This window comes from Pseudomonas nunensis (assembly GCF_024296925.1).
GTDB classification, from domain to species: Bacteria; Pseudomonadota; Gammaproteobacteria; order Pseudomonadales; family Pseudomonadaceae; genus Aquipseudomonas; species Aquipseudomonas nunensis.
The window spans coordinates 2,501-59,700 of sequence record NZ_CP101125.1; the positions used below are offsets into that span (position 1 = coordinate 2,501).

The window sequence follows — 57,200 nt, forward strand, 5'->3', positions numbered from 1 at the left end:
TAAAATTTGTGAGTTCTCTTAATTGAGAAATTCGAATTTTCGGCGAATGTCGTCTTCACAGTATAACCAGATTGCTTGGGGTTATATGGTCAAGTGAAGAAGCGCATACGGTGGATGCCTTGGCAGTCAGAGGCGATGAAAGACGTGGTAGCCTGCGAAAAGCTTCGGGGAGTCGGCAAACAGACTTTGATCCGGAGATGTCTGAATGGGGGAACCCACCTAACATAAGTTAGGTATCTTAAGCTGAATACATAGGCTTAAGAAGCGAACCAGGGGAACTGAAACATCTAAGTACCCTGAGGAAAAGAAATCAACCGAGATTCCCTTAGTAGTGGCGAGCGAACGGGGACTAGCCCTTAAGTGGCTTTGAGATTAGCGGAACGCTCTGGAAAGTGCGGCCATAGTGGGTGATAGCCCTGTACGCGAAAATCTCTTAGTCATGAAATCGAGTAGGACGGAGCACGAGAAACTTTGTCTGAATATGGGGGGACCATCCTCCAAGGCTAAATACTACTGACTGACCGATAGTGAACTAGTACCGTGAGGGAAAGGCGAAAAGAACCCCGGAGAGGGGAGTGAAATAGATCCTGAAACCGTATGCGTACAAGCAGTGGGAGCCCACTTTGTTGGGTGACTGCGTACCTTTTGTATAATGGGTCAGCGACTTATTTTCAGTGGCGAGCTTAACCGAATAGGGGAGGCGTAGCGAAAGCGAGTCTTAATAGGGCGTCTAGTCGCTGGGAATAGACCCGAAACCGGGCGATCTATCCATGGGCAGGTTGAAGGTTGGGTAACACTAACTGGAGGACCGAACCGACTACCGTTGAAAAGTTAGCGGATGACCTGTGGATCGGAGTGAAAGGCTAATCAAGCTCGGAGATAGCTGGTTCTCCTCGAAAGCTATTTAGGTAGCGCCTCATGTATCACTGTAGGGGGTAGAGCACTGTTTCGGCTAGGGGGTCATCCCGACTTACCAAACCGATGCAAACTCCGAATACCTACAAGTGCCGAGCATGGGAGACACACGGCGGGTGCTAACGTCCGTCGTGAAAAGGGAAACAACCCAGACCGTCAGCTAAGGTCCCAAAGTTATGGTTAAGTGGGAAACGATGTGGGAAGGCTTAGACAGCTAGGAGGTTGGCTTAGAAGCAGCCACCCTTTAAAGAAAGCGTAATAGCTCACTAGTCGAGTCGGCCTGCGCGGAAGATGTAACGGGGCTCAAACCATACACCGAAGCTACGGGTATCACTTAGGTGATGCGGTAGAGGAGCGTTCTGTAAGCCTGTGAAGGTGAGTTGAGAAGCTTGCTGGAGGTATCAGAAGTGCGAATGCTGACATGAGTAACGACAATGGGTGTGAAAAACACCCACGCCGAAAGACCAAGGTTTCCTGCGCAACGTTAATCGACGCAGGGTTAGTCGGTCCCTAAGGCGAGGCTGAAAAGCGTAGTCGATGGAAAACAGGTTAATATTCCTGTACTTCTGGTTATTGCGATGGAGGGACGGAGAAGGCTAGGCCAGCTTGGCGTTGGTTGTCCAAGTTTAAGGTGGTAGGCTGGAATCTTAGGTAAATCCGGGATTCTAAGGCCGAGAGCTGATGACGAGTGTTCTTTTAGAACACGAAGTGGTTGATGCCATGCTTCCAAGAAAAGCTTCTAAGCTTCAGGTAACCAGGAACCGTACCCCAAACCGACACAGGTGGTTGGGTAGAGAATACCAAGGCGCTTGAGAGAACTCGGGTGAAGGAACTAGGCAAAATGGCACCGTAACTTCGGGAGAAGGTGCGCCGGTGAGGGTGAAGCATTTACTGCGTAAGCCCATGCCGGTCGAAGATACCAGGCCGCTGCGACTGTTTATTAAAAACACAGCACTCTGCAAACACGAAAGTGGACGTATAGGGTGTGACGCCTGCCCGGTGCCGGAAGGTTAATTGATGGGGTTAGCTAACGCGAAGCTCTTGATCGAAGCCCCGGTAAACGGCGGCCGTAACTATAACGGTCCTAAGGTAGCGAAATTCCTTGTCGGGTAAGTTCCGACCTGCACGAATGGCGTAACGATGGCGGCGCTGTCTCCACCCGAGACTCAGTGAAATTGAAATCGCTGTGAAGATGCAGTGTATCCGCGGCTAGACGGAAAGACCCCGTGAACCTTTACTATAGCTTTGCACTGGACTTTGAATTTGCTTGTGTAGGATAGGTGGGAGGCTTTGAAGCGTGGACGCCAGTTCGCGTGGAGCCAACCTTGAAATACCACCCTGGCAACTTTGAGGTTCTAACTCAGGTCCGTTATCCGGATCGAGGACAGTGTATGGTGGGTAGTTTGACTGGGGCGGTCTCCTCCTAAAGAGTAACGGAGGAGTACGAAGGTGCGCTCAGACCGGTCGGAAATCGGTCGTAGAGTATAAAGGCAAAAGCGCGCTTGACTGCGAGACAGACACGTCGAGCAGGTACGAAAGTAGGTCTTAGTGATCCGGTGGTTCTGTATGGAAGGGCCATCGCTCAACGGATAAAAGGTACTCCGGGGATAACAGGCTGATACCGCCCAAGAGTTCATATCGACGGCGGTGTTTGGCACCTCGATGTCGGCTCATCACATCCTGGGGCTGAAGCCGGTCCCAAGGGTATGGCTGTTCGCCATTTAAAGTGGTACGCGAAGCTGGGTTTAGAACGTCGTGAGACAGTTCGGTCCCTATCTGCCGTGGACGTTTGAGATTTGAGAGGGGCTGCTCCTAGTACGAGAGGACCGGAGTGGACGAACCTCTGGTGTTCCGGTTGTCACGCCAGTGGCATTGCCGGGTAGCTATGTTCGGAATAGATAACCGCTGAAAGCATCTAAGCGGGAAACTAGCCTCAAGATGAGATCTCACTGGGACCTTGAGTCCCCTGAAGGGCCGTCGAAGACTACGACGTTGATAGGTTGGGTGTGTAAGCGCTGTGAGGCGTTGAGCTAACCAATACTAATTGCCCGTGAGGCTTGACCATATAACACCCAAGCAATTTGCTTGCTTCGAGCTGAAAGGCAAAAGAGCACCAGATTGCGGTGTGTGAAGACGAAACGAACCGAAAGTTCGAAGCTGCTCACAAAACACCGAGATCTATCACATACCCATTCGCTGGAGCGTAAACCCGCAAGGGCAAACGAGCCGGCTCCCGAATTTCTTGACGACCATAGAGCATTGGAACCACCTGATCCCATCCCGAACTCAGCAGTGAAACGATGCATCGCCGATGGTAGTGTGGGGTTTCCCCATGTGAGAGTAGGTCATCGTCAAGATTAAATTCCGAAACCCCTATCTGCGTATGCAGGTAGGGGTTTTGTTTTTGTCCGCAGGAAAGTACGCCCAGATAGCAGCACAAATTTGCACAGTTATTTTCGACTCAGAACACTAGAATAGGCCCATCTTTTTCGGAGCAAGAGCCTTTTATGCCAGATTCGGTTGACGCCCCCGGGCTGTCAGATTTACCGCTGGACGACTTGGTGGCGTGTCATGAGTGCGACCTGCTGATGCGCAAGCCCGAACTCGCCCATGGCGAGAAAGCCCTATGCCCGCGCTGCGGCTACGAACTCTATGCCCACCGGCACAATGTGGTTCAGCGCAGTCTCGCCTTGGTCATCGCCGCACTGTTGTTGTATATCCCGGCGAACTTTTTACCCATCATGCAGCTCAATCTACTCGGGCAATCGTCGCAAGACACTGTCTGGACCGGCGTTGTCGGCTTGTTCAATACCGGCATGCAAGGCGTCTCGGTCGTTGTATTTCTGTGCAGCATGGGGATTCCGCTGCTCAAGTTGCTCTGCCAGTTGCTCGTGCTCCTGAGCATTCGCTTCGATATCGGGCGCAGCTACGGTTTGTTGCTCTACCGCATTTACCACCACCTTCGGGACTGGGGGATGCTCGAGGTTTACCTCATGGGCGTGCTGGTAGCGATCGTCAAGCTGGCAGATATGGCAGCCATCACCGTCGGTCTTGGCCTGGCGTGCTTTATCAGTTTGTTGTTGGTTCAGGTGTGGTTGGAGGTTGTGATGTCGCCTCACCAGATCTGGCAGGCTTTGTCAGGAGAAGATGCCCATGCGGGCGATTGATGCAGGCATTCTGATTTGTATCGAATGCCACGAGTTGAACAAGCAGGAAGCTGATACCGACGAACAGGTCTGCACCCGTTGCGGTGCGCTGGTCCACGCCCGTCGTCCAAACAGCTTAATGCGTACCTGGGCGTTGCTGATCACCGCCGCGATTCTCTACATCCCGGCCAATGTGCTGCCGATCATGACCGTCAGCTCTCTGGGCAAGGGCGATCCCAGCACCATCATGTCCGGCGTGATCCAGCTGGTTCAGCACGGCATGATTCCCATCGCCGCCGTGGTTTTTATCGCCAGCATTCTGGTACCCACGTTCAAGTTGGTGGGCATCGCGTTGCTGCTGTTTTCGGTGCAACGGCGCCAGCCATTGTCGGCACGCCAACGGATTGTGATGTACCGCTTTATCGAGTTCATCGGCCGTTGGTCGATGCTGGATATCTTTGTGATCGCCATTCTGGTGGCGGTTGTTAATTTCGGACGGCTTGCCAGCGTCGAAGCCAATCTTGGCGCCATCGCCTTCGCCAGTGTGGTGATTTTGACGATGCTTGCCGCAGTTACTTTCGATCCCCGACTGATTTGGGATAACACGGAGTCGGACGACGACCATGACTGATTTGCCTACAGCAAAAACCCGACCGGCCTCGAACTGGTCAGCTATCTGGGTCCTGCCACTGATCGCCCTGATCATCGGCGGCTGGCTCGGCTGGCGTGCCTATAACGAAACCGGCATCGAGATTCAGGTGCGCTTCGAAAGCGGCGAGGGCATCCAGGCCAACAAGACCGAAGTGGTCTACAAAGGCATGTCGGTCGGTAAGGTGAAGACTCTCAAGCTCGATGACGAAGGCAGCTCGAAAGGCGTGATCGCCACCATCGAGATGAACAAGGACGTGGAGCAATACCTCAAGACCAGCACCCGTTTCTGGCTGGTCAAACCAAGCGTGAGCCTGGCCGGTATTACCGGTCTGGAAACCCTGGTGTCGGGCAACTATGTCGCCGTCAGCCCCGGTGAAGGCGAGCCAACACGCAAGTTCAAGGCCCTGGCCGAAGAGCCGCCGCTGTCGGACTCCAAGCCCGGTCTGCACCTGACCATCAAGGCTGATCGTCTCGGCTCGTTGAACCGTGGCAGCCCGGTGTTCTACAAGCAGATCAAGGTCGGCCAGGTCAAAAGCTATCTGCTCTCCGAAGACCAAAGCACTGTCGAGCTCAAAGTCTTTATCGAGCCCACCTATGCCAGCCTGGTGCGCAAACACACGCGCTTCTGGAACTCCAGCGGCATCAGCATCGACGCCAATCTGTCCGGGGTGAAAATCCGCAGCGAATCCCTGGCCAGCATCGTCGCTGGCGGCATCGCGTTCGCCACCCCGGAAAACCGCAAGGACAGCCCGCCCACCGATCCAAGCCTGCCGTTTCGTCTCTATGAAGACTTCGACGCAGCCGCTGCCGGTATTCGGGTCAAGGTCAAACTCAGTGACTTCGAAGGCCTGCAGGCTGGCCGCACGCCCGTGATGTACAAAGGCATTCAGGTCGGCAACCTGAAGGCGCTGAAGATCGATCCGGACCTGTCTGCCGCCACTGCCGAATTGACGCTGGACCCGCTGGCTGAGGATTACCTGGTCACCGGCACTCAGTTCTGGGTAGTAAAACCGTCGATTTCCCTGGCGGGCATCACCGGTCTGGAAGCCTTGGTCAAAGGTAACTACATCGCGATTCGTCCCGGTGACAAAGGCAGTGCGCCGCAGCGCGAGTTCGTGGCGCGCGCCAAGGCGCCGCCGCTGGACTTGCGCTCACCGGGGCTGCACATGGTGTTGTTCACAGACAACTTGGGCTCCCTGGAAGTCGGTAGCCCGATCCTCTACAAACAGGTCAAGGTCGGTTCGGTCCAGAGCTATCAGTTTTCCAAGACCAAGAAACAGCTGATCATTGGTGTTCACATCGAGAAGGAATACGAGGGGCTGGTCAACGCCTCGTCGCGATTCTGGAACGCCAGCGGCATCACCCTCAGCGGTGGTTTGACCGGCGGTATCCAGGTCAAGAGTGAATCGCTGCAAAGCCTGATGGCCGGCGGGATCGCCTTCGAAACACCGGAAGCCAAGGCACCGTTGCAGAAGAAGATCCCGCGTTTCCGTCTGTTCCCGAGCCATGACGAGGCGAACCAGAAAGGCGCGGTGGTCACCATCAAGGTTGATCGCGCTGACGGCTTGCGCACCGGCACGCCAATCCGCTTCAAAGGGCTGGATGTCGGCAAGATTGAGGACGTCGACCTCACGGATGACTTGCAGTCGGTGGTGCTGACCGCGCGGATTACCGAAGTGCCGGAACGCATTGCCCGGGTGGGCAGTCAGTTCTGGGTTGTCAAACCAGAGCTCGGTCTGATCAAGACCTCGAACCTCGAAACCCTGGTCACTGGTCAGTACATCGAAGTGCAACCGGCCACGAAAAACCTCGGCCCGCAGAAAAACTTCGTGGCCCTGGCCAATCCGCCGGAATCCGCCAAGGTTGAGGCCGGGTTGAGTCTGGTGTTGAGCGCCGCTCGCCGTGGTTCGCTGAAAACCGGTGTGCCGGTGACCTATCGTGAAATCACCGTCGGCAAGGTGACCGGTTACGAGTTGGGTCAAACCGCAGACCGTGTGTTGGTGCACATCCTGATCGAGCCGAAGTACGCGCCATTGGTGCGCAGTGGCACGCGCTTCTGGAATACCAGCGGTTTTGGCCTGGACTTCGGTTTGTTCAAAGGTGCGACAGTGCGGACCGAGTCGCTGGAGACTCTGATCCAGGGCGGTATCGCTTTTGCTACGCCGGACGGTGAACGCATGGGCACGCCGGCCCGGCCAGAGCAGACGTTCCCGTTGTTCGATAAGTTTGAAGATGAATGGCTGACTTGGGCGCCGAAGATTTCACTCGGCAAGTAGTCTGTAATTGATTGGGCGTCTGTGCTGACGCCTTCGCGAGCAAGCCCGCTCCCACAGTAGATTTGTGCATAAAGCAGAACCCATGTGGGAGCGGGCTTGCTCGCGAAGAGTCCCTAAAGAACACTAAACACCTTCAATAAAAAAGGCCGCCATCCAATGGATCGCGGCCTTTTTCATATCTAACGGTTCAATCTAAACCGCATCCAGCTCCGGTTCATCCGCTTCAGCATTCAGCGACGCTTTCACCTCATCATGCCGGCGGATGTACTTCCAGTCCGCCTCATCGATGTAGATCCCGTTCGGCCCGCTGCCACCTTCCAGATCGATCGCCACACTGGCGCAGACCTGCGGCTTCACACTCGCCAGAATTGGCACGAAGCCCAATTGCAGGCTGGTTTCCAGCAATGCAGCCTGGTTCTTCTCATCGATGTCCGCCGCCTCGTCGAGGTAGTACGGCAGGCGCACGCGACCGGCCTGGTCGCGGTCCATCAAGTGCAGCAACAAGTACATGTTGGTCAGCGCCTTGATGGTCATGGTGGTGCCGTTGGACGCGGCGCCGTCGATGTCGGTGTGGATCACCGGTTGGCCGTTGACCTTGGTGATTTCGAACGCCAGCTCGAACAAGTCCTTGAGGCCGAGCTGGTTGTGGTTCGCCGCCACCAGCCGCGCCAGGTATTCCTTGGCTTCTTCGTTCTTGTTGTCCTGATCGGCGCTTTGGCTCAGGTCGAATACGGAAAGGGTTTCGCCTTCTTCGTACTGACCGGCGCTGTGGATGATCTGGTCGATGTGCTTGAGCGCTTCCTTGTTCGGCGCGAGGACGATGCGAAAGCTCTGCAGGTTGGACACCTGACGCTTGTTGATCTCGCGGTTGAACAGCGCCAGTTGATGCTCGAGGCTGTCGTAGTCGCTGCGGATATTGCGCAGGGTCCGGGCGATGTCCGTCACGGCAGCACGACGTGCCTTGCCGAGCGTCAGCGCTTCGTCGGTGCGGTGCGCATACGCGTTGATCAGCAATTGCAGGCGACGCTCCATATCGTCTTCGCTGTCGAACTTGGCCACGCCTTTCAGACGAACCTGCGCATACAGCGCCTCGATCTGACCATCGCTGCGCTGCAAACCCTGCCAGCTGTCCTGATAGTCGTTGAGCAGCGGCAACAGGTTGTCCATCGAATCGTCGATCGGGTCCATGAACGGCGTGCCGAACGGCAAGTCTGCCGGCAACAACTGACGGCGGCGCAAAGCGTCGTCGAGGGTGCGTTGCTTGGCTTCCATGTCGCCGATCTGCCGGCCGACCAGTTGCAGCTTGGCCGACAGTTGCTGGACGCGTTCGGTGAAGGCGTCGCTGGAACGCTTCAACTCTTCCTGCGCCGCTTCCATCTGCGCCAATTGCTCAAGCTTGTCGTCTTCCTCGGCGCTCAAGGTTTGTGCGCGACGGAAATCTTCCAGGGCTTTCTGCGCATCCAGCACTTGCTGGTACAGCGCTTCAGTCTGGGTCTTGCTCGCTGCGCGGTCAGCGACCACGGCAGCCTGGGTTTTCAATTGCTTGAGCTCTTTCTCCAGACGCTCTTTCTGATCGCGCAATGCGGCGCGGTCAGCCAAGGCTTGCAGGGCCGGCGGCTCGATGTGCGAGATATCGATGGCCAGGCCCGGCACTTCGAAACGCTCGCCTTTGAAGCCATCAAGAATCAGTTCCAGGGATTTGACCCACTGGCCGTCCTCGTCCAGCGTAATCCCGTGCTCGCCCAGTGGCAGGCTAAACAGCGCACTGTTGAACAGACGCATCAGGCGCTCGACGTCCTGTTGCGAGAACTCTTCACGCAGACGGGCGTAGCTGTTGTTGTCGGCGTGATCGAGTTGCTGCTTCACCGACTTCAAGCGTTTTTCCAGGTCCCGCAGACGCTCGTCGAGGTCTTCGGCGCTGAACTGCCGCGACTGGGCCAGCGCACCGGCCAGTTCATCGTGGGCATCCTTGGCCGCCAGCAATTGCTGCTCAAGGACTTTGACGTCCGTGACCAACGCGAAGCGATGCTTGAGCACTGACAACTCGCCGAGCCAGCGCTGGATGCCGGTGATTTCCCGCTCCAGGCGCATCAGTTCCTGAGTACCGCCGCGCTGATCGTTTTGCAGGGTGTCCTGCTCGCTGCGGTAGTGTTCGGCCTGAATCGTCAGCTCTTCCTTGCGCGCACTGGCGTAGTCCGACCAGGTGCCGAGCAACGAATCGAGCAGCGGCGAGATGCGATGCAACTTGCCGCGCAGGATATTGCGCTGGGTGACGCCGGAGGCCAACGCCTCGACCAATGGGCCGGCGGTGACCAGTGAGTTGTAGTCCTGTTCCATGCGGCGTACATCGCGGAACGCTTCTTCGCACGCCGCGATGTAATCGACACTGCCGGAACGCAGGCTGTGTTCGAAGGCATCGAGAAACAGTTGCTTGAGCTTGGCCGCAGTGATTTCGCGCATGTGCAACAAGTTGATGAACAGCGCGCGGAAGGTCTTCAGGCTCTGTTCGCTGGTGGAACGCAACGGGATCAGCGTCAGGTCCAGCGGAATCGAGGTGTGACCGCCGACCAGCAAACGCCGCAGTTCATCCGGCTTGAGTTCGTAGGCTTTCAGGCCTTCGCGCTCAAGGTTGGTGAACAATTCTTTCTGGCGCAGGCAGGTGTCGTTCTTCTGGTAATGGGCCAGGTCGAGTTTGCCGGCGTAGGCAAAGAACTGGTGACCGAAACCACCGCCCGGGCCGCGACCGACCACGCCAATCACGTGCGGGCCGTGGGGCAGCGAGACTTCGACCAAGATGTAACTGGTGTCCGAGGCGAAGTAGAAACGCCGGGATTGTTCCAGGCTGTACTTGCCGAAACTCATGTCCGACATGCGCGCCAGGATCGGGAACTGCAGGGCGTTGATCGACGCGGATTTACCGAGGTTGTTCGCGCCGTAGACCGACAGCGGCTCTTCCAGCGGAAACAGCCCGAGGCTGTAACCTGCGGTGTTCAAAAGGGCGAAGCGGCGAATGCCGTAGCGTTCCTTGCTCATGCGTCGGTCTCCTGTTCTTCGGCAATGGCGCGGGCCATGGCGTCTTCTTCGCTTTCTTCTTCGAAGTCGCTCAAGTCGAGCGGGTCATCGGTTTCCAGGAGTTTTTCGTCGCTGTCGTCATCGATCAGCACTGGAACCGGCAATGGCAAGACGCTGTGCAGGCTGGCCGCCAGATCACGGTCCTGCTGGACCGACAGGCAGACATCGAGGAAACGGTGCATCGGCGGCAGGAAACGGTAGATGCCGTTTTCTTCGCCGGCAAAACCGAGTTGGGTCATGCGGCGCATGATTTTTTCTTCGAGTTCTTCGACGGTCTGTACTTCGGCCTGGATAAACAGGTCGCGGTACTTCTCCAGCAGCGATGGCAATTCATCGCGGCCAAGGCTGCCACCGTCGAGCACGGCGACTGGGTCGCGGCCTTGGTCGGCCAGGTGCTCGACGAGGATGAAAGTGAACAGCGCCAGACGTTGCGCAGTCTTGTTCACCGCCGCCGCAGCGAGGTCCGGCACGAAGTAGTAGAAACCACGGGTGTCGCAGACCAGTTCAAAGCCCAGCGCCTTGAACAGCGTGCGGTACTGGTCCTGGAAGTTCGACAGTTGCGCGTACAGCTCCGGATCGCGGCGGCTGACGTGATAGCCCTTGAACAGCTCGCGAAAGATCGGCGCCAGCTGGGACAGTTCGTTTAGATCAAGATGCATTTGGGATGCTCGCAGAATCCTCGGCGGCGGTGTCGCGGGCCGAGAGCAGGGCGAAGGAGCGCAGGCTGACCTGATGCTCATGAGTGTGGTAATCGCGGCGTTCCAGACGCTCGCGGGTGAAGCGTTTTTCCCGCGACAGGCGCGAGAACCAGTACAGCAACTCGTCGGTGGCGCCGTTCGGCTCCTGCTCCAGCAACCAGGTCATCAAGTCCGGCATCGGCAGGGCGTCTTCGCAGCGTTCGAGCATTTCCCGAACCGTGCGTGGCGCGCGCGGAGCTTCGCCTTTCTGGGTCTTATGGGCCTTGGGGAAACGCGCCGGTTTCGGCTCGAAACGCGCCAGGGCGTAGACGTAGGCTTCGACCTGACTGGCACTGCCAAGAAAGGTGCTTTGCGGGCGAGTGAACATCGGCATCGCGGCTTGCGGCACCGCATCGATGCCTTTGCGACGAATAGCCGACAAGGCCAGCGCCGCGCCACGGGTCACGGCGTTGTGGCGACGGGCTTCTTCGCGCAGCGGCAGCAGCAATTCCCGGGCGTGACGCAAGGTCAGTTGGGCGCTGGTCTGCATTTCGAGGATGCGCGCGTGGGTGCGCAGCAGCATGTCGTCATCGACCAGATGGCCGAGGCGCTGCTGTTCGGTGAGCATCTTCAGCAGCACGTTTTCGACCTTGCGCACGCCTTGTTCGAAGGCGCCGTCGGCGTTGACCAACTGGATCATCGGTTCGACGTATTCGTCCCAGGTCGCCAACACTTCAGCATACCGCTGACGCAGCGGGATTTGCCGGTCGCTGGTCTTGGCGCGCTCGGCGACGGCTACGAGGGCCTGTTCGTCGTTGGCGAGTTTCTTCAGAACGTCGCGCACGCGCATGTCGAGCAAGCGCAATTGGCGCGCCAGGTCGTGGCCGTCGCGGATGTCGAAGGCGTCCTGGATATAACCGGCCAGGCGCTCGAGGTGGCGCAAATAGGCTTCGATTTCCAGGCACAGGCCCAGACGGTGCTCACGGCGCAGGTAGGCGAGGAAGTCGTGGATCTGCGCATTGAGCTCGAAACGGTTCGGGCTTTTCGCCACGGGCACCAGAATGTCGAGGCGGATCCACACGTCCAGCAGGCTGGTGATGTCCTGCGGTGTACTGTCCAGTTGCTGGGCGGCCAACTGTGAACGCAGTTCGTTGAGGCTCAGGGTGCCTTGGTCGAAGTGCTCGCACAGTGGCTCCAGAAGTGCCCAGTGTTCAGCGAGGGCGCGCAAGACGCGCTTGGGTTCGATCATCGGGATGGCCGGCTGGTTGTCGAATAAAAGCAGCGATTGTACTGCATCACGCCGGTTGCGATTCACTCTCGGGACGGACAGTCGGCTTTCTATGGATCAACAGCGGGCGATCTTGAGCGAAGGGCGGTAGAATCACCGCACTTTAGTTATCCACAAGTGGCCGACCTTTGCTTATCGAGTCCCGTCGTCGCGCTTATTTGACCGCCATGCAGGTGGTCAACTGGCTGCCGCGCACCGAATTGCCCTTTGCTGCGCCCTCGCGGCCAGAGCTGCTGGAAGCGCCCGAGCCGTTGGTCGTCGCGCCAGTGCTGCCGGCTGCCGTGGCTGAAACGCCCGTGGAGCCGCTGGCCAAACCAGCCGAGCGGGTGAAAATCGAAGTGCCGCGCCCATCGCTGGCCAGCACGCGCTCGGGGGCCAAGGTCGAAGAAGAGGCGGCGCCGGTCGTGGCCAAGGCGCCAGTCGTGCCGCCGCCGCGCTTCGCCCTGCAATTGCTGCGGGCCGGGCGTTGCCTGCTGCTGGTGGAGTTACCCACAGGCGAACCCTTCCAGACTCGCGACCCCGCGTACATGTTGCTCAAGGACATGTTGCGCGCCGCCGGTCTGCCGGACAGCCCGCAAATCGTCGGCGAACCGGTGCGCTGGCCGCTGTTGACCCGTGGCACGATGGACCAGGGGCCGGAAGCGGCTCGGGACTTCGTGCAAGGTTTCCTCTCGGCCCGGCTCGAAGACGCACCGTGCGTCTGCCTGTGGCTGATCGGCCTGCCGGCGGTGCGGTTTGCCGGCGAGGCCAACGCGGAATCGTTCAACCGTGAACTCCAGGTCGAAGGCCTGGGCTCGGTCTGGGCCCTGCCGGGCCTGGAACTCTTAATGGAAGAGCCACAGCGTAAGGCTGATGTCTGGCAAGCCATGCGTCGGCTGATGGCGCGTTGGAAAGAATCAAATGAGTGACGCTGTATCGTTCCGCCCAATGACCGAGGCGGACCTGGACGCTGTACTGAAGATCGAATACGCGGCTTATAGCCACCCGTGGACGCGGGGGATTTTTCTCGATGGCCTGGGCAAGTACCAGATCTGGCTGATGTTCGAAGGCTCGCAGCAGGTCGGCCACGGCGTGGTGCAGATCATTCTTGATGAAGCGCATCTGCTGAACATCACGGTCAAACCGGAAAATCAGGGCCGCGGCCTGGGTTTGACGCTGCTGGAACATTTGATGTCCCGGGCGTATGACGCCAAGGCGCGGGAGTGTTTCCTGGAAGTGCGCGACAGCAACCGTGGGGCGTTTCGGTTGTATGAGCGGTATGGGTTTAACGAGATTGGCCGGCGTCGGGATTACTACCCGGCGGTGGGTGGGCGGGAAGATGCCGTAGTCATGGCCTGCACTTTGGTTGACTGAAAGACTTTAAAAGCTTCGCGGGCAAGCCTCGCTCCTACAGGTTTTGTGGCGATCACAAATATTGTGTTCGACAAAAATCTTGTAGGAGCGAGGCTTGCCCGCGAAGGCGTCCGCTCAGGCGCTACAGATCAACGATTCCCGTCAATCGGATCGCGCTTCGCCAACTCCGCTTCATCCAACCCATTCCCGCCGCCAATGTCGTCTTCATCGACAATGCTCAGGTCCCAATCCGCCTGATTGCCTTCACCGGCTTCGTGGGCGTCCCGCGCGCCATCTTCATGGATCAGCGTTTCCGGGCTCATGTCATCGTCGGTAGACTCATGGTCGTCGGTGGAGGCCCCGGTCATGCCGGCTTCGCGCACACGTTCGCGGGGCATCAGGCGTTCGCGCTCGTTTTCCGGCAGCTCGTCACCGATTTTGGCGCTCGGTTCTTCCTCGTCAAAATCCAGCTCATGCATCGAGCCCATGCGGTCTTCGTTGTCGTCGATGGGCTCAGGTTGCACCGCATCGTACGGACGTCGTGATTCAGTCATGGCAATTCCTCATACTGTGGGCCTTACTAGGGTGGACCCACAGGGCGTGCGAGAATTCCACCGGCATGGAATGCCGATCATGGACGTTTGGGCTATCTGCATCATGCGCGTGACCTCGACGGACGGTCGTCTGTCAAACCTGCGCATCATTCTTGAGGCTTCATTGCATGAACGAATTACAAGATCTGATTGATAACAACGAGCGCTGGGCTGACGCGATCACCAAAGAAGATCCTGATTTCTTCGCCAAACTGGCCCGTCAGCAAACTCCGGAATACCTGTGGATCGGTTGCTCCGATGCGCGGGTGCCGGCGAACGAGATCGTTGGCATGCTGCCCGGTGACCTGTTTGTTCACCGTAACGTGGCCAACGTGGTGCTGCACACCGACCTCAATTGCCTGTCGGTGATTCAGTACGCGGTGGACGTGCTCAAGGTCAAACACATCCTGGTCACTGGCCATTACGGGTGTGGCGGCGTGCGTGCGTCGATGCAGGACCGCCAGTTGGGCCTGATCGATGGCTGGCTGCGCTCGATTCGTGATCTCTATTATGAGAAACGCGAAGAACTGGCCAAGTTGCCCACCGAAGAAGAACAGGTAGACCGCCTCTGCGAGCTCAACGTGGTCCAGCAAGTGGCCAACGTCGGGCACACCAGCATTGTGCAAAACGCCTGGCATCGCGGGCAGAGCCTGTCGATCCACGGTTGCATCTATGGCATCAAGGACGGCCGCTGGAAAAGCCTGAACGCGACCATCAGCGGTTTCGAGCAACTGCCGCCGCAATACCGTTTGCGTCCTGTCGGGGCGTTGTAACGCGCAAAAAACAAAACGCCTTTGCGTGTGGGCCATGGCTCACGCGCAAAGGCGTTTGTTGTTTCAGATGTGCGGTGCCGGGATAGCCGCCGCAGGTGCCGGAGCTTGCAACTGATTGAGCTCGGACTTGATCGGTGGGGTGGCGCACTTGGCTTCGGCCTGGGCTTCGGTCAGGTTGCGGATCGAGGTGTAGAACAGATCGCAGGTTTTCGCTTTCTGGGTTACCTGCCAGGTCTGGGTGCAGCTTTTCAGTAGCGCGGCCGGGTCGCTACCCGGTTTGCTGCCCATCCCGGCCTGCCAGCACGCGGCGCTCAAATCCTGGCCCATGACCTTCAGGCCCGCTGCGTCAGCTAATGCCTGAGCGTCAGGACCGGTGTAGGTTTCCGGGTCCGCGGCATACCAGATATAGCTTGGATGGTTGGAACCCAACACCGGCACCTTCACCCCGGCAGTCGGGCTGATTGTCGCCAGGCCCAGCACACCTACGGTTGCCCCGTATTGCTGCTTGATCCAGTTACGCACCGGCGCGCCAAACGCGACCATCGGCAACGTTGCGCCTTTGGCGTTCTGGCTGACTTCCTTGACCATGGTGGTCTGGTAGTCCTTGAAGTAGTCGTAGACGCCTTCCAGATCCTTGCCGGCGCTGGCCGGTGCGGCAATCGGCGCGATGTCGATGATGGTCTGGTAGCCCGGCGTCTGGGCGGTCGGAATGCCGTTGTCGACCAGCAGTGTGGCCCAGCGATCGGTGGTGGCGGAGCGCAGGTAATCCTGAGCCTGGGTCAGCGAATAATCCGGCGGGAAGTGCAGCAACTCGACGCTTTTGCGATTTTCCAGCGCCATGCCCAACGGCAGGAACAGATACCAGCTATAAGCCCATTTGCCATCGATGTTGAGCTTTTTGGCGCCGTTGTAGGCCAAGTCCCCGGCATCGAGCAACGCTGCCAGGGGTTTTTCATAACCCTTGGGCACGCCGCTGATTTCCGCATAAAGCTGATGGTTATCGGTTTTGACCCGGACTTTCGCGGCGCTGTAACCGTCGCGCTGCACGCTCTGGGTCAGGTAATGCTCGACGGTTTGCTCCAGCGTCCAGTTGCGGAAGCAGATCACGTTGCAGTTGTTGGGGTAAGCGAAGAGGCGGGTGACGCGTTCAGTGCTGCCCAGCTTGAGATCGACATCGGCGTGGGCGGCGGCACTCAGGGTGAGCGCGGCGAGGGTAAGTCCTGCGAGTTTGAACATGCTCAGATCCTTTTCAGCGTGGGCCCACGTAGGCGGGGGCGGGTACATACTGAAACCAGATGTGTCGAGCGGTCCAGTACCCGCGCAAAAAATCGCAGCCAATGACATTCCCCCGTAGGAGTTGCCGAAGGCTGCGATCTTTTGAGCCTCAATCAATCACGCCGGAAAGTGCAGCGCGTTGGTCAAATCCCCCATCGGCTTCTGGCCCCGGGCAATCATCGCGTCATCGCGCATTTTGATCCCGTCGAGGGTTTCCAGCTGAAAGGTGCGGGTGATCAGGCGCAGGATCGAGGCGGTGTCATACACCGTGTGATCCACCGTGCCCTTGCGCGAAAACGGTGAAATCACCAGCGCCGGGATACGCGTCCCCGGGCCCCAGCGATCGCCTTTTGGCGGCGCAACGTGGTCCCACCAACCGCCGTTCTCGTCGACGGTGATCACCACCACCATGTTTTTCCACTGCGGACTTTGCTGCAGCACCTTCAACGCCCGCACGATATGCCGGTCGCCCGAGGCGATGTCGGCGTAACCGGCGTGCATGTTCAAGTTGCCTTGGGGTTTGTAGAACGTCACCGCTGGCAGCTTGCCGGCCTCTGCATCGGCGAGGAATTTGTTGGTGCTCGACTCATCGCCCAACCCGCCATCGCGCAGGCGTTTGGCACGCTCGGCCGGGTTTTCAGGGCCCTGGCGCTTGAAGTAGTTGAACGGCTGGTGGTGGTACTGGAAGTTAGGGATTTTCGGAATCGCCCCCGAATCCTTGTACTCATCGATCGTGGCTTGCCACGCGCCGCCGTACCAGGCCCAGTCGACGTTCTTTTTCGAAAGCTTATCGCCGATGTGCTCGTGAGTTTGCGGGACCAGAACGCTAGGCAGAGGCTTGGCGTAATCCGGGCGCTCCGGGTCGCGAATCCAGGTCGGCCAATACGGCGGCGCCATGGTGTTCACCGCGTAGCCGTCTGGTGTCAGCAGGCTCGGGCCAAACTGCGGTGGGCCGGTCATGGCGCTGGCGGGCGAGGCGTCCAGTGGCTTGAGACGATTGTCGGTCGGATCATCGCTTTGCAGCGTGGCGATATTGGGCTCGGCGATCGAGTTGGCCGCATCCGGGTAGAACGGCACTTGGGCGCTGATCAGATATTGATGGTTCAGGTACGAACCGCCGAAAGCACCCTGGAAGAAGTTGTCGCAGAGCACAAACTCCTTGGCGACATCCCACAGACGCAATGAATAGCGGGTCTGGGTGTAATGGCCCATGGTCAAGGCACCGGAATCGGCCCAAGCGACAAAGCGGTCATTCTTGCCGCCGTTGATCTGCATCTGGTTCTGATAGAACACATGCCACAGATCGCGGGTCACCAGGCTCAGCGGCAAGTCTTCACCTTGCGGGCCTTTGAGGGCGAACGGCGCATTGGGCAGGTGTTCCTGGAATTGCGTACCGGCAGGATAGATCACACCGTCGAGGGTTTGCGGGCCAACTTGGTTCAAGCCACCCCACACCGGCGGCAGGGTCGACAGCAGATTGCCGTCGCGGTCCCGTTGCTGATAGTCGTCCGGCTTGAGCGCCGACAGCGGTTTCTCAATCCCCGGGAAATCCGCAAACAGGTTATTGAAGCTGCGGTTTTCGCCGTAGATCACCACGACGTTCTTCACGTTTTCGTGCAGGGCTTTATCCAGCTCGGTAGGCGTCAGCGGGCGCTCAACCGGTTTGCCGGTGTCATCACCTTTAGTGCCGCAAGCACTCAGCGTTGCCCCGACACCCAATACGGCAACGCCACCGAGGAAGCGGCGGCGACTGGTATCTACAGGTTGATCGGCGTCGGGGGAGGGGAGGTCGGTTCCGTCTTTTTCGTCGGCCATTTCGATTCCTTTTCACGAAATTGTTGCAATGTGTTTCGGCGGGACGCTAGCAGCGCGATGTGACGGGGAGGTTACACGAGAGTTTCGATTGGCTGGAACTGTGTAGGAAACCGTGGGGATTGGTACTCATCTTGTAACGGTGTGCGACTTTTAGCCTTCACGAGCACTGTTAGGCTAGCGCGATACCGATTTGGTCAAGGTGAGTCATGAAGCCCTCAATTGCTTTGGATCTCCAACGTGTGGCTGTCCTCGAGGTTGTTCGCAGGTCCCACGCTTCCAATCCCCGCGTCTTTGGCTCGGTAATGTTCGGAACGGATAAAGAGGGGAGTGACCTTGATCTGTTAGTTGACGCATTGCCTGGTGCAACACTTTTTGGCTTGGGCGGACTTCAGGAAGAGCTGGAGGAGTTACTGGGCGTAAGTGTTGACCTGCGGACGCCGCAAGACCTCCCATTGAAGCTCCGTCGGAGAGTCCTTAAACAGGCTCGCCCGATATGACCGAAAACCTACTCGGCGCATATCAGGCTAAGCAGCCAACCCGACTGCACTCGTTTCTCCCAAACAAGTGCAGTCCACTCGTTTAAGGCATCACCGGCGCCGTATAAACCAGCGTCGTCCCCAACGCCCACAGCAGGAACAACACCAGCGGCGTGTGCACCAGCAACTGCACAAACGAGAACCCGATCAAGTCTCGCGCCTTCAACCCCAGTACGCCCAGCAGTGGCAGCATGTAGAACGGGTTGATCAGGTTCGGCAGGGCTTCGGCGGCGTTGTAGATCTGCACGGCCCAGCCCAGGTGGTAGTTCAGGTCGGTGGCCACTTGCATCACGTACGGCGCTTCGATGATCCATTTGCCGCCGCCGGACGGGATGAAGAAACCGAGAATCGCCGAGTACACGCCCATCAACAGCGCGTAGGTGTCATGGGACGCGATTTGTACGAAAAAGGTCGAGATGTGGTGGGCCAGGGTCTGGGCGTCGGTGCCTTTGACCGTGGTCATCAACGCCGCGATCGAGCCGTACAACGGGAACTGGATCAGCACGCCGGTGGTGGTCGGCACCGCCCGGGCCACGGCATCGAGGAAGCTGCGTGGGCGCCAGTGCAGCAGGGCGCCGAGCATCAGGAACAGGAAGTTGTAGGTGTTCAACCCGGAGATCGCGCTGATCGCCGGTTTGGTCGAGAACTCATGAAACAGCCAGCCGCCCGCCAACAGCACCAGCAAAATCGTCAGCAACGGACTGTGTTCCAGCCATTCGCCGGGACGGGTGCGCGGTTGCAGTGGCGGCAGGTTGAAACTCGGGTCGATGCCGCAGGCCTTGGCGTCACGCGCAGAATTCGGGCCGGGGGCGGTTGCGTAGGCAATGATCAGCGAGACCACGATCAGCGCCAGCAACAGCACGCCGGACTGCCAGAGAAAGATCGTCTGAGTGAACGGGATGACCCCGGTAATCGACAGAATCGATGGCGGCAGGCTGGCCGGGTTGGCCTGCAATTGCGCGGCGGACGACGACAGGCCCAACGCCCACACGGCGCCAAGACCCAGATAGGCGGCGGCACCAGCGGCGCGGTAATCCATTTTCAGATCGGTGCGGCGCGCGAGGGCACGTACCAGCAAACCACCGAACACCAGCGAAAGCCCCCAGTTCAGCAGCGACGCGACCATGGAAATCAACGCGACCCAGGCCACGGCGGAGCGGCCGTTTTTCGGGATCCGCGCCAGGCGATCGATCAGCTTTACCGCTGGCGGCGAACTGGCCACCACATAGCCGCCAATCACCACGAACGCCATTTGCATGGTGAACGGAATCAGACTCCAGAACCCGTCACCGAACGCCATGGCCGCGTCGGTGGGTTTGGCGCCCATGGCCATGGTCGCCACGGCAACGATGATCACCGCCAGGGCGGCGAACACCCAGGAATCGGGGAACCAGCGTTCGGCAAAGCTTGAGCAGCGCAGGGCAAAGCGGGCATAGCGGCTATCGTCGATATCAGCGGCCACGGGACTACCTCGGATTTTTATGATTATTGTGATGTTCCGGGCCGCAAAGGCCCGTCTGGTCAGGTGTCAACAGTAAATCAATCGAAGTTTTTTTGCGGGGCAGTTTTACTGTTTTGTGTAGATTGCATCGCATCCCTCAAGGGAGGATGCTGCGCCCTGCTTACCTCCTCAGGAATGACCGCGATTGAACAAGGACAGTGCTTTCGCCTACCAGGCTGTGTATCGCTATCTGGTCGAGCTGATTGACTCGGCCAGGACTGACGGCGAGTTAAAGCTACCGTCATTGCGCCAGTTGGCGTTGCGCCTGAATGTCTCGGTGTCCACCACCAAATATGCCTATGCCTTGCTCGAGGATGAGGGACGCGTCTTTTCCCGGCCCAAGCTCGGCTATTTTTGCGCAGTGACGCCGATGCAACCCCCGGCACTGGCCGACAATCTGCTCGACAACATATACGCCTACGCGCGCCAGCCCGGCATGCTGGCGCTGTGCAGCGATGCGCCGTCGATGTTGCTGTCTTTGGAAAACCCGTTGCTGATGACCGAGCGCGAACTGTCGCGGCAATACCCGCGCTCGGCGGTGCCGTTGTATCAACCGTTCGGGGAGATCGAATTGCGCACGGTGCTGGCCGAGCGCTACACCCGTTCGACCGAGCATTATTGGCGTCCGGAACAGGTGTACATCGGTGCCGACCTGCGCAGTGTGTTGGACCTGTTGCTGGCCGCGCTGAACCTGCACGGCAGCGTGGCATTGGTCGAATCGCCGTGTTCCTGGGCGATTTTGCGGCAGTTGCACGCGGCGAAGATTCGGGTGATCGAGGTGCCTGTGCAAGCCGATGGACGCTTTGATCTGCAGCGGGTCCACGACCTGTTGCAGCGTGAAACCGTGGCGTTGGCGGTGTTCTCTTCGGCGGTGAGCATTCCCCACGGCAGCCTGATGCCGGCGGCCGATAAACAGCAGATATGTAATTGGCTGAGGGCGCAGGATGTCTGGTTGTTTGAAAACGACAGCTATGGCGAGTTTGGTTTTAACGCTGAGCAGTCACGCTACCGTGATTTCGCCGACCCTGAGAAGTTGGTGGTGTTTTCTACCTTCGATAAGGTCATTGGTTCGGAAGCGCCCTTCGGCTACGTGCTGATCCGAGGACTGGAAGCCGCGATGCAACGTCAGTGTCTCGACCGTGCCTTTCGCTTGTCGCCAATCCGGCAAAAGGCGCTCGCCCGCTTGTTCGGTTCACGACGAATCGATCAGCACACTCAGCAGTTGCGCGGTCTGCTACAGGAGCGCATGACGCACATGACCCGCCTGCTTCAAGAGCACGCAGGCGATCAACTGAAAGTGCTGGCGTCGGCCGGGGGCGCGACGCTGTGGGCGCAATCCATTTACCCTGTAGACATGCGCCGAGTGTACGAGCGGCTGTTACCCAAAGGTATCGTGATTGCCCCCGGCGAAATGTTCAGCCAGCAGGGTTTGTGGCGTGATTGCCTGCGCCTGAGCTACACCGTCGACTGGAGCAAGGACATCGGCCTGGCCGTGAAGACGCTGGCCGAGGCCATTGATCAGGAACGTCAGCTGACGCCATAACAGTGCTGCATCTGCGGAAATTGACCGTTGCGCACTTCATCGGCAAAACACTCGAACGCCTGGCTGATCAGTGCGCCGACATCAGCATAGGGTTTGACGAAGCGCGGCACGTATTCGCCGCCCAGGCCCAGGATATCTTCGGTTACCAGCACTTGCCCGTCGCAGGCCGGTGAGGCGCCTATACCAATGGTCGGCATCGCCGAGAAATCGCTGATGCGCCGGGCCAGCGGTTCGGCCACACCTTCCAGTAACAGGCTGAACGCGCCGGCTGTCAGGTGCGCACGGGCATCTTCCTCGATGGCCTCTGCGGTCGTGTCATTCAGGCCCTGAGCCTTGAAACCGCCCATGACGTTGACGTACTGCGGCATCAGGCCGATGTGCGCCATCACCGGAATACCGCGCTGTACCAGAAACTCCACGGTGCCAGCCAAGGCCTTGCCGCCCTCAAGCTTGAGCGCATCGCAGCCAGTGCGGGCCAGCACTTCGGCGCAATTGCGATAGGCCTGCTGCGGGGACTCCTGATAGCTGCCGAACGGCATGTCGGCAATCACGCAGGCCAGCCTTGTGCTGGAGACCACCGCACGGGTGTGCGCGATGATTTCTTCCAGACTCATGTCCAGTGTTGAAGTGCGACCGTAGCCAACCATGGCGGTGGAATCGCCGATCAGCACGAAGTCGACGAACGGGTCCATTAACTCGGCCATCGAGCGGGTGTAGGCGGTCAGGGAGACGATTTTCTGTTGGCCTTTCATCGCCACCAACTGGGGGACGGTCAGGCGTTTACTGCGGGTATGGCTGCTCATGGCGGCTTTCCTGTGGGTTGGAAAGTGCCCGATTATTGGTGTCGTGACGCTGAATTCAATGCACAGAGAGCAGCAAAAAACCAACCCAGAGGCCTGATCGGGTTGTCCGTCACCGATTTTGCGTAGACCATGGGCGCCTTGGTTTTTGCCTACGCCAGAGTTCTTTTCATGACTGCCAATACCGACACGCGCCCGGCGCCGTTCACCCGTTCGGACTACAAGACCCTGGGCCTTGCGGCGCTCGGCGGGGCGCTGGAAATCTACGATTTCATCATTTTCGTATTTTTCGCCCTGACCCTCAGCCAGCTGTTCTTTCCGCCGGAAATGCCCGAGTGGCTGCGCTTGCTGCAGAGCTTCGGGATCTTCGTCACCGGTTACCTGGCGCGGCCGCTGGGCGGAATTCTGATGGCGCACTTCGCCGACAAACTCGGGCGCAAAAAGGTTTTCAGCCTGAGCATTTTGATGATGGCGCTGCCGTGCCTGCTGATCGGTATCATGCCGACCTACGCGCAAATCGGTTATTTCGCACCGTTGCTGCTGTTGGCCCTGCGCATTCTCCAGGGTGCGGCGGTGGGCGGTGAAGTGCCGAGCGCCTGGGTGTTCGTCGCCGAGCACGCACCGGCCGGGCATCGCGGTTACGCCCTCGGATTCCTCCAGGCCGGCCTGACCTTTGGCTATTTGATCGGCGCGTTGACCGCGACCTTTCTGGCCCAGGCCTTCACCCCGGCAGAAATTCTCGATTACGCCTGGCGCTATCCGTTCCTGCTGGGCGGCGTGTTTGGTGTGATCGGTGTCTGGTTGCGCCGCTGGCTCAGCGAAACCCCGGTGTTCATGGCGATGCAGGCACGCCGCGATGCGACGGTCGAACTGCCGCTGCGCACCGTGCTACGCGAGCATCGCCTGGCCATGTTTCCGGCGATGATCCTCACCTGCGTGCTGACCTCGGCGGTGGTGGTGTTCGTGGTTATCACCCCGACCATGATGCAGAAAACCTTCGGCATGACCGCCAGCCACACCTTCGCCCTGAGCGCCTTGGGCATCGTGTTCCTGAACATCGGTTGCGTGCTCGCCGGTTTGCTCGTTGACCGCATCGGCGCCTGGCGCACGGTCATGCTTTACAGCCTGTTGCTGCCACTGGGCATTGGCGTGCTCTATACCTGCCTGATCATCGGCGGTAGCTGGATCGGCCTGGCCTACGCGGTGGCCGGCCTCAGTTGCGGGGTGGTCGGCGCGGTGCCGTCGGTGATGGTCAACCTGTTCCCGGCGCGGATTCGCGTCTCGGGGATTTCCTTCACCTACAACATTGCCTACGCCGCGTGGGCGAGTATCACACCGCTGTTGCTGATCGGACTGATGCCTTGGAGCCCGTGGATCTGCGTAATTTTCTGCGCGGTGATGGGCGCAGTGGGCGTGAGCAGCGCGGCGTATTTCGGCGCGCGCATGCCGCATGTCGGGAGCCGTTCCGTGGCGCCCTGCCTATAGCTATCCGGGGGACGGGGCGGCCATTACGTCAACCAATGCCACCACAACAACGTCCCCACCAACCCCACTACCGACACGATGGTTTGCAGGATCGACCAGACCCAGATGGTCTGTTTGAGCTGCAAACCAAAGTACTCGCGCACCATCCAGAATCCGGCGTCGTTCACGTGGCAAAAAAACACTGAACCGGCGCCAATCGCCAACGCCACCAAAGAGCTTTGCGTCGCCGCCAGCCCCGCCATCATCGGCGCCAGAATGCCCGCCGTGGTTGTGGTCGCCACCGTGGCCGAACCGGTAGCCTGGCGCAGTGCCACGGCAATCAGCCATGCCAGCAGCAAGTACGGCATGTGCGCACCTTCGGCGACTTTGCTGATGGTCTGGCTGACGCCGGCATCGAGCAACGTCTGCTTCAAGCCACCGCCGGCACCGATGGTCAGCAGCAACACCGCAATCGGCGCCAGGCTTTTGCGCAACGTGCCGCCTACCTGTTCACGCGGCATGCCGTTGGCCCAGCCGAGGCAAATCACTGCCGCCATCACCGCAATACCCAGCGCCACCAGCGGTTCACCGAGGAACTTCAGAGTCAGGGCGGCGGTGCTTTCCGGGCTCATGGCTACTTTCGCCAACGTACTGCCGAGCATCAGCAACACCGGCAACAGAATAATCAGCAACGACACGCCGAAGCTCGGCTGGCGCGGGGCCTTGGGCGCGGCGCTGAACAGGGCGCCGAGCTCTGCGGGCTCCTCGACGTGCATGCGTTTCGACAGCCAGTTGCCATAGATCGGGCCGGCCAGGATCACCGCCGGAATCGCGATACTGAACCCCAGCAACATGGTCAGCCCGAGGTCGGCGTGCAACGCGCTGACCGCAATCAGCGGCCCGGGATGCGGCGGCATCAAGGCGTGCAACGTGGTCATCCCGGCCAGCGCCGGAATCGCGATCTTGAGCAACGGCTGACCCGAACGGCGCGCCATGACGAAGATGATCGGCACCATCATCACCAGGCCCACTTCGAAAAACAGCGGCAAGCCAATCACCATCGCCACCAACGCCATGACCCACGGCAATGACTTGCCTTTACCCAACCCAAGCAACGTCGAGGCAATGCGGTCCGCGGCACCGGATTCGGCCATCAACGCACCGAGCATCGAACCCAAGGCAATGATAATCCCCGCCTCACCGAGAATCGCGCCGGCACCTTTGCTGAACGCTTTAGCGACATCTTCAGGCGGCAAACCGGCGCCGACACCGGCAATGAACGTACCGATCAGGATCGACAGAAAGGGCGGGAGTTTGGTGGCGCTGATCAACACGATAATCGTGGCAATCGCCAGCAGGACGCAAAGAATCAAACGGGTGTCATGAACCATCCAGGCAGCAGTCGATAACTCCAAAACGGGACTCCTTATCGGGCAGATACCTTGCAACATGTTGTTGCAATTTAGCCGAAGGATACCTGAAGTGGCCGGGGTAGAGCGGTGGGTTTTGTAACGGGGCTACGGAGGGGACGACAGAATCAGAGTCATATTGCCGTTATTTTTGTAGGACAACCCGAAAACACTCTTCAGAAAATATCCCCAAGGCCGATGGTTAGGCTGCATGCCGCTTACTATCCCTGCCCATCGGTGCTTTCCCATGTTCAATAAACGCTTGAAGCAGGAGCTGTCCGCTCTTCGCGAAGAACTCTCCAGCCTCCTGCAAGTGAAGGACAGCCTGGAAAGCGAGATGCTGGTCCTGACTCTCGATGCTGATGGGCGGGTGCAATCGGTCAATCAGAATTTTCTTGGCGAGATGCTCTACAAGAGCAATGACCTGGTCGGCCGGCATCTTGAAGACATCGTGCCGGCTCACGTGAAATCCGGCGAATTTCATCAGCGATTCAAAAACGCGCTGACCCGTGGCGAACATTTCGCCGGCACCGTGCGTTTGTTGCGCGGCAACGGCGCCGAGGCCTGGTTGCGTTCGATCCTGCAACCGGTGCGTTCGGCGGACGGTCGCATCAAACATTTCTCGATTTATTCCAGCGACCTGACCCGCACCATCGAAGCGTCTCGCGAGCACGAGAACCTGATCGGTGCGCTGGTGCGTTCGACGGCGGTGATCGAGTTTGACCTCAACGGCAATGTGCTGAGCGCCAACGAGCGTTTCCTCAACGGCATGGGTTACAGCCTGGCGCAGATCCAGGGCAAACATCACCGTACCTTTTGTGAGCCAGAGGAATACAACAGCGCCGAGTACCAGAACTTCTGGCGCCGTCTGAACAATGGTGAGTTTGTGGCTGACCGCTTCAAACGCGTCGACAGCCACGGTCGTACGGTCTGGCTGGAGGCGTCCTACAACCCGGTGGTCGATGCCAACAACAAACTCTACAAAGTGGTGAAGTTCGCCACGGTGATTACCGATCAGGTCAATCAGGAGCAAGCGGTCGCCGAGGCAGCCAACATCGCCTACAGCACGTCGATCCAGACCGATAACAGCGCACAACGCGGCACGGCGGTGGTGACTCAGGCGGTAAACGTGATGCGCGACCTCGCTAAGCATATGCAAACCGCCGGTGAAGGTATTGAAGCCCTGAACGAGCAGTCGCTGGTGATCGGCACCATCGTCAAGACCATCAGCGGCATTGCCGAACAGACCAACCTGTTGGCGCTCAACGCGGCGATTGAAGCGGCGCGTGCCGGCGAACAGGGTCGGGGTTTTGCGGTAGTGGCAGACGAAGTACGGCAACTGGCGTCGCGCACCAGCCAGGCGACGGATGAAATTGTCGGCGTGGTACGCCAGAACCAGGACATGGCGCGTAACGCCGTAAGCCTGATGACCGACGGCAAGCTCCAGGCAGAACAAGGCTTGGCGCTGGCGGCGGAGGCGGGCACGGTGATTGTCGAGATTCAGGATGGCGCGCAGAAAGTGGTGAATGCGGTGGGCCAGTTTGCCAATCAATTGGCGACTTGATCCTTGCCCTTGGGTTGCCGCTACAATCGGCGTTTTCCCTGGAGCAGACATCCATGACCGTTTCCCATCGCCGTCCGGTTCCGTTGTCCAAGGCGTATCGCCTGCTCAATCACGGGCCGACCGTGCTGGTCAGCGCGGCCCACGACGGTCAGCGCAATATCATGGCCGCTGCCTGGGCCATGCCGCTGGATTTCGAGCCGCCGAAAATCGCCGTGGTGCTGGATAAGTCCACCTGGACCCGGCAACTGCTGGAAGCCTCGGGCACGTTCGTGGTGAACGTGCCCTGCGTCGCCCAGGCCGATATCGTGCAAACCGTCGGCTCGACCTCTGGCCTGGCGCTGACTCAGGACCAAGGTCAGGATAAATTCCAGGCCTATGGCTTACAGACTTTCAGCGGCGAATTGATTGATGCGCCGATGCTCGAAGGTTGCGTTGCGTGGCTGGAATGCCGGTTGTTGCCGGAGCCGCATAATCATCAGCAATACGACCTGTTCCTCGCCGAGGTGATTGCCGCCCAAGCCGATGAGCGCGTGTTCAGCGACGGCCGCTGGCACTTCGAAGGGCATGACGCGCTGCGCACCTTGCACCATGTCGCCGGTGGCCACTTCCTGAAGATCGGCGATCCGGTGGATGGCAAGGCGCTGGGCGAGTCTGACTAAAGAGCGCTGATCGGCGACGGTTCAAACTCTGCGCGCAATAACGAAAGTTGCAGCAAATCGCGATGCTCGCCCAGCCAGAAACCCGCCTGGCGAAGCCGTCCTTCCTGGACGAAACCCAGGCGTTCGAGCAACTTCAAACACGCTTGGTTCTCGGGATGCACAGTGGCCTCGATCCGATTGAGCTGCATCTGTTCAAACCCCCAGACCAGCGTCGCTTGCAGCGCTTCAGACATAAAGCCTTTGCCCCAGGCTGACTGTCCCAACGCGAAACCCAGTGAGCAGCTTTTCCACTGCCGGTTCCATTTGAAGAAACCACAGTTACCGAGCAATGCTTCGTGTGTTTTGTCCTGGATGCCCCAGCGGATGCCCGGATTCGGCAAAGAGCGCGATTCGGTGAAGGTGTCGACCAAAGCCTGGGCCTGGGCGATGTCGGTAATCGGGTCCATGCCAAACCATTGCATGGCCTCGGCATTACCGTGAATCGCCAGCAGGGCCGGGGCGTCGGCTGACACTATTTCGCGCAGCAGCAGACGCGGCGTTTCGAGAGTCGGGAAGTCGCTCATGGAATGTCCTTATTCCTCGACCGGGAAGTCGGTCAAGTGATCACGGCGGACACAGTCTGCGTATTTCCGCTGTTTTTCAAATCCACAAATCATTCACCGCCGTAAGCTCGCCGCCTTCACTGCCGGTGTTGATCACGCCCCGGGGCTCGATCAGCAGCAGTTTCACTTCCTGTTCCGCCGACGGTTTGTGCTCGACGCCCTTGGGTACGACGTACATTTCACCCGCCGAAATCAGCACGTGGCCGTCGCGAAAGTCGATGCGCAATTGCCCTTCGAGGACGATGAAGGTTTCGTCGGTATCGAGGTGATCGTGCCAGATGAAATCCCCCAGCAGCTTCACCACTTTGAACTGGTAGTCGTTCATTTCGGCAATGACGCGGGGTGACCAGTGTTGGTCGATCAGGTCGATTTTCTGCAGGAAGTTCAGGCTTTTCAACGTGTTCATCAGATGGTTCTCCAGAGTGATTCCGGCCCCACGATAACCAGCGCATCGAGGTGATTCTTGAACGATTGTGCGTGGCTCAGCGCCGGTGCATTTTCATCCAGCGGGCCGGCGACAGGCCGTAGGTTTTGCTGAACTGGCGGGTCATGTGGCTTTGATCGGTGAAGCCTGCGATCAGCGCGGCGCTGACCAGCGACTGGCCCTGAATCAGCAGCGCCCGGACCAGGTCCAGCCGGCGCATGGTCAGGTAACGATAAGGGCTGGTGCCGAACAGCAGGCGAAAATCCCGCGACAGACTCCAGCGATCTCGACCGCTGTGGTGCGCCAGTTCGTCCAGGGTTACGGTGCGATCAAGGGCACTGTGCATGAACTCCCGCGCGCGTTCCGCCGCCACATAGTCGAAGCGCTGGCGTTTGTCGGATGTGCCGGACACCGCGCTCAACGCGTGGGCCAGATCGAACAGTGCGTCCTGCTCTTCCAGTGGATCGAGCGGGTCATCCAGGCTGCGCATCAGCACATCGGTGGCGGCGAACAGGCGCGGATCGGTCGACAGGCCGGTCTTGATGAAGGGCAGCGGCTGACCGCCGAGGATCTGCTGGATCAGCGCCGGTTCGATGTACATCATTCGATAGTGGAAACCGCTGTCGGTACCGGCCTCGCCGTCGTGGACTTCGTCCGGGTGCAGCACCAATGTGCCGCCGGGCAGACTGTGGCGCCAGGCGCCGCGGTACTGAAAACTCTGCACCCCGGCCAGGGTGCGGCCGATGGCGTAAGTGTCGTGACGGTGGAAGTCGTAGCCGTGACCGGCAAAAAACGCCTCGATACGCTCCAGCCCGCCGACGTTGGGCGCGCGGTGGAACCAGTCGCTGGGTGGCGTGTGCTTGGTCATGGTGCCGCTTGTCCTGGGCTCGATGTTGAATACGTTAACCCAGTGACAAACCCTTGTCTGCTGACGAACGGCGTCTGTGCGGCGAGTAGAAAATTGTTGGCAAATGTTGCAAGGTACAAGGCTTCTCTGATGCCACGAAGGCGCCCCGTCCCATGGAGCCGACTGACCTGAGCTATGCCGCGCCATTATTGTCCCTGGCCCTGTTGTGGACGGTCGCGGTGGTAACGCCGGGCCCGAACTTCTTCAACACCGCGCAACTGGCGGCCAGTTGCTCCCGACGACATGGCGTAGTCGCGGCATTGGGTGTGGCCACGGGCACGGTGTTGTGGGGATTGGCCGGTGGTTTGGGCATCAAGTCGCTGTTCAGCGCGGCGCCGACGCTCTATCTGACGTTCAAGATTGCCGGTGGCTGTTACCTGATCTATCTGGGGTTGAAGCAATTCAAGCGCAAACCGGCGACGCAACCCGGCGCTGGCAACTCGCTGGACGGGGCAGGGCGAACGCTGTGGTCGGCGTATGGCCGGGGCTTTATCGGCAACATGACCAATCCCAAATCGGCGCTGTTCGTCGCGACGATCTTCGCCACCGCGATGCCGGCCTCACCGCCACCGATGTTGCTGGGGCTGGCGGTACTGACCATGGCGAGCCTGTCATTCAGTTGGTATTGCAGCGTGGCGCTGTTGTTTGCCAGTCGTCGGGTTGCTGGGGCTTATGAACGTTCGCGCAAGTGGTTGGACCGCTTTGCCGGCAGTTGCTACCTGTTGTTCGGTGCGCATCTGGTGGCCAATCGATGATCAGGTCGGCACCGTGGCCACAGGTTGCTCGGCAACGGTGGGCGTGCGATTCAATGTCTCCGGCATGGCCACCACCAGCAACACCAGCGCTGCCGCCGCCACTGCCGCCAGCGTCAGGAATGCCGCGCTGTAACCGGCCGATTGAACCACCAGCCCGGCCAAGCCGTTACTCAGTGCGGCGCCCAGACCGAACACCGTCGACAGCGCACCGAGGCTCACATTGAAGCGTCCGGTGCCTTGGGTCAGGTCCTTGATCACCACGGGAAACAATGCGCCGAAGATCCCGGCCCCGACGCCGTCGAGCAATTGCACGGCCACCAGCCAATACGGATCATCCGACAACGTATAGAGCACCCCGCGCAATGGCAGGATCAGGAAACCCGCCAGCAGCAACGGTTTACGTCCCCACACATCGGCCTTCCACCCCACCAGCAACGCCACAGGCACCATGACTAATTGCGCGGCAACGATGCAGGCGGACGTGAGCGGCGTGGCCATTTGCAGGTTCACCAGGGACAATTTCTGACTCACCAGCGGGAGCATTGCTGCGTTCGCCAGATGAAAAAGCCCACAACAAATAGCGAACACCAGCAACGGGCGATTGTGCAGCAGCACGTTCAACCCCGAGGGTTGTTCGCCGTGGGCCGGGCCTTGCGGGTCGAAGCCTCGGGCGACGTCGTGATCGATGGCTTGTGGCGCGATGAAGCTGATGGCAATCACGCTGGCCAGCGCCATCACGGCCATCAGGTAAAACACCGCCACCGGGCCGAACAAATACGCAAATCCCCCGGCCAGCAACGCCGCGACCGCATTGCCGGCATGGTTGAAAGTTTCATTGCGTCCGGTACGGCGGGTAAACGCCCGGGGCCCGGTGATGCCCAACGAAATGGCGGAAATGGCCGGGGCGAACACCGACGCCGCGACAGCGCTCAAGGCCTGGGTCAGCGCCACCAGGGTGAATGAGGTAATGAACGGCAACAGCAAACAGCTCAGCGTCACCAGCAGCGCCGCGACGATGATCACTGCGCGTTTGCGCCGGGTTCGGTCGATCAACGCGCCGGCCGGAGTCTGGGTCAACAGCGCGGCGATCCCGGCAATCGTCATCACCAAGCCGATGCTGGCCGGGTCCCAGTGATGCACTGCCAACAAATAAATCGCCAGGTAGGGCCCGAGTCCGTCACGCACGTCGGCGAGAAAGAAGTTGAGCCCGTCCAGGGAAAGGGTGTTGCGACGATCGGTCGGAGCGTTCAAGGGCGGCGGCCTCTGCTTGGCGGAGCGCAGGTGTGTGCTGCGCATTAGCAATGACTCATCGTTACCACACGAAGTTTCAGTCTTTAACTCATCCGCGCTGCCGTGGTATGAAACACCACGTTCACTAAGAGGCCAAGCAATGAGCAAGCTGCGGGTTGGGATTATTTTCGGGGGCCGTTCGGCGGAGCATGAAGTGTCGCTGCAATCGGCGAAAAACATCGTTGATGCGCTGGACCGCTCGCGCTTCGAGCCGGTACTGATCGGCATCGACAAGCAAGGCCACTGGCACCTCAACGATCCCTCGAACTTCCTGCTCAATCAGGAAAACCCGGCGCTGATCGCCCTCAATCAATCCAACCGCGAATTGGCCGTGGTGCCGGGCAAGGCCAGTCAGCAATTGGTCGAAACGTCGAGCCCTGAGCTGCTGGGCCACGTGGATGTGATCTTCCCGATTGTCCACGGCACCCTCGGCGAAGACGGCTGCCTGCAAGGTTTGCTGCGCATGGCGGATTTGCCGTTTGTCGGTTCCGATGTGCTGGGCTCTGCGGTGTGCATGGACAAGGACATCAGCAAACGCCTGCTGCGAGACGCCGGGATTGCGGTCACTCCTTTCGTGACGTTGAACCGTGCCAGCGCCGCGCGCACCGGGTTCGCCGACGTGCAGGGCAAGCTCGGCCTGCCGCTGTTCGTCAAACCGGCGAACCAAGGTTCTTCGGTGGGTGTGAGCAAAGTGACCGACGAAACCGAATACGTGGCGGCGGTTGAGCTGGCCCTGGGCTTCGACGAAAAAGTCCTGATCGAATCCGCCGTCAGCGGTCGCGAGATTGAATGCGCGGTGCTCGGCAATGATCAGCCGATCGCCAGTGGTTGTGGCGAGATCGTGGTGCGCAGCGGGTTCTATTCCTACGACAGCAAATACATCGACAACCAAGCCGCCGAAGTGGTGGTGCCGGCCAATATCAGCGTTGAAGCGAGCGAGCGCATTCGCGCCTTGGCCGTTGAGGCCTTTCAGGTGTTGGGTTGTTCCGGGCTGGCGCGGGTCGATGTGTTCCTCACCGACAGCGGCGAAGTGTTGATCAACGAGATCAACTCACTGCCCGGTTTCACCCGCATCAGCATGTACCCCAAGCTTTGGCAGGCCACCGGCATGACGTACAGCGAACTGGTCAGCCGTTTGATCGACCTGGCGCTGGAAAAGCATCAGGCACGGCAAGCGTTGAAGATCAGTCGCTAGGCTGTGCGTCATCAATCCTGGCGTCTAGTTGCACAGCGCTGCGTTATCCCGAATGATGTGCAAAGTTGTATACAAAAATTACTAACAGAGGCGACAACATCATGAAAGTCAGCGCACGTAACGTCTTCAAGGGAACCATCAGCCAGCTGCAACCTGGCGCCGTCAACGCCGAAGTGTCTCTGAAACTCGCGGGCGGCAATGAGTTGGTGGCGGTGGTGACCATGGAAAGCGTGAAGAGCCTTGGCCTGGCAGTCGGCAAGGAGGCGGTTGCCCTGGTGAAGGCGCCATGGGTGATGCTGATGACCGAATCCAGCGACATCCGCCTATCGGCGCGTAACTGCCTGGAAGGCAAAGTCACCAGCGTGACCGATGGCGCGGTGAATGCTGAAGTGGTGATCCGGCTCGACGGCGGCAGCGATGTTTATTCGATCGTTACTCGTGAGGCGGTTGCAGAGTTGGGGCTGGCGCCGGGCGTGAGTGCGACGGCTGTAATCAAGGCCTCGCATATTATTTTGGGTGTGCCGGCCTGAGTCATCGATTTCAAGTACAGCTCAGATTGAAGTGGGAGCGGCGGTGCGACGATTCGACTTGCTCGCGAAGCAGACAACGCGGTGTTTCAGCAGAACCGCGTTATCGTTCTTCGCGAGCAAGCCAGCTCCCACAGACTCAATCCCCCAACGCTTCCCCCTCACGCCGTGGATCCGCTCCGCCCGCCAACGACGCTTTCCCTGATGCATCCTTGACCCGAACAATCGCCTGGGTCCCGCTGGTCATATCGATTTCATTCACCGCATGCCCTTTGTCCTTCAGCGCCTGAATCAGCATCGGGCTGAATTGCCCCTGTTCCAGTTCCGTCGGGCCGTTGCGGCTGCCGAAGTTGGGCAGGTTGATGGCGGCTTGTGGGTCGAGGTTCCAGTCGAGCAGGCCGATGGTGGATTTGGCCACGTATTCGATGATTTGCGAGCCGCCAGGTGAGCCGACGGTGGCCACGAATTCGCCGCTCTGGCGATCGAAGATCAAGGTCGGTGCCATGGATGAGCGCGGGCGTTTGCCGGGTTCGACGCGGTTGGCGACTTTCTGGCCGTTTTCTTCGGGGATGAACGAGAAGTCGGTCATCTGGTTGTTGAGCAGGAAGCCCTGGACCATCAGGTGTGAGCCGAACGCGGACTCGACGGTGGTGGTCATGGACACGGCGCCGCCTTCGTCATCGACGGCGACCACTTGCGAAGTTGAAATGCGCAGCGGTGAACGGTCCGGCGCGTAGGCGACTTGAATGCCCGGCGGCGTGCCGGGTTTGGCCGTGCCCATGCTGCGGTCGCCAATCAGGGCGGCGCGGCTGGCCAGGTAGCTCGGGTCTACCAGGCCCTTGACCGGCACTGGCACGAAGTCGGTGTCGGCCACGTATTGCGCGCGGTCGGCGTAGGCCAAGCGTTCGGCTTCGGAGATCAGATGCACGGCTTCAGGCGCCGGTTCGATGCCGGCCGGCTTATTGGTCTTGAGCGGTTTGAGTGGCGCCAAAGCGAAGCGCGGGTCGCGGCTTTCCAGAGCTTGCAAGGTGCCGAGGATCTGCGCCACGGCAATCCCGCCTGATGACGGTGGCGGCATGCCGCAGACCTGCCAGCGTTTGTAGTCGGTGCACAGCGGCGCACGTTCCTTGGCTTTGTAAGCCTGAAGGTCATTCAGCGAAAGGCTGCCAGGGTTTTTATGGCCCTGGACCTTGGCGACGATTTCTTCGGCAATCGGCCCTTTGTACAACGCATCGGGACCTTCCGTGGCGATGCGTTTGAACACTGCGGCGAGTGCCGGATTCTTTAGCTGTGTACCGACGGCTTTCGGGCTGCCGTCAGCATTCAGAAAGTACGCCACCATGTCCGGCGAACGCGGCAGCGACGAATCCGAAGCGATCAGCAGGTGCAAGCGCGGCGAGATTGCAAAGCCCTGCTCGGCAAGTTTGATTGCCGGCTCGAACAGCTTGGCCCAAGGCAAGCGCCCGTGTTTCTGATGCGCCAGCTCAAGCGCCCGCAACACGCCCGGCGTGCCTACTGAGCGACCACCGATCTGCGCCTGGGTGAACGGCATCGGTGTGCCGTCGGCTTGTAGGAAAAGTTTCTCAGTGGCGCCGGACGGAGCGGTTTCTCGACCGTCATAAGTGCGCACGGCCTTACCGTCCCACAACACGATCAACGCACCGCCGCCGATGCCCGAGGATTGCGGTTCCACCAGGGTCAACACCGCTTGCATCGCGATGGCCGCATCGATGGCCGAACCGCCCTGACGCAGCATCTCGCGCCCGGCAGCGGCCGCCAGAGGATTGGCTGCAGCTGCCATGTGTTTCGCGGCGTGGCGGGTTTGCAGGTCAGTGCGAAAACCGGTGGCGGCTTCCGGCGCCAGGGGCAACGTCGAAGAGGGTGGTGCATTGCAGGCAGCGAGGGTCAACGCGACGGCAATCAGCGACAGGGCTGACAGGCGATAGCGGCTCAAGTGGAAGGCTGGGAACACGTGGGGCACTCCGTCCGTGGGAAAAAGGTTTTGGGGACTTTATCGACCGACAGGGTGCGACGCAAACTGCGTCCTACAGCCAAGGCACTTTTGCCCTTCATGAACCGGCGGAATTTCTGTAGGGTCGAGAACATCAGGACCGCCAGAAACCAACAAGAGGCAGACATGCACACCGAGTTTCCTACCCAGCCAAGTTACCGTGGGCAACGTGAACAGTTCCTCGCGGCGGCCACCGCTGCCGGCGCGACGTTGACCGAATATCCGCACCCACTCAAAGGGCCGTTCGGTGAATCGTTGAGCACTGACGTGGCGGTGCTCGGTGATCCGGCGGCCAAACGGTTGCTCATTGCGTTGAGCGGTACTCACGGGGTCGAAGGCTTTTATGGCTCCGGGTGTCAGATCAAATGGATGCAGGACTTGGGCAAGCGTTCACTGCCGGCGGATGTCGCGGTGGTGATGATCCACTTGATCAATCCGTGGGGCACGGCGTGGCTGCGTCGGGTCAATGAAGACAACATCGACCTCAATCGCAATCACCTGGATTTCGAACGTCCGCTGCCAGACAACCAGGCCTACGCGACGCTGCATGAGATCTATGCCAGCACTGAGTTGCACGGCCCCGAGCGTGATCGCGCCGATGCCTTGCTCGATGCGCAAATCAAGGAACACGGTTGGTCGGCGGTGATGTCGATTGTCGAGGGCGGCCAGCACAGTCACCCCGATGGTCTGTTCTATGGCGGGCTGGCGCCGAGTTGGTCGAACCGCACGTTGCAGCAGATCATGCACAAACACGTGGCCCATGCCGAGGTCGCGATGTGTTTCGACCTGCACACCGGGGCAGGGGAGTACGGTCATCCGATGCTGCTGACCATCACCGAAGCGGCGTATCCGGCGCTGGAAGATGCCCAAGCCATTTACGGCCCATGGCTTTACACCTTGCACACCGGCGCCAACACCACCAGCGAAACCGGGATCGCGGCGACCGCGACGGGCTACACCTCACAGGCATTGCTCAATGCTTTGCCGCAGGTGCGGCTGATGCCATTTGTGATCGAGTGCGGGACGTATCCGGGGCCAGACGTTCATCGTCATTTGCGCGATGACCACTGGCTGCATCTGTACGGCAACCCAAGTGATGCGGTGGGGCGTGGGATCAAACTCAATCTGCTTGAGCAGTTCTATCCGGCCGACAGCGACTGGCAGGCCATGGTCTGGCTGCGCACCTGGCAGATTTGGGAGCGCGGTTTGTCGGCGTTGTCGACGATGCGGGCCTGACTGTAGTCGGGCACTTTTCTCGAGGCATAAAAAAACGGCCTACCTTTCGGTAAGCCGTTTTTAGTACTTGGTGGCTACACAGGGACTTGAACCCCGGACCCCAGCATTATGAATGCTATGCTCTAACCAACTGAGCTATGTAGCCAAGTGGCGCGCATTATTCACCTGGAACGAAGATGCGTCAAGCGTAAATTTAAAATATTTCTCCACACTTTCAACCGGTTATCGTCCTGGCCCGAAAAAACAGGGTGGGGCAGGGCGTCAACGCAGCTGAAATCTCCCGGTATTCGCACTCAAGGCCTTGCTGCCCTGGCTTAGGGTGTCTGCCGCCAGGTTCACGGCCCGCGCGCCTTCCAGCAGCCTGACGGCGGCCTGATCGACCTGCTGGATGTTGCCGCTGACCTCATCGGCGGTGCTCGCTTGCTCTTCGACCGCAGTAGCGATTTGCGCCAAGGTGTCGGTGACGCTCTGTACGGCGCTGGCGATTTCTCCAAGACGTTCACCCAGACCCGTGACGGCTTCGGCGTCGGATTGGGCCTGGCCGCAAGCGGCTTCCATCAAGCTCACGGCTTCATTCACTGTATTGCGCAGGCTGTCGACGGTGCCGGCGATTTGTGCGGTGGAGGATTGCGTGCGCTGGGACAGACTGCGCACTTCATCGGCCACCACGGCAAAGCCGCGACCTTGTTCACCCGCACGAGCGGCCTCGATGGCGGCGTTGAGCGCCAACAGGTTGGTTTGCTCGGCGACACCGCGAATGGTATCGACCACCAATTGAATCTGTTGTCCTTGCTCACTGACCCGGCCCAATGCGGCGGCGGTGTCGTTGAGGCGTTGATTGAGCTGCTGAATGCTCGCCGTGGTGCGCTGGCTGTCGCGGCTGCTGTCGGCGGCGATGCGCTGGGTGTGTTGGGCGCTGCCGGACGCCTGTTCACAGCTTTGGGCGACGCCTTGCGAGGTGGCGGCCAACTGCGTGGCAGCGGCGGCGATCTGGCTGATCTGGATTTGCTGGGCTTCGACTTCGCCCAATGCGCCGCTGGAATGATCGTTGAGGGTGCGCACGGCATTGCTCAGTTGCAACGTCTCGTGATCGACCCCGAGCAAACTGTTGCGCAGTTGCACCACCGCGACATTCAGCGCAGTGCTGATTGCCGCCAGTTCATCGCGCCCCTGCACCGGCACTTGCAGGCTCAGGTTACCGTCGCGCAAGGCTTCGGCCAGCACGGTGATGCCGCTGGCGCTGCGCCGGATCGAAGCCTGCAAGCACACGAACAAATACAGCGCGGCCAACAGCAGGCAACCAAAGATCGTCGCCACCAGGATGAACTGGCGGATCGCCGAGCTGTGGTAGTAATCCAGGCGTTGATCCAGCGACACCAGCGATTGCTGGCGCAGCGAGGCGAGGTCAGTGAGCAGCGCGTCGAGGTTGTGTTCGAAGTCTTCCGGCTTGAGGTTGATGCTGCCGCCGAACACCCCGTCGTCCAGCACTTTCAAGGTCGAATCCAGATGCTTGAGGCTGTCATGGTACTGCCCGGCCCACGTCTGCAAGGCGCTGGGCAGGCGTGCTTCGAGCAGGCTGGCGGTCTTCACCAGTTGCTCCCGCGCATCCCCGATGCGACTGCGCAGATCGCGCAATTGCAGGCGGCTTTGCAGGGTGAATTGTCCCGATACCACTGATGCCTGGCCAACCGCCGCGAGACGACCGACCCGTTCAATCAGGTCCGGCGCATGCTGCGTGGAGATCTGCGTCAGCAAATAGGTTTCCAGCCACGGCGCCAGGGTCAGGCGATTGTCCATGACGATCTGTTCGCGCAAGGCTTGCAAGGCGCTCAGGGCATTGGTGAAACGGTCGTAACCGTCCGGCCACCAGCCGACGCTGCTCAGGCTTTTCGAGTCGAGGCCGTTGAGCGCGGTTTGCAAGGCTTGATAGCGGCTCAGGGTTTCACCTTCCGCGCCTTCGGTTTGCAGGGCATTGCCCAGGTCTGTCGTGGCTTGGGCGACGGCGGGCTGCACGGCGTCGAAAGCGCCCATGGCGGCGATCGTGGCCGGTGTCGGCTGACGATTTTTTTCAGTGGCGCGCCAGCGGGCGGCGCGATCACGTTGGGCGGCGAGCAGGTTGTCGAGCGCATCGAGGGACAGCAGTTGACGAACCCCGGCGCGTTCGCCGGAAATCAGTTGCAGCTTGTCGCGATAATCCTGGCCGATCATCAACAGGCTGCCGGCCAGCGGCAGGATGAATAGTAGAAACAGCAACTGAAACTTGCGTGCGAAGCCAAAACGCCCCAGCAGTCCGATCCCCGGTGATAAAAAAGCCTGCATGCCCCATGACTCCTCTGGACACCACGCACCATTGGCGTGCGTCGTGATCGTTGCGACCGCGACTTGTGCCCTTTTAAAAGGCCTCGAAAGTTCACCCTCGCCAGCTCTGTAGGCCGACTCTGTAGCGAAACTTCCCATTCTCGATCCCCTTTGTAAGGGGGCCGCGTTGAAGCGGATAAGCAAGGCAAGATTCAGACCATGGCGTTGCGCTATCACCCACTCTTCGATGAACGACGAGGTCGTTAGCAGGCTAAGGGGATGGCGCTGCTGCACTGAAAAATGGCACATTGACGCACCTGCCCGTGTGCACCCTCTGTTGTACGGAAATTCTCATGGCTATCAGCAATGCCCAGACCGGCGCTACGCCGGCGTCCGCGACTCCACAAAGCAGCCCTTTGGTCATGCGCATCATCGGCGCCGTGGCGCTGGCGCACTTGATCAACGACTTGATTCAGTCAGTGCTGCCGTCGATTTATCCGATGCTCAAGGCTAACTATGGCCTGACGTTTACCCAGGTCGGCCTGATCACCCTAACGTTCCAACTGACCGCCTCGCTGCTGCAGCCGTGGGTCGGTTACCACACAGATCGCCATCCAAAACCGTGGTTGTTGCCGGCCGGTACGGTGTGCACGTTGATCGGCATTCTGATGATGTCGGTGGTCGGTAGCTTTCCTATGATCCTGCTGGCGGCCGGATTGATCGGCATCGGTTCCTCGACCTTTCACCCGGAAGCTTCTCGCGTGGCGCGACTGGCCTCGGGCGGGCGTTTCGGCCTGGCGCAATCGACCTTCCAGGTCGGTGGTAATGCGGGGTCGGCGTTCGGTCCATTGCTGGCGGCGGCGATCATCATTCCTTACGGCCAGGGCCACGTCGCGTGGTTCGGGTTGTTCGCGGTGTTTGCGCTGTTCGTGCTGTATCGCATCAGTCGTTGGTACGCCAACCACTTGAACCTGTTCAAGCTCAAGCAAGGCCAGGCGGCGACCCATGGCTTGTCGAAACAGCGGGTGATCAGTGCGCTGGTGGTCCTCGGTTTGCTGGTGTTCTCCAAGTATTTCTACATGGCCAGCTTCACCAGTTACTTCACGTTCTACCTGATCGAGAAATTCGACCTGTCGGTGGCCAGTTCGCAATTGCACCTGTTCCTGTTCCTCGGTGCTGTGGCGGCTGGGACCTTCTTCGGCGGGCCGATTGGCGACAAGATCGGGCGTAAGGCAGTGATCTGGTTCTCGATCCTCGGCGTTGCACCGTTCACCCTGATCCTGCCTCACGTCGATCTGTTCTGGACCAGCATTCTCAGCGTGGTCATCGGCTTCATCCTCGCCTCCGCGTTCTCCGCCATCGTGGTGTATGCGCAGGAACTGGTGCCAGGTAACGTCGGGATGATTGCCGGGGTGTTCTTCGGTTTGATGTTTGGTTTCGGCGGGATTGGCGCGGCGCTGCTCGGGCATCTGGCGGATGTTCACGGCATTGAATATGTGTATTTCCTGTGCTCGTTCTTGCCGCTGTTTGGGGTGTTGGCGATCTTCCTGCCGAGAACCAAAAAGGCCTGAGCCCAACACCATTCCCCCTGTGGGAGCGGGCTTGCTCGCGAAAGCGGTGGGTCAGCCAGCATCAATGGCGAATGACACACCGCTTTCGCGAGCAAGCCCGCTCCCACAGGAGATCTGTGGTGTGGCGGATAAATCATTCAGGCACAAAAAAGCCGCGTATCAAACGCGGCTTTTTCATGAGCAGGTGACTTACACGTTGAAACGGAAGTGCATCACGTCGCCGTCTTTGACGATGTAGTCCTTGCCTTCCAGACGCCATTTACCGGCTTCTTTGGTGCCGGCTTCGCCCTTGTACTGGATGAAGTCGTCGTAGGCGATGACTTCGGCGCGGATGAAGCCTTTTTCGAAGTCGGTGTGGATCACGCCAGCGGCTTGCGGTGCGGTGGCACCGACGCGGACGGTCCAGGCGCGGACTTCTTCGACACCGGCGGTGAAGTAGGTCTGCAGGTGCAGCATCTCGTAGCCGGCGCGGATTACGCGGTTCAGGCCAGGTTCTTCCAGGCCCAGGGCTTCGAGGAACATGTCTTTCTCTTCGCCGTCTTCCAGCTCGGCGATTTCGGCTTCGATCTTGTTGCAGACCGGAACCACCATGGCGCCTTCTTCTTCGGCGATGGCTTTGACGATGTCCAGCAGCGGGTTGTTCTCGAAACCGTCTTCCGCGACGTTGGCGATGTACATGACCGGCTTGGTGGTCAGCAGGTGGAAACCACGAACCACTGCTTTATCGTCGGCGCCCATGTTCTTCATCAGGGTGCGCGCTGGCTTGCCGAGGGTGAAGTGAGCGATCAATTGCTCCAGCAGGCCTTTCTGGACCACTGCATCCTTGTCGCCACCCTTGGCGTTGCGGGTGACTTTCTGCAGTTGCTTTTCGCAGCTGTCGAGGTCGGCGAAGATCAGTTCCAGGTCGATGATTTCGATGTCGCGTTTCGGGTCGACGCTGTTGGAGACGTGAATCACGTTCTCGTCTTCGAAGCAGCGGACCACGTGGGCGATGGCATCGGTTTCACGGATGTTGGCCAGGAACTTGTTGCCCAGGCCTTCACCTTTCGAGGCGCCGGCAACCAGGCCCGCGATGTCGACGAATTCCATGGTGGTCGGCAGGATGCGTTTTGGATTGACGATGGCTGCCAGGGCTTCCAGACGCGGATCCGGCATCGGCACGATACCGGTGTTCGGCTCGATGGTGCAGAAGGGGAAGTTCTCGGCCGCGATCCCGGATTTGGTCAGGGCGTTGAATAGGGTGGACTTGCCGACGTTAGGCAGGCCGACGATGCCGCAATTGAATCCCATGGTGTTTTCCCCGAGGAGTGAGTCAGGCCTTCTGGCTGTGCAGGTTTTTCATCGCGCGGTTCCATTCCCCGGCGAGGATATCCGGCAGCACGCCGAGGGCAAAGTCGATGCTGGCATCGAGTTTTTCCTGTTCGGCGCGTGGCGCACGACCCAGGACGAAATTTGAAACCATACTGGCTACGCCCGGGTGGCCAATGCCAAGCCGCAAGCGGTAGAAGGTATTCTGATTGCCCAGCTGCGCGATGATGTCGCGCAACCCGTTGTGACCGCCATGGCCGCCACCCAGTTTGAGTTTGGCAACGCCCGGTGGCAGGTCGAGTTCGTCATGCGCCACGAGGATTTCTTCAGGCTTGATGCGGAAGAAACCAGCGAGTGCCGCCACGGCCTGGCCGCTGCGGTTCATGTACGTGGTGGGAATCAGCAGACGAACATCCTGACCCTGATGCGAATAGCGCCCGGTCAGGCCGAAATATTTGCGGTCCGCCACAAGGTTTACGCCTTGTGCGTTCGCGATGCGCTCAACAAAAAGGGCCCCTGCGTTATGCCGGGTCTGTTCGTATTCAGCGCCTGGATTTCCCAGGCCAACGATCAGTTTGATGGCAGTCACGATAGGGGCCCTTCCTTGGAGTGGTGGATAACATCGCCGCAATCAGGGAGTGCGGCAAAAGTGGACGAAAAGTGCTCATTTACCATTATGTAAACTCCGCGTTCTCGCCCGCTTTCTCGCTACGCTCTAGTCCGCGATGTTTCCGGTCACTCCGGCGAACAGAGTGAAATTACTCTGCTGCGCCTTCTTCGGTAGCTTCTGGAGCAACACGTGGAGCGTGGACGTTGGCAACAGCCTTGTCATCACCGTGTGCCAGAGCAACAAACTCAACGCCTTTAGGGGCTTTGAGGTCGGACAAGTGAATGATCGAACCGATTTCGGCGTTAGCCAGGTCGACTTCGATGAATTCAGGCAGGTCTTTCGGCAGGCAGGTCACTTCGATTTCCGAAACAACGTGCGAAACTTCGCCGCCTTTCTTGATCGGGGCTTCTTCACCAACAAAGTGTACAGGCACAACAGCGGTCAGTTTCTGGCCAGCTACTACGCGTACGAAGTCAGCGTGCAGCACGTGACCTTTAGCCGGGTGACGTTGCAGAGCTTTGATGATTACGTTCTGCTTGGTGCCGCCAACGTTCAGCTCGATGATGTGGCTGTAAGCCGCTTCGTTTTCGAGCAGTTTGGCAACTTCTTTAGCCAGCATGCTGATGGATTCAGGGGCTTTTTCGCCACCGTAAACTACAGCTGGTACCAGGCTTGCGAGACGACGCAGGCGGCGGCTCGCACCTTTCCCCAGGTCGGAACGCACTTCAGCATTCAGAGTAAAATCGTTCATGTTGTATCTCCAAAATAACCACATTCGCCCCAGCGGTTGCGACCAGCGCTAAAGGCGATATGGGCAAAAAAGCCCCGCCCCGACAGGAATGCCGGGGCGGGGCGCTTTTCGTCAACGAGACATTCGAGAAGGGCAGGGCCCTTAACGGAACATCGCGCTGATCGATTCTTCATTGCTGATGCGGCGGACCGCCTCGGCAACTACCGGCGCGATATCCAGTTGACGGATACGCGAACAGGCTTGAGCAGCAGCGGACAACGGGATGGTGTTAGTCACCACCAGTTCGTCCAGCATGGAATTTTCAATGTTTTCGATCGCCCGACCGGACAGCACAGGGTGTGTGCAGTAGGCGAAAACCTTGGCAGCGCCATGCTCTTTCAGGGCCTTGGCCGCGTGGCACAGAGTGCCGGCGGTATCGACCATGTCATCGACCAGAATACAGGTACGCCCTTCGACATCACCGATGATATGCATCACTTCAGAGTGATTGGCTTTCTCACGGCGTTTGTCGATGATCCCGAGATCTACGCCCAGGGATTTGGCAACAGCACGTGCACGCACGACGCCGCCAATGTCCGGGGACACGATCATCAGGTTTTCGAAGCGCTGATCTTCAATGTCATCCACCAATACCGGGGAGCCGTAGATGTTATCTACCGGAATATCGAAGAAACCCTGGATTTGGTCAGCATGCAAATCAACCGTGAGAACACGATCGATGCCGACTACGGTAAGCATGTCAGCAACGACTTTCGCGCTGATAGCCACACGTGCGGAACGCGGACGGCGATCCTGACGGGCATAACCAAAGTAAGGAATAACAGCAGTGATACGAGTAGCCGAGGAGCGGCGGAAGGCATCAGCCATCACTACCAGTTCCATCAGGTTATCGTTGGTCGGAGCGCAAGTCGGCTGAATAATGAAGACATCTTTACCGCGGACGTTTTCATTGATCTCGGCTGTAATTTCGCCGTCGGAGAACTTACCGACAGAGATGTCACCGAGAGGGATATGCAGCTGACGTACAACACGCCGAGCCAGATCGGGGTTAGCGTTCCCCGTAAAGACCATCATCTTGGACACGCGCAGTACCTGAAGGCTGAGGGTAACCTGGATGAGTATAGGAAAATGGCAGGGGCGGCTGGATTCGAACCAACGCATGGCAGGATCAAAACCTGCTGCCTTACCGCTTGGCGACGCCCCTGTATCTGTTGCAACGATTACCCAGTAATCGGTTCCTTTAGAGCAGATTTTGCAGCTTGCGATGCAACATCGAAACGTTGCTTCCCTTTGCTACAAACCCTGTAAGGGTCTCTGTAAGAAGGGCCGAGACTTTATCAGCTTCAGCTTTGCTTGGGAAGCCCCCAAACACACAACTTCCAGTTCCGGTGAGTTTTGCTTCGGTAAATTTACCTAACAAATTCAATGCGTTACGTACCTCTGGATAACGCCTTGCTACTACCGGTAAGCAGTCATTTCGACTGTTTCCCTTGGGAACGGGGCGCACTTTAATGGGAGAAGAGTTACGTGTCAACAACGGATCGGAAAAAATTTCTGCTGTACTTACAGATACTTGCGGCACCAGCACGAGATACCACGGTTCTTCGGGGTCTACAGGGGTGAGTTTCTCCCCGACACCCTCGGCAAAAGCGGCGTGACCACGGACGAAAACCGGGACGTCGGCGCCCAATGTCAGGCCCAGTACGGCCAGTCGATCCTCGTCCCAGCCCAGTTGCCAGAGGTGGTTGAGGCCGAGCAAAGTCGTCGCGGCATTTGAACTGCCGCCGCCGATTCCACCGCCCATGGGCAGGATTTTATCGATCCAGATATCGATGCCGAGCGCGCAACCGGATTGCTCCTGAAGTTTCTTTGCGGCTCGAACAATCAGATTGCTGTCATGAGGAACGCCTTCGAATTCAGTGTGCAAACGAATCACTCCGTCATCGCGCACCGCGAAGGTGATTTCATCACCGTAATCGAGAAACTGAAAAATAGTCTGAAGCTCGTGGTAACCGTCTTCACGGCGCCCGAGAATGTGCAGCATCAGATTGAGTTTGGCCGGCGAGGGCAGCGTCAAGCGCGGAGCAGTCATGTTCACTGCCCCAGTTTGCGTGGTTGCCATTCCTTGATCACCAGCGTGACATCAAGGTCGGTGCCGTGCAGTTTGATTCGCTCGGGCAGCCAATAGCCGTTTTGTTCGGAGTAGCTCAGGTATTCGACCTGCCAGCCATCCTGTTCGAGGTTGGCCAAGCGGCTGTCGGCGTCCAGGGTCAGGCGACTCTTGCTGTCGGGAGCGGGGAGGCCGCGAACCCACCAGGCCAGGTTAGACACCGGCAATTTCCAGCCCAGCTGTTCTTCGAGCAGGGCTTCCGGCGTCGACGCCTCGAAGCGACCCTGGTTGGCCACTTCCAGCGACACTTTGCCTGGACGTCCGGTCAGGCGAGCGGCGCCGCGACCCAACGGGCCGGAGAGGCGGATGTCGTAGTAGTCCTGTCGCTGCAGCCAGAACAACGTGCCGCTGCCCGAATCCTTGGGTGCGCGGATGCCGATCTTGCCGTTGATCTGCCAGCCGTCGAGGCTGGTCATCTGCTGTTTATACGTGTTCCATTGGGCCGGGTTGCCCTGACCCTGGACCGATTCGCGGGCGCCGAAGCCCGCGCAACCGGCGAGCAGGGCAATAAAGCTGAAAACGATAACGTGGCGCAAAAACATAATCTTAAAGAGTCTCTGATCCGGTCAGGCGCTTGATGGTGCCGCGCAGGGTAGGGCTGTCGGGTTGATCCTTGAGGAACTTGCCCCAGATTTGCTTGGCTTCGCGCTGTTTGCCGTTGGCCCACAGGACTTCGCCCAGGTGAGCGGCGACTTCCTGGTCGGGGAAGCGCTCCAGCGCCTGACGCAGGTAACGCTCGGCTTCATCGAGATTGCCCAGGCGGAAATTCACCCAGCCGAGGCTATCGAGTACCGCCGGGTCTTCCGGATTGAGCTTGTGCGCGTGTTCGATCAGGGCCTTGGCTTCTTCGTAGCGGGTCGTGCGGTCGGACAGGGTGTAGCCGAGGGCATTCAACGCCATCGCATTGTCCGGGTCGCGCTTGATGATCAGGCGCAGGTCTTTTTCCATCTGTGCCAGGTCATTGCGTTTTTCCGCAAGCATGGCGCGGGTGTAGAGCAGGTTCAGATCGTCTGGATATTGCTGCAAGGCTTTGTGCAACACGCCCCAGGCTTTGTCGCCCTGTTTGTTGGCGGACAGGGTTTCGGCTTCGATCAGGTACAACTGGATTGCGTAATCCGGTTGCGTATCGCGCTCGGCCGCCAATTTGCTTTGGGCCTCGGCGGTCTTGCCGTTGTTCATCAGGATATCGGCCTGGCGCAATTGCGCTGGCAGGTAATCGTTGCCGGGACCGACCTGGGCGTACTCGATCAATGCACCTTGCGGGTCGTTGCGCTCTTCAGCGATACGGCCGAGGTTCAGGTGCGCCGAATCCACGTGGCTTTCCCGGGCAATCAGGTCTTCCAGGTAACCCTTGGCCTCGTCCCACGCCTTGGCTTCCAGGCATACCAGCGCCAGGGAATAACGCAATTCGTCATCTTCCGGATACTGCTGGACCAGGCTGGAGAACTCGACTTTGGCGTCGTCCATGCGGTCCTGCTCGACCAGCATGCGTGCGTAAGTCAGGCGCAGGCGTTTGTCGTCCGGGTATTTCTTGATGCTTTTTTGCAGCAACGGCAGGGCTTCACCGCCACGATTGAGGGTTTGCAGCAGGCGCGCCCGCAACAGGATCGGGGCGATTTCGCCTTCATCCGGCGGATTGTCTTCCAGCAGGGTCAATGCGCCTTTGGCGTCGCCGTCCTGTTGCATCAACAAGGCCTTGCCGAAAATCAGCTGGCTGTTGTTGGGGTGACGCTGCAACAAACGGTCAAAACTTTTCATCAGGCCGTTGCGGGTGTCCTGGTCGGTATCAGCCGCAGACAGGGCGAGAAAGTCGAAATGTGTGTCGCCCTTGCCCAGCAGGACTTTCTCCATATAGACCATGGAGTCGTCATAACGCCCGGCACGCGCCAGTTGCACGGCGGCTGCCCGCTGCGCTTCGAGGTCGTCCGGAGCGTTTTTCGCCCAGATCAGCGCGGTATCCAGGGCAGCCTGATCGGCGCCCAGGTACTCGGCGATGCGGAATGCCCGCTCGGAGACGCCCGGATCCTGGGTGTTAATCGCCTGGGTCACGTAGTTGTCCAGCGCAATGTCGAAACGATTGCGTTGGCCAGCCAGTTCGGCGCTCAACAGACTGAAGACGGTTTCTTCGCTGAATGAGCTGTAGACCTTGGGCTTTTCAGGGGCTGGAGTGCTGTCTTCGACCGGAGACGTACCGTCCGGCGAAACGGGGGCCATGGCCTGGCAGCCGCTGAGGAAGACAAAAGCGAGGAGCAACGCGGAAGATCTATTCATATAGGAGAAGGACGACTAACCTGCGGTCGGATCATCATGACACAAGCCTTCGGCCAAACATAACCGAGTCTCAATTGATGCCTTTATAGAGGCAAGTGATTGGGACAATAGTCAGCGGTAGTTGTTCTGTCTGTGTCGAAGTAGGACAATTGCCGGCTTCACGTCACCATCAGCGACCTTGAATGGCCTTCCTTGCACTCGGTATTAACCACAAGACTGCTTCAGTAGACGTCCGCGAGCGCGTGGCCTTTACCCCTGAGCAGCTGGTGGAGGCGTTGCAGCAGCTCTGCCGACTGACCGACAGCCGCGAAGCTGCGATCCTTTCCACCTGCAATCGCAGTGAGCTTTATATAGAGCAGGATCACCTTTCGGCGGACATCATCCTGCGCTGGCTGGCCGATTATCATCATTTGAGCCTCGATGAGCTGCGTGCGAGCAGTTATGTGCACGAAGATGATGCGGCAGTTCGTCACATGATGCGGGTCGCCTCCGGGCTCGATTCGCTGGTGTTGGGCGAACCGCAGATTCTCGGCCAGATGAAATCGGCCTACGCCGTGGCGCGAGAGGCCGGCACCATCGGTCCGCTGCTGGGCAGGCTGTTCCAGGCGACGTTCAATGCGGCCAAACAGGTGCGCACCGACACCGCCATCGGTGAAAACCCGGTATCCGTGGCGTTTGCCGCAGTCAGCCTGGCCAAACAGATTTTCAGCGACTTGCAACGCAGCCAGGCTTTGCTGATCGGCGCCGGCGAGACCATTACGCTGGTCGCCCGTCATCTGCATGAGCTGGGTGTGAAGCGCATCGTCGTCGCCAACCGCACCCTCGAACGCGCGAGCATCCTGGCCGAACAGTTCGGTGCTCACGCCGTGCTGCTGTCGGACATTCCGGCAGAACTGGTGCGTAGCGATATCGTGATCAGCTCCACCGCCAGCCAGTTGCCGATCCTTGGCAAAGGCGCGGTGGAAAGTGCCTTGAAGCTGCGCAAGCACAAGCCGATCTTCATGGTGGATATCGCCGTCCCACGGGATATCGAGCCTGAAGTCGGCGAACTCGACGACGTTTACCTGTACAGCGTCGATGATCTTCACGAAGTGGTCGCCGAAAACCTCAAGAGCCGCCAAGGCGCTGCCCAGGCTGCGGAAGAGATGGTGTCGATCGGCGCCGACGACTTCATGGTGCGCCTGCGCGAACTGGCGGCGGTGGATGTGCTCAAGGCCTACCGTCAGCAAAGCGAGCGCATGCGTGACGAAGAATTGCAAAAGGCCCAGCGCATGCTGGCCAACGGCAGCAGCGCCGAAGACGTGCTGGTGCAACTGGCCCGTGGCTTGACCAACAAACTGTTGCACGCCCCTAGCGTACAGTTGAAAAAGTTGACTGCCGAAGGCCGCCTCGATGCGCTGGCCATGGCCCAGGAACTGTTTGCCCTCCATGAGGGCTCGTCGGATAGCTCGGATAAAAAACCGCAATGAAAGCGTCACTGCTCAATAAGCTGGACATCCTCCAGGACCGTTTCGAGGAATTGACCGCTCTGCTTGGCGATGGCGAGGTCATTTCCGATCAGGCCAAATTCCGCGCTTATTCCAAGGAATACGCGGAAGTCGAGCCGATTGTCGACACCTATAAACAGCTGCTCAAAGTGCAAGGCGACCTCGAAGGCGCCCAGGCACTGCTCAAGGACAGCGACCCGGACATGCGCGAAATGGCCGTGGAAGAAGTGCGCGAAGCCAAAGAGCAACTGATCGAAATCGAAGCCCGGCTGCAACGCATGCTGCTGCCCAAGGACCCGAACGACGGGCGCAACGTGTTCCTCGAAATCCGTGCCGGCACCGGCGGTGACGAGGCGGCGATTTTCTCCGGCGACCTGTTCCGCATGTATTCGCGATACGCCGAGCGGCGTGGCTGGCGGGTGGAGATTCTCTCGGAGAACATCGGCGAGCACGGCGGCTATAAAGAAGTCATTGCCCGGGTCGAAGGCGAGAATGTCTACGGCAAACTGAAATTCGAATCCGGCGCACATCGCGTGCAGCGTGTGCCGGCGACTGAATCCCAGGGCCGCATCCACACCTCGGCGTGCACCGTGGCCGTGTTGCCCGAGCCGGACGAGCAGGAAGCGATCGAGATCAACCCGTCCGACTTGCGCATCGACACCTACAAGTCCTCGGGCGCCGGCGGCCAGCACGTCAACAAGACCGACTCGGCGATCCGCATCACGCACTTGCCGTCGGGTATTGTCGTCGAGTGCCAGGAAGAACGTTCCCAGCACAAGAACCGCGCCCGGGCGATGTCCTGGCTGTCGGCCAAGCTCAACGACCAGCAGACCAGCGCCGCCGCGAATGCCATCGCCAGCGAGCGTAAACTGCTGGTGGGTTCGGGTGACCGCTCCGAGCGCATCCGCACCTACAACTTTGCCCAGGGCCGGGTCACCGACCACCGGGTCAACCTGACGCTGTATTCCCTCGACGAAATCCTCGCCGGTGGCGTCGAAGCGGTGATCGAGCCGTTGTTGGCCGAGTTCCAGGCCGACCAATTGGCGGCGATAGGTGAGTAAATGACGATCATTGCCAGTTTATTACGCGCTGCCGATCTCCCCGACTCGCCGACGGCGCGCCTGGATGCCGAGCTGTTGCTGGCTGCTGCGTTGGGCAAATCCCGCAGCTTCTTGCACACCTGGCCCGAGCGCATCGTGCCGAGCGAAGCGGCGCTGACCTTCGCCAGTTACTTGCAGCGTCGTCGCGGCGGCGAGCCGGTGGCCTACATTCTCGGCCAGCAAGGTTTCTGGAAGCTCGATCTGGAAGTCGCACCGCACACGCTGATCCCGCGCCCGGACACTGAATTGCTGGTGGAAACCGCGCTGGAATTGTTGCCCGCGACGCCGGCCACGGTCCTCGACCTCGGTACCGGTAGCGGCGCGATTGCCCTGGCCCTGGCCAGCGAGCGCCCGGCCTGGACAGTCACCGCCGTCGATCGCGTGATCGAAGCCGTGGCATTGGCCGAACGCAATCGCCAGCGCCTGCACCTGAAAAACGCCACGGTGTTGAGCAGCCATTGGTTCAGCGCCCTGGAAGGTCAGCGTTTTCAACTGATCATCAGCAACCCGCCCTACATTGCCTCCGCCGATCCACACCTGGTGGAAGGCGACGTGCGTTTCGAGCCGGCGAGTGCCTTGGTCGCCGGTGTCGACGGGCTCGACGATCTGCGCTTGATCGTCGCCCAAGCCCCGGATTACCTCGAGGCCGGTGGCTGGTTGATGCTCGAACACGGCTATGATCAAGCCGACGCGGTACGCGATCTGCTGCTGACCCGTGGTTTTGAAGAAGTCCACAGCCGTACCGATCTGGGCGGCCACGAACGCATCAGCCTGGGGCGCCTGCCGTGCTGAATGATCAGGAATTGTTGCGCTACAGCCGACAGATTCTGTTGCAACACGTCGACATCGGCGGTCAATTGCGGCTGAAAGAAAGCCGCGTGCTGATCATCGGCCTCGGCGGTCTGGGTTCTCCGGTGGCGCTGTACCTGGCGGCAGCCGGGGTCGGTGAGTTGCATCTGGCCGACTTCGACACGGTCGACCTGACCAACCTGCAACGCCAGATCATTCACGACACCGACAGCGTCGGCATCAGCAAAGTCGATTCGGCGATCCGCCGCTTGAGTGCGATCAACCCCGAAATCCAACTGGTCGCCCATCGCGCTGCGCTGGATGAAGATTCCCTGGCGGCGGCGGTCGCGGCGGTGGATCTGGTGCTCGACTGTTCCGACAATTTCTCCACCCGCGAGGCAGTCAACGCCGCGTGTGTGGCAGCGCTCAAACCTCTGGTCAGCGGCGCGGCGATTCGCCTGGAAGGGCAGTTGTCGGTGTTCGACCCGCGTCGTCCGGAGAGTCCGTGCTACCACTGTTTATATGGGCACGGCAGCGAAGCCGAACTGACGTGCAGCGAAGCTGGGGTGATCGGTCCGTTGGTGGGTCTGGTGGGCAGCCTGCAAGCGCTTGAAGCGCTGAAGTTGCTGGCCGGTTTTGGCGAACCGCTGGTGGGTCGTTTGCTGTTGATCGATGCCTTGGGCACGCGCTTCCGTGAGTTGCGGGTCAAGCGTGATCCGGGTTGCAGCGTCTGTGGTACTGCCCATGCGTGAGGCGCCGATTGGCGTGTTCGACTCCGGCGTCGGTGGGCTATCGGTGCTGGCCGAGATCCAGCGTTTGCTGCCCAACGAGTCCCTGCTGTACGTCGCCGATTGCGGGAATATTCCCTACGGTGAGAAAACCCCTGAATTCATCCAGCAACGCTGCAGTGCTATCGCCGAATTTTTTCAGCGGCAAGGCGCCAAGGCATTGGTGCTGGCCTGCAACACGGCCACCGTGGCTGGCGTGGCCAATCTGCGCCGCGATTATCCCGAATGGCCCATTGTCGGCATGGAACCGGCGGTCAAGCCGGCCGCGGCTGCCACGCGCAGTGGCGTGGTCGGTGTCCTCGCCACCACCGGCACCTTGCAGAGCGCCAAGTTCGCCGCGCTGCTCGACCGCTTCGCCACGGATGTGCGGGTGATCACCCAGCCTTGCCCGGGGTTGGTGGAGCTGATTGAAAGCGGCGACCTGCACAGTCAGAACCTGCGTCAGTTGCTTCGCGGTTATGTCGAGCCGCTGCTGGCCGCAGGCTGCGACACGATAATTCTCGGCTGCACGCATTACCCCTTTCTAAAGCCGTTGCTTAGGCAGATGATCCCAGAGGACATCAGCCTGATCGACACCGGCGCCGCCGTGGCGCGGCAACTGCAACGTCTGTTGGCCGAGCGTCAGTTACTCGCCGAGGGGCCGGTGCGTGCCGCGCAATTCTGGACCAGTGCAGATCCGGAACATTTTCGAAATATCTTGCCCATACTCTGGAATAACACAGGCGTTGTGCAAAGCTTCGACAGGTAGAGGCGAGATGTAAAAAAAATGTGAAATGCGCTTAAAAAGGCTGAACTTCTGATTAAGCGCCGACTTCTATAGCTTTGTCTTTAAGCTACAAAAAAAAATCCACATGAAATCGTTCCGGAAAAGGATGTTTCTAATGAAGCGACTATTCTGTTTGGCCGCGATTGCGGCCGCACTAATGGGGCAAAGTCTTACTGCACAGGCGGCCGGCGTAGAGTTCGGGGTAGGGGCCACCAGTGACTCAACCATGACCTACCGGTTAGGCATGCAATTCGATTGGGACAAGAGCTGGCTGCAAAGCGACGTCGGTCGTTTGACCGGTTACTGGAGTGGCGCCTACACCTATTGGGAAGGCGACAAGACTTCCGGCACTAGTAGCCTGTCGTTCTCTCCGGTGTTTGTTTACGAGTTTGCCGGGCAAAACGTCAAACCGTATGTTGAAGCCGGGATCGGTGTTGCGTTGTTCTCCAATACCCAACTGGAAGACAACAACATCGGCCAGGCTTTTCAGTTCGAAGACCGCTTCGGGTTCGGGCTGCGCTTTGCTGGTGGGCATGAAGTCGGGATTCGTGCGACGCACTATTCCAATGCCGGGATCAGCAGTAACAACGATGGTGTAGAAAGCTACTCGCTGCACTACACGATGCCGCTGTAAGCATTCTCAGATTGGTAGCAAACCCTGTGGGAGCGGGCTTGCTCGCGAAAGCGGACTGACAGTCAACTTAGATGTTGAATGCTGAACCGCCTTCGCGAGCAAGCCCGCTCCCACATGGGATCTTCATCGGTTTCGGTATTAACGATACACCGAAACAATCCCCTGCCGTTCTTCCAGGCATTCCGGCGAACCGGTCTCGAACTCCCGGCAGATCAGCGGGCGTTTTTCGTAGATGGTGCACATCATCGTGTTGCGATCCAGCGCCGCACACCAGCCGTCATCCAGCCGCAACATCACTTCCCCGCCCCAGTCATCGGTATCGATAAAGCGCTCGGGCACGCCGGTTTCGGTGATCAGCATGACTTCGAGCTGACAGCAACAGGCTGAGCAAGTCGAGCAAGTGACCGCCGGCTCGGCGATTTGCGTGTGGGGGATGGTTTTCATGGGGCGCAGTGTAAGGCAGTAGGCCGTTGCTGTGTGAAAGGCCTGACGGACGCTCAGTCGCGGTTATCCGATGCCAGCCGCTGCGCCATAAAGTGCAGCGTAGGAAACAGCAGCGCCCAGAGTAGTCCTATACCGATCAGCGTCGGCAGTTGGCCGTAGGGAAATTGCACCCCCGCCAGTTGGCTGCCCGCGTAATACGACAGCGGCCCACCGATGGCGCCCAACAGGCTGGCCAGCCACCAGGGCTTGGCGCTCCAGATCAGGCAGTGACGCAACGTGGTCGCGAGCAATGCCCAAAGCAACATCAGCCACAGCGGAATCAATGGCGCGACGTCGGCAAAGTCAAACACCCCAAGCCAGCGCAATGAACTGTCGACGGTAGTGCCCAGCAACACCACGCTGAGGATCAGTCGGCCTTCATCGCCCCAACGACTTATCCACAGCAGATGAATCACCAGCGCCGCCAATGCCACCAATAACCACAAGCTGTTGCCGCCCACGACACAGGCGAACCAGCCGAGTTGAAACAGTGCAGCGTTGGCCAGGCGTTCAAGCATCGAAACGGCCGAGCAGGGGCGCCGGCATCGCCGCCGGTTTGGCCAGCAGCAATTGCGCGGTGCCGATGGTGCGCTCCAGGAAGCCGCCTTCGCAGTAGCACAGGTAAAACTCCCACAACCGCAGGAAGTACTCGTCGTAGCCCAATTCGCTCAGGCGACCGTGGGCACGGCGAAAATTCTCATGCCACAGGCGCAGCGTGCGGGCGTAGTGCAGGCCGAAATCTTCCATGTGCAGCAGGTTCATGTCGGTGTCGCGGCTGACAATCTCCAGCATCTTTTGCACGCAGGGCAGGGCGCCGCCAGGGAAGATGTAACGCTGGATGAAATCGACACTGGTCTTGGCTTGCTCGTAGCGCTGCTCGCGGATGGTGATCGCCTGCAACAGCATCAAGCCGTTGCTCTTGAGCAGGTGCGCGCATTGCTTGAAGTAGGTCGGCAGAAAGCGATGGCCGACCGCTTCGATCATCTCGATCGATACCAGTTTGTCGTATTGCCCGGTGAGGTCGCGGTAATCCGACAGCAGCAGGGTGACCTGGTCTTGCAGACCCAGGGCTTCGATGCGCTGGGCGGTGAAGGCGTACTGCTCTTTGGACAGCGTGGTGGTGGTGACTTTGCACCCGTAATTCTGGGCCGCATAGATCGCCATGCTGCCCCAACCGGTGCCGATTTCCAACAGATGATCGCTGGGCTTCAGGTCGAGCTTCTGGCAGATCCGTTCCAGTTTGTTCAGTTGAGCCTGTTCCAGGGTGTCCTCGGGGCTGAGGAACTGCGCCGCCGAATACATCATCGTCGGGTCGAGAAACTGTTCGAACAGATCGTTGCCGAGGTCGTAATGCGCGGCGATGTTTTTCTGCGAGCCCTTGCGCGTATTGCGATTGAGCCAGTGCAGCCCTTGCACGAGCGGCCGGCCAAGTTTGGCCAAGCCACCCTCCAGCGCATCCAGCACCTCAAGGTTGCTGACGAACACGCGGACTACGGCGGTCAGGTCCGGCGAGGTCCAATAGCCGTGGATGAACGCTTCGCCGGCGCCGATCGAGCCGTTGCTCGCCACCAATCCCCAGACCGCCGCATCCAGGACATGGATCTCCCCCAGCAAATGGCCGCCGACGGTGCCGAAGACGTGGCGTTCGCCGTCTTCGATCACCACCAGTTGCCCGTGCTTGAGGTGCGCCAGTTGGCGCAGAACACCCCGGCGCAGCAGCGAGCCGGACAAGCCGTTGGTACTGAGCAGATTGGCTTTGGCCGAAACGCTAGGGGATTTCATGGCGGCGATCCTGTGGGGCAACGATGGCGGTTTGAAAGCTGCCATCGGCAGCCCGGTGAGCAAAGATCGGTACACGCTTGAACAGCAGGCGCACGGCCTGCCAATAGATCGCGAGGCAGGTTTTCGCAGTCATCCACGGGAAGCGTCGCAAGTAGCGGTGCAGGCTGTGGCGATCCAGCGGTTCGCGTTGCAGGTTGAGCGTGGCGTCGAACAGTTTCAGTTCGCCCTGCCAGTCCGCCATGTGCACGCCAAGCTTTTGCGCGGCAGGGCTGAAGCTCATGCGGTATTCGAGATCCGGTGGCAGAAACGGCGAGACATGAAACGCCTTGGCCACGGCGAAATGCTGATGCTGGCTCGCCTCGACCGATCTGGCCGGCAGCACGTAGTGATAACGCTCGCGCCACGGCGTATTGGTGACTTCGCAGAGAATCGCCGCCAGTTGCCCGTCAGCCTCGTGACAATAGAAAAAACTCACGGGGTTGAACGACAGGCCCCAACTGCGGGCCTGGGTCAGCAGGCAAATCGAGCCCTGGGGCTCGTGGCCGATGGCTTGGCCGACCTGTTGCCGCACCGCATCGATCAAGCGCGTGCCCGCGCCGGTAAAGGTTTTCAGGTAGTCGCTCTCGCGAAACGAGAACGCGGCAAAACGGCTACGGCCCGACAGCGGCGACAAACCCAGTACGGCATCCTGTTCATCGAGATCGAGGTACAGCAAGCCGATGCGGTAACGGAATTCATGGCGCTTGGGCGCGAACCGCCGATGGGCGATCCAGCCGCTGTAGAGGGCGCTGTTCACAGCACTTCACCGAACGAGCGGGCCACGCGCAAGGCACTGACCACCCCGTCTTCGTGAAAGCCGTTGGCCCAATAGGCGCCGCAATAATAGGTGTGCTGCGCGCCGTCCAATTCGTCCCAGCGCGCCTGCGCCGCCACTGCTTTCAAGCTGTATTGCGGATGGGCGTAAGTGTATTTGGCGAGCACCTTTTGCGGACTGATGCCGGCACTCTGGTTGAGGCTGACGCAGAACGTGGTGTCGCTCTGGATGCCTTGCAGGATGTTCATGTCGTAGGTGACGGCGGCCCGCGTGTGCCCGGTGCCACCGAGGCGAAAATTCCAGCTCGCCCAGGCGAGTTTTCGCTCCGGCAGCAGCCGGGTGTCGGTGTGCAAAACCACTTCGTTGTCGGCGTAGGGCAGGGCGCCGAGGATCGACTGTTCGGCATCGCTCGGTTTGGCTAGCAGTTTCAGGGCCTGATCGCTGTGGCAGGCGAACACCACTTTGTCGAAACGTTCGCTGCCGAAGGGGCTGTGGATAACTACGCCATCGGCATCGCGTTCGACGCGGGTGACCGGGCAGTTGAGACGAATCTTCTGTTTAAACGAGGCGGTCAGTGGCGCGACGTAAGCGCTCGATCCACCTTCGATCACACACCATTGCGGGCGATTGCTGATGGACAGCAAGCCGTGGTTCTTGAAAAACCGCAGGAAGAACTGCATCGGGAAACCGAGCATCTCGGCCATGGACATCGACCAGATCGCCGCGCCCATCGGCACGATGTAATGCAGGATAAAGCGCTCGCCGTAGCCGCCAGCCTTCAGGTACTGATCGAGGGTGGTGTCGGCGCCGATTCGTTGTTCCTCAAGATCGCGCAGGGCTGCTTTATTGAAGCGCTGGATGTCGCGCAACATGCCCCAGAACCCCGGCGACAGCAGGTTACGCCGCTGGGCGAACAGGCTGTTGAGGTTGTTGCCATTGTACTCAAGGCCCGAGTCCGGGTCGGTGACCGAGAAACTCATCTCCGTTGGTTTGAATCCCACGCCGAGTTGACCCAGCAGGCGAATGAAATTCGGGTAGGTCCAGTCGTTGAACACAATGAAGCCGGTGTCCACCGAGTAGTGCTGGCCATCGACCGTCACGTCCAGCGTATGGGTGTGACCACCGACCCAGTCACCGGCCTCGAACAGGGTGATCTCGTGGCTGCGATTAAGCAGATAGGCGCTGGTCAGCCCCGAGATACCGCTGCCGATGATGGCGATGTTCACGGCTGATCCTTGATCGGCGGCTGGCTGCGCACCATGCGTTTGCCAATCGCCAGTTTCAACCGGTTGGGCAGTTTCGACAGCGGCCAGAGCGCCGCCATGAACAGCGCCGGGAAGGC

At 59.4% G+C, this 57,200-nt stretch carries 49 protein-coding genes, 2 tRNA genes, 2 rRNA genes and 2 pseudogenes (1 of these 55 cut by a window edge); 25 read left to right on the top strand and 30 right to left on the bottom strand.

The genetic code is table 11. The annotated features are described in order from the left end of the window. Window positions 1–87 precede the first annotated feature (87 nt). The 5 genes from NK667_RS00020 (at window position 88) to NK667_RS00040 (ending at window position 6,988) form a co-directional block, all read left to right on the top strand. A 23S ribosomal RNA gene (locus tag NK667_RS00020) occupies window positions 88–2,980 on the top strand. 176 nt (window positions 2,981–3,156) lie between these two features. Next, a 5S ribosomal RNA gene (rrf, locus tag NK667_RS00025) occupies window positions 3,157–3,272 on the top strand. A gap of 150 nt (window positions 3,273–3,422) precedes the next feature. Then, window positions 3,423–4,082 (top strand): paraquat-inducible protein A, encoded by a 660-nt coding sequence (locus tag NK667_RS00030; protein WP_054045756.1) that lies wholly within the window; start codon window positions 3,423–3,425, stop codon window positions 4,080–4,082. Continuing rightward, window positions 4,069–4,692, top strand: a complete 624-nt coding sequence (locus NK667_RS00035) for a paraquat-inducible protein A (RefSeq protein WP_054045754.1) — start codon at window positions 4,069–4,071, stop codon at window positions 4,690–4,692. Before NK667_RS00030 ends, NK667_RS00035 begins: the two co-directional genes overlap by 14 nt. Further along, complete coding sequence (locus tag NK667_RS00040) at window positions 4,685–6,988, top strand: PqiB family protein (protein ID WP_054613507.1); 2,304 nt, start codon at window positions 4,685–4,687, stop codon at window positions 6,986–6,988. Before NK667_RS00035 ends, NK667_RS00040 begins: the two co-directional genes overlap by 8 nt. A 192-nt stretch (window positions 6,989–7,180) precedes the next feature. Here NK667_RS00040 and mksF read toward each other — a convergent pair whose 3' ends face one another. Genes mksF through mksB form a run of 3 tightly spaced genes read right to left on the bottom strand, consistent with a single transcriptional unit; the run spans window position 7,181 to window position 11,986 of the window. Further along, the gene (gene mksF / locus NK667_RS00045) at window positions 7,181–10,021 is read right to left on the bottom strand and encodes an Mks condensin complex protein MksF (protein WP_054613508.1); all 2,841 of its coding nucleotides are present in this window, start codon (window positions 10,019–10,021) and stop codon (window positions 7,181–7,183) included. Next, on the bottom strand, window positions 10,018–10,719 hold the full coding sequence (mksE, locus tag NK667_RS00050; RefSeq protein WP_027925914.1) for an Mks condensin complex protein MksE: 702 nt from the start codon (window positions 10,717–10,719) through the stop codon (window positions 10,018–10,020). Before mksE ends, mksF begins: the two co-directional genes overlap by 4 nt. Further along, window positions 10,709–11,986, bottom strand: a complete 1,278-nt coding sequence (mksB, locus tag NK667_RS00055; protein WP_054614061.1) for an Mks condensin complex protein MksB — start codon at window positions 11,984–11,986, stop codon at window positions 10,709–10,711. The genes mksE and mksB overlap by 11 nt, the downstream gene beginning before the upstream one ends. Window positions 11,987–12,192: 206 nt before the next feature. Here mksB and NK667_RS00060 point away from each other — a divergent pair, with 206 nt between their 5' ends. Both NK667_RS00060 and rimI read left to right on the top strand, forming a co-directional pair. Then, window positions 12,193–12,933, top strand: a complete 741-nt coding sequence (locus tag NK667_RS00060) for a hypothetical protein (protein WP_054045747.1) — start codon at window positions 12,193–12,195, stop codon at window positions 12,931–12,933. Beyond that, entirely contained in the window at window positions 12,926–13,378 is a 453-nt protein-coding gene (gene rimI, locus NK667_RS00065) for a ribosomal protein S18-alanine N-acetyltransferase (protein ID WP_054045745.1), read from the top strand. Before NK667_RS00060 ends, rimI begins: the two co-directional genes overlap by 8 nt. A gap of 128 nt (window positions 13,379–13,506) precedes the next feature. Here rimI and NK667_RS00070 read toward each other — a convergent pair whose 3' ends face one another. Then, entirely contained in the window at window positions 13,507–13,911 is a 405-nt protein-coding gene (locus tag NK667_RS00070; RefSeq protein ID WP_054045743.1) for a hypothetical protein, read from the bottom strand. A 167-nt stretch (window positions 13,912–14,078) separates the two neighbouring features. Here NK667_RS00070 and can point away from each other — a divergent pair, with 167 nt between their 5' ends. After that, on the top strand, window positions 14,079–14,723 hold the full coding sequence (can, locus tag NK667_RS00075; protein WP_054045742.1) for a carbonate dehydratase: 645 nt from the start codon (window positions 14,079–14,081) through the stop codon (window positions 14,721–14,723). A 63-nt stretch (window positions 14,724–14,786) separates the two neighbouring features. Here the strand turns inward: can and NK667_RS00080 are convergent, their stop codons facing one another. Next, window positions 14,787–15,959: a hypothetical protein gene (locus NK667_RS00080; RefSeq protein ID WP_054045740.1), complete on the bottom strand. Its 1,173-nt coding sequence runs from the start codon at window positions 15,957–15,959 to the stop codon at window positions 14,787–14,789. A 156-nt stretch (window positions 15,960–16,115) separates the two neighbouring features. Then, complete coding sequence (locus NK667_RS00085) at window positions 16,116–17,813, bottom strand: acid phosphatase (RefSeq protein WP_054613509.1); 1,698 nt, start codon at window positions 17,811–17,813, stop codon at window positions 16,116–16,118. A gap of 206 nt (window positions 17,814–18,019) precedes the next feature. Between NK667_RS00085 and NK667_RS00090 the strand changes: the two genes are divergently transcribed. Further along, window positions 18,020–18,310, top strand: a complete 291-nt coding sequence (locus NK667_RS00090; RefSeq protein WP_054613510.1) for a nucleotidyltransferase family protein — start codon at window positions 18,020–18,022, stop codon at window positions 18,308–18,310. An 82-nt stretch (window positions 18,311–18,392) separates the two neighbouring features. On the opposite strand, the gene NK667_RS00095 is transcribed toward NK667_RS00090, so the two are convergent. Next, a complete protein-coding gene (locus NK667_RS00095) occupies window positions 18,393–19,811 on the bottom strand; it encodes a short-chain fatty acid transporter (RefSeq protein ID WP_054045733.1) in 1,419 nt (472 codons plus the stop codon). A gap of 184 nt (window positions 19,812–19,995) precedes the next feature. Between NK667_RS00095 and NK667_RS00100 the strand changes: the two genes are divergently transcribed. After that, window positions 19,996–21,393, top strand: a complete 1,398-nt coding sequence (locus NK667_RS00100) for an aminotransferase-like domain-containing protein (protein WP_054613511.1) — start codon at window positions 19,996–19,998, stop codon at window positions 21,391–21,393. Here NK667_RS00100 and panB read toward each other — a convergent pair. Next, window positions 21,378–22,196 (bottom strand): 3-methyl-2-oxobutanoate hydroxymethyltransferase, encoded by an 819-nt coding sequence (panB, locus tag NK667_RS00105; RefSeq protein WP_054613512.1) that lies wholly within the window; start codon window positions 22,194–22,196, stop codon window positions 21,378–21,380. The genes NK667_RS00100 and panB overlap by 16 nt on opposite strands. Before the next feature lie 168 nt (window positions 22,197–22,364). Between panB and NK667_RS00110 the strand changes: the two genes are divergently transcribed. Continuing rightward, window positions 22,365–23,678, top strand: coding sequence for an MFS transporter (locus tag NK667_RS00110; RefSeq protein ID WP_054613513.1), 1,314 nt, complete (start codon window positions 22,365–22,367; stop codon window positions 23,676–23,678). A gap of 23 nt (window positions 23,679–23,701) precedes the next feature. Here NK667_RS00110 and NK667_RS00115 read toward each other — a convergent pair whose 3' ends face one another. Next, a complete protein-coding gene (locus NK667_RS00115) occupies window positions 23,702–25,072 on the bottom strand; it encodes a GntT/GntP/DsdX family permease (RefSeq protein WP_054613514.1) in 1,371 nt (456 codons plus the stop codon). Window positions 25,073–25,403: 331 nt separating this feature from the next. Between NK667_RS00115 and NK667_RS32685 the strand changes: the two are divergent. From NK667_RS32685 to NK667_RS00130, 3 genes and pseudogenes are all read left to right on the top strand, one after another. Beyond that, a pseudogene (locus NK667_RS32685) lies at window positions 25,404–26,042 on the top strand (PAS domain-containing protein); the annotation flags it as partial. A gap of 159 nt (window positions 26,043–26,201) precedes the next feature. Next, window positions 26,202–26,630 (top strand): annotated as a pseudogene (locus NK667_RS32690) (methyl-accepting chemotaxis protein); the annotation flags it as partial. A gap of 53 nt (window positions 26,631–26,683) precedes the next feature. Continuing rightward, a complete protein-coding gene (locus NK667_RS00130; protein WP_054613516.1) occupies window positions 26,684–27,289 on the top strand; it encodes a flavin reductase family protein in 606 nt (201 codons plus the stop codon). Here the strand turns inward: NK667_RS00130 and NK667_RS00135 are convergent. The 3 genes from NK667_RS00135 to NK667_RS00145 form a co-directional block, all read right to left on the bottom strand. Then, complete coding sequence (locus NK667_RS00135) at window positions 27,286–27,852, bottom strand: GNAT family N-acetyltransferase (RefSeq protein WP_054613517.1); 567 nt, start codon at window positions 27,850–27,852, stop codon at window positions 27,286–27,288. The genes NK667_RS00130 and NK667_RS00135 overlap by 4 nt on opposite strands. 76 nt (window positions 27,853–27,928) lie before the next feature. After that, window positions 27,929–28,297, bottom strand: coding sequence for a cupin domain-containing protein (locus tag NK667_RS00140; protein ID WP_054045722.1), 369 nt, complete (start codon window positions 28,295–28,297; stop codon window positions 27,929–27,931). Between the two features lie 76 nt (window positions 28,298–28,373). After that, the gene (locus NK667_RS00145) at window positions 28,374–29,183 is read right to left on the bottom strand and encodes an AraC family transcriptional regulator (protein WP_054613518.1); all 810 of its coding nucleotides are present in this window, start codon (window positions 29,181–29,183) and stop codon (window positions 28,374–28,376) included. A gap of 152 nt (window positions 29,184–29,335) precedes the next feature. On the opposite strand from NK667_RS00145, the gene NK667_RS00150 reads away from it, so the two are divergent. After that, window positions 29,336–29,977, top strand: coding sequence for a LysE family transporter (locus tag NK667_RS00150; protein WP_054045718.1), 642 nt, complete (start codon window positions 29,336–29,338; stop codon window positions 29,975–29,977). On the opposite strand, the gene NK667_RS00155 is transcribed toward NK667_RS00150, so the two are convergent. After that, window positions 29,978–31,273: an MFS transporter gene (locus tag NK667_RS00155; protein WP_413786134.1), complete on the bottom strand. Its 1,296-nt coding sequence runs from the start codon at window positions 31,271–31,273 to the stop codon at window positions 29,978–29,980. Window positions 31,274–31,367: 94 nt separating this feature from the next. On the opposite strand from NK667_RS00155, the gene ddlA reads away from it, so the two are divergent. Then, the gene (ddlA, locus tag NK667_RS00160) at window positions 31,368–32,462 is read left to right on the top strand and encodes a D-alanine--D-alanine ligase (RefSeq protein WP_054613519.1); all 1,095 of its coding nucleotides are present in this window, start codon (window positions 31,368–31,370) and stop codon (window positions 32,460–32,462) included. A 101-nt stretch (window positions 32,463–32,563) separates the two neighbouring features. Then, the gene (locus tag NK667_RS00165) at window positions 32,564–32,992 is read left to right on the top strand and encodes a TOBE domain-containing protein (protein ID WP_054045715.1); all 429 of its coding nucleotides are present in this window, start codon (window positions 32,564–32,566) and stop codon (window positions 32,990–32,992) included. Between the two features lie 136 nt (window positions 32,993–33,128). On the opposite strand, the gene ggt is transcribed toward NK667_RS00165, so the two are convergent. Then, on the bottom strand, window positions 33,129–34,961 hold the full coding sequence (gene ggt, locus NK667_RS00170) for a gamma-glutamyltransferase (protein ID WP_054613520.1): 1,833 nt from the start codon (window positions 34,959–34,961) through the stop codon (window positions 33,129–33,131). Between the two features lie 165 nt (window positions 34,962–35,126). Between ggt and NK667_RS00175 the strand changes: the two genes are divergently transcribed. Further along, window positions 35,127–36,236, top strand: a complete 1,110-nt coding sequence (locus NK667_RS00175; protein ID WP_054613521.1) for a DUF2817 domain-containing protein — start codon at window positions 35,127–35,129, stop codon at window positions 36,234–36,236. Between the two features lie 68 nt (window positions 36,237–36,304). On the opposite strand, the gene NK667_RS00180 is transcribed toward NK667_RS00175, so the two are convergent. Beyond that, window positions 36,305–36,381: transfer RNA gene (locus NK667_RS00180), tRNA-Met, on the bottom strand. A gap of 116 nt (window positions 36,382–36,497) precedes the next feature. After that, a complete protein-coding gene (locus NK667_RS00185) occupies window positions 36,498–38,555 on the bottom strand; it encodes a methyl-accepting chemotaxis protein (protein WP_054613522.1) in 2,058 nt (685 codons plus the stop codon). Window positions 38,556–38,887: 332 nt separating this feature from the next. On the opposite strand from NK667_RS00185, the gene NK667_RS00190 reads away from it, so the two are divergent. Beyond that, complete coding sequence (locus NK667_RS00190; protein ID WP_054045706.1) at window positions 38,888–40,105, top strand: MFS transporter; 1,218 nt, start codon at window positions 38,888–38,890, stop codon at window positions 40,103–40,105. A 189-nt stretch (window positions 40,106–40,294) separates the two neighbouring features. Here NK667_RS00190 and ychF read toward each other — a convergent pair whose 3' ends face one another. The 8 genes from ychF to NK667_RS00235 form a co-directional block, all read right to left on the bottom strand. Continuing rightward, a complete protein-coding gene (ychF, locus tag NK667_RS00200; protein ID WP_054045704.1) occupies window positions 40,295–41,395 on the bottom strand; it encodes a redox-regulated ATPase YchF in 1,101 nt (366 codons plus the stop codon). A 22-nt stretch (window positions 41,396–41,417) separates the two neighbouring features. Then, window positions 41,418–42,002 carry an aminoacyl-tRNA hydrolase gene (gene pth, locus NK667_RS00205; RefSeq protein ID WP_054045702.1) on the bottom strand — a complete coding sequence of 195 codons (585 nt, stop codon included), beginning with the start codon at window positions 42,000–42,002 and terminating at the stop codon, window positions 41,418–41,420. Window positions 42,003–42,171: 169 nt separating this feature from the next. Continuing rightward, entirely contained in the window at window positions 42,172–42,774 is a 603-nt protein-coding gene (locus NK667_RS00210; protein ID WP_054045700.1) for a 50S ribosomal protein L25/general stress protein Ctc, read from the bottom strand. Between the two features lie 141 nt (window positions 42,775–42,915). Beyond that, window positions 42,916–43,857: a ribose-phosphate pyrophosphokinase gene (locus tag NK667_RS00215; protein ID WP_003208392.1), complete on the bottom strand. Its 942-nt coding sequence runs from the start codon at window positions 43,855–43,857 to the stop codon at window positions 42,916–42,918. A gap of 46 nt (window positions 43,858–43,903) precedes the next feature. Beyond that, window positions 43,904–43,978: transfer RNA gene (locus NK667_RS00220), tRNA-Gln, on the bottom strand. A 36-nt stretch (window positions 43,979–44,014) separates the two neighbouring features. Further along, window positions 44,015–44,866: a 4-(cytidine 5'-diphospho)-2-C-methyl-D-erythritol kinase gene (gene ispE, locus NK667_RS00225; protein WP_054045697.1), complete on the bottom strand. Its 852-nt coding sequence runs from the start codon at window positions 44,864–44,866 to the stop codon at window positions 44,015–44,017. A 2-nt stretch (window positions 44,867–44,868) separates the two neighbouring features. Further along, window positions 44,869–45,486, bottom strand: coding sequence for a lipoprotein insertase outer membrane protein LolB (gene lolB, locus NK667_RS00230; protein ID WP_054613523.1), 618 nt, complete (start codon window positions 45,484–45,486; stop codon window positions 44,869–44,871). A 4-nt stretch (window positions 45,487–45,490) separates the two neighbouring features. Next, window positions 45,491–47,215: a tetratricopeptide repeat protein gene (locus NK667_RS00235; protein WP_054045693.1), complete on the bottom strand. Its 1,725-nt coding sequence runs from the start codon at window positions 47,213–47,215 to the stop codon at window positions 45,491–45,493. A gap of 182 nt (window positions 47,216–47,397) precedes the next feature. On the opposite strand from NK667_RS00235, the gene hemA reads away from it, so the two are divergent. The 6 genes from hemA (at window position 47,398) to NK667_RS00265 (ending at window position 52,779) form a co-directional block, all read left to right on the top strand. Next, the gene (gene hemA / locus NK667_RS00240; protein ID WP_054045691.1) at window positions 47,398–48,684 is read left to right on the top strand and encodes a glutamyl-tRNA reductase; all 1,287 of its coding nucleotides are present in this window, start codon (window positions 47,398–47,400) and stop codon (window positions 48,682–48,684) included. Further along, a complete protein-coding gene (gene prfA / locus NK667_RS00245) occupies window positions 48,681–49,763 on the top strand; it encodes a peptide chain release factor 1 (protein ID WP_054045688.1) in 1,083 nt (360 codons plus the stop codon). Before hemA ends, prfA begins: the two co-directional genes overlap by 4 nt. Beyond that, on the top strand, window positions 49,764–50,594 hold the full coding sequence (gene prmC, locus NK667_RS00250) for a peptide chain release factor N(5)-glutamine methyltransferase (protein WP_054045686.1): 831 nt from the start codon (window positions 49,764–49,766) through the stop codon (window positions 50,592–50,594). Beyond that, a complete protein-coding gene (locus tag NK667_RS00255) occupies window positions 50,588–51,343 on the top strand; it encodes a molybdopterin-synthase adenylyltransferase MoeB (protein ID WP_054613524.1) in 756 nt (251 codons plus the stop codon). Before prmC ends, NK667_RS00255 begins: the two co-directional genes overlap by 7 nt. Beyond that, window positions 51,336–52,127, top strand: coding sequence for a glutamate racemase (murI, locus tag NK667_RS00260; protein WP_054613525.1), 792 nt, complete (start codon window positions 51,336–51,338; stop codon window positions 52,125–52,127). The genes NK667_RS00255 and murI overlap by 8 nt, the downstream gene beginning before the upstream one ends. A 133-nt stretch (window positions 52,128–52,260) precedes the next feature. Further along, window positions 52,261–52,779 (top strand): acyloxyacyl hydrolase, encoded by a 519-nt coding sequence (locus NK667_RS00265; protein WP_054613526.1) that lies wholly within the window; start codon window positions 52,261–52,263, stop codon window positions 52,777–52,779. A 138-nt stretch (window positions 52,780–52,917) separates the two neighbouring features. On the opposite strand, the gene NK667_RS00270 is transcribed toward NK667_RS00265, so the two are convergent. The 6 genes in view from NK667_RS00270 to NK667_RS00295 are tightly spaced (at most 53 nt apart) and all read right to left on the bottom strand, a layout consistent with a single transcriptional unit that may run on beyond the window. Continuing rightward, window positions 52,918–53,223 carry a YkgJ family cysteine cluster protein gene (locus NK667_RS00270; RefSeq protein WP_054045677.1) on the bottom strand — a complete coding sequence of 102 codons (306 nt, stop codon included), beginning with the start codon at window positions 53,221–53,223 and terminating at the stop codon, window positions 52,918–52,920. Window positions 53,224–53,276: 53 nt separating this feature from the next. Beyond that, entirely contained in the window at window positions 53,277–53,780 is a 504-nt protein-coding gene (locus NK667_RS00275) for a DUF2878 domain-containing protein (protein WP_054613527.1), read from the bottom strand. Continuing rightward, complete coding sequence (locus tag NK667_RS00280) at window positions 53,773–55,044, bottom strand: SAM-dependent methyltransferase (RefSeq protein ID WP_054613528.1); 1,272 nt, start codon at window positions 55,042–55,044, stop codon at window positions 53,773–53,775. The genes NK667_RS00275 and NK667_RS00280 overlap by 8 nt, the downstream gene beginning before the upstream one ends. Beyond that, window positions 55,031–55,840, bottom strand: coding sequence for a DUF1365 domain-containing protein (locus tag NK667_RS00285; RefSeq protein ID WP_054613529.1), 810 nt, complete (start codon window positions 55,838–55,840; stop codon window positions 55,031–55,033). The genes NK667_RS00280 and NK667_RS00285 overlap by 14 nt, the downstream gene beginning before the upstream one ends. Further along, complete coding sequence (locus NK667_RS00290) at window positions 55,837–57,084, bottom strand: NAD(P)/FAD-dependent oxidoreductase (RefSeq protein WP_054613530.1); 1,248 nt, start codon at window positions 57,082–57,084, stop codon at window positions 55,837–55,839. The genes NK667_RS00285 and NK667_RS00290 overlap by 4 nt, the downstream gene beginning before the upstream one ends. Next, on the bottom strand, window positions 57,081–57,200 hold the 3' portion of the coding sequence (locus NK667_RS00295; protein WP_054613531.1) for an SDR family NAD(P)-dependent oxidoreductase. It continues 663 nt past the right edge of the window; 120 of the gene's 783 nt are visible here — the last part of the coding sequence; the start codon falls outside the window, past its right edge — the gene reads right to left on this strand; it ends in the stop codon at window positions 57,081–57,083. The genes NK667_RS00290 and NK667_RS00295 overlap by 4 nt, the downstream gene beginning before the upstream one ends.

What these genes read in the sequence shown, in the direction of transcription:
- NK667_RS00185 (WP_054613522.1), bottom strand. Translation starts at nt 38,555, where the DNA reads ATGCAGGCTTTTTTATCACCGGGGATCGGACTGCTGGGGCGTTTTGGC.
- NK667_RS00210 (WP_054045700.1), bottom strand. Translation starts at nt 42,774, where the DNA reads ATGAACGATTTTACTCTGAATGCTGAAGTGCGTTCCGACCTGGGGAAA.
- mksF (WP_054613508.1), bottom strand. Translation starts at nt 10,021, where the DNA reads ATGAGCAAGGAACGCTACGGCATTCGCCGCTTCGCCCTTTTGAACACC.
- ychF (WP_054045704.1), bottom strand. Translation starts at nt 41,395, where the DNA reads ATGGGATTCAATTGCGGCATCGTCGGCCTGCCTAACGTCGGCAAGTCC.
- NK667_RS00130 (WP_054613516.1), top strand. Translation starts at nt 26,684, where the DNA reads ATGACCGTTTCCCATCGCCGTCCGGTTCCGTTGTCCAAGGCGTATCGC.
- NK667_RS00135 (WP_054613517.1), bottom strand. Translation starts at nt 27,852, where the DNA reads ATGAGCGACTTCCCGACTCTCGAAACGCCGCGTCTGCTGCTGCGCGAA.
- NK667_RS00165 (WP_054045715.1), top strand. Translation starts at nt 32,564, where the DNA reads ATGAAAGTCAGCGCACGTAACGTCTTCAAGGGAACCATCAGCCAGCTG.
- ddlA (WP_054613519.1), top strand. Translation starts at nt 31,368, where the DNA reads ATGAGCAAGCTGCGGGTTGGGATTATTTTCGGGGGCCGTTCGGCGGAG.
- NK667_RS00040 (WP_054613507.1), top strand. Translation starts at nt 4,685, where the DNA reads ATGACTGATTTGCCTACAGCAAAAACCCGACCGGCCTCGAACTGGTCA.
- rimI (WP_054045745.1), top strand. Translation starts at nt 12,926, where the DNA reads ATGAGTGACGCTGTATCGTTCCGCCCAATGACCGAGGCGGACCTGGAC.
- mksE (WP_027925914.1), bottom strand. Translation starts at nt 10,719, where the DNA reads ATGCATCTTGATCTAAACGAACTGTCCCAGCTGGCGCCGATCTTTCGC.
- NK667_RS00190 (WP_054045706.1), top strand. Translation starts at nt 38,888, where the DNA reads ATGGCTATCAGCAATGCCCAGACCGGCGCTACGCCGGCGTCCGCGACT.
- hemA (WP_054045691.1), top strand. Translation starts at nt 47,398, where the DNA reads ATGGCCTTCCTTGCACTCGGTATTAACCACAAGACTGCTTCAGTAGAC.
- NK667_RS00060 (WP_054045747.1), top strand. Translation starts at nt 12,193, where the DNA reads ATGCAGGTGGTCAACTGGCTGCCGCGCACCGAATTGCCCTTTGCTGCG.
- NK667_RS00235 (WP_054045693.1), bottom strand. Translation starts at nt 47,215, where the DNA reads ATGAATAGATCTTCCGCGTTGCTCCTCGCTTTTGTCTTCCTCAGCGGC.
- ispE (WP_054045697.1), bottom strand. Translation starts at nt 44,866, where the DNA reads ATGACTGCTCCGCGCTTGACGCTGCCCTCGCCGGCCAAACTCAATCTG.
- mksB (WP_054614061.1), bottom strand. Translation starts at nt 11,986, where the DNA reads ATGATCGAACCCAAGCGCGTCTTGCGCGCCCTCGCTGAACACTGGGCA.
- NK667_RS00175 (WP_054613521.1), top strand. Translation starts at nt 35,127, where the DNA reads ATGCACACCGAGTTTCCTACCCAGCCAAGTTACCGTGGGCAACGTGAA.
- NK667_RS00110 (WP_054613513.1), top strand. Translation starts at nt 22,365, where the DNA reads ATGACTGCCAATACCGACACGCGCCCGGCGCCGTTCACCCGTTCGGAC.
- NK667_RS00080 (WP_054045740.1), bottom strand. Translation starts at nt 15,959, where the DNA reads ATGTTCAAACTCGCAGGACTTACCCTCGCCGCGCTCACCCTGAGTGCC.
- NK667_RS00150 (WP_054045718.1), top strand. Translation starts at nt 29,336, where the DNA reads ATGGAGCCGACTGACCTGAGCTATGCCGCGCCATTATTGTCCCTGGCC.
- NK667_RS00275 (WP_054613527.1), bottom strand. Translation starts at nt 53,780, where the DNA reads ATGCTTGAACGCCTGGCCAACGCTGCACTGTTTCAACTCGGCTGGTTC.
- NK667_RS00280 (WP_054613528.1), bottom strand. Translation starts at nt 55,044, where the DNA reads ATGAAATCCCCTAGCGTTTCGGCCAAAGCCAATCTGCTCAGTACCAAC.
- NK667_RS00155 (WP_413786134.1), bottom strand. Translation starts at nt 31,273, where the DNA reads ATGCGCAGCACACACCTGCGCTCCGCCAAGCAGAGGCCGCCGCCCTTG.
- NK667_RS00270 (WP_054045677.1), bottom strand. Translation starts at nt 53,223, where the DNA reads ATGAAAACCATCCCCCACACGCAAATCGCCGAGCCGGCGGTCACTTGC.
- NK667_RS00085 (WP_054613509.1), bottom strand. Translation starts at nt 17,813, where the DNA reads ATGGCCGACGAAAAAGACGGAACCGACCTCCCCTCCCCCGACGCCGAT.
- murI (WP_054613525.1), top strand. Translation starts at nt 51,336, where the DNA reads ATGCGTGAGGCGCCGATTGGCGTGTTCGACTCCGGCGTCGGTGGGCTA.
- can (WP_054045742.1), top strand. Translation starts at nt 14,079, where the DNA reads ATGAACGAATTACAAGATCTGATTGATAACAACGAGCGCTGGGCTGAC.
- lolB (WP_054613523.1), bottom strand. Translation starts at nt 45,486, where the DNA reads ATGTTTTTGCGCCACGTTATCGTTTTCAGCTTTATTGCCCTGCTCGCC.
- NK667_RS00140 (WP_054045722.1), bottom strand. Translation starts at nt 28,297, where the DNA reads ATGAACACGTTGAAAAGCCTGAACTTCCTGCAGAAAATCGACCTGATC.
- NK667_RS00090 (WP_054613510.1), top strand. Translation starts at nt 18,020, where the DNA reads ATGAAGCCCTCAATTGCTTTGGATCTCCAACGTGTGGCTGTCCTCGAG.
- NK667_RS00145 (WP_054613518.1), bottom strand. Translation starts at nt 29,183, where the DNA reads ATGACCAAGCACACGCCACCCAGCGACTGGTTCCACCGCGCGCCCAAC.
- prfA (WP_054045688.1), top strand. Translation starts at nt 48,681, where the DNA reads ATGAAAGCGTCACTGCTCAATAAGCTGGACATCCTCCAGGACCGTTTC.
- panB (WP_054613512.1), bottom strand. Translation starts at nt 22,196, where the DNA reads ATGAGCAGCCATACCCGCAGTAAACGCCTGACCGTCCCCCAGTTGGTG.
- NK667_RS00070 (WP_054045743.1), bottom strand. Translation starts at nt 13,911, where the DNA reads ATGACTGAATCACGACGTCCGTACGATGCGGTGCAACCTGAGCCCATC.
- NK667_RS00030 (WP_054045756.1), top strand. Translation starts at nt 3,423, where the DNA reads ATGCCAGATTCGGTTGACGCCCCCGGGCTGTCAGATTTACCGCTGGAC.
- prmC (WP_054045686.1), top strand. Translation starts at nt 49,764, where the DNA reads ATGACGATCATTGCCAGTTTATTACGCGCTGCCGATCTCCCCGACTCG.
- NK667_RS00035 (WP_054045754.1), top strand. Translation starts at nt 4,069, where the DNA reads ATGCGGGCGATTGATGCAGGCATTCTGATTTGTATCGAATGCCACGAG.
- NK667_RS00265 (WP_054613526.1), top strand. Translation starts at nt 52,261, where the DNA reads ATGAAGCGACTATTCTGTTTGGCCGCGATTGCGGCCGCACTAATGGGG.